The organism is Actibacterium sp. 188UL27-1 (assembly GCF_016901225.1).
Taxonomy (GTDB): Bacteria; Pseudomonadota; Alphaproteobacteria; order Rhodobacterales; family Rhodobacteraceae; genus 188UL27-1.
Genome location: NZ_JAFEUL010000013.1, coordinates 1 through 51,701 on the forward strand (window position 1 = coordinate 1; position 51,701 = coordinate 51,701).

Annotated in this window: 38 protein-coding genes; 22 read left to right on the forward strand and 16 right to left on the reverse strand. The window is 57.3% G+C overall.

All coding sequences use genetic code 11. The features are described 5' to 3' along the window. Positions 1 to 230 precede the first annotated feature (230 nt). Complete coding sequence (locus IU397_RS15820; RefSeq protein WP_204415610.1) at positions 231 to 770, reverse strand: NADPH-dependent FMN reductase; 540 nt, start codon at positions 768 to 770, stop codon at positions 231 to 233. A 98-nt stretch (positions 771 to 868) separates the two neighbouring features. Here IU397_RS15820 and IU397_RS15825 point away from each other — a divergent pair, with 98 nt between their 5' ends. From IU397_RS15825 to IU397_RS15835, 3 genes are all read left to right on the forward strand, one after another. Continuing rightward, positions 869 to 2,533 (forward strand): thiamine pyrophosphate-binding protein, encoded by a 1,665-nt coding sequence (locus IU397_RS15825; protein ID WP_204415612.1) that lies wholly within the window; start codon positions 869 to 871, stop codon positions 2,531 to 2,533. Beyond that, positions 2,520 to 2,690, forward strand: a complete 171-nt coding sequence (locus IU397_RS15830) for a hypothetical protein (RefSeq protein ID WP_204415614.1) — start codon at positions 2,520 to 2,522, stop codon at positions 2,688 to 2,690. Before IU397_RS15825 ends, IU397_RS15830 begins: the two co-directional genes overlap by 14 nt. A gap of 429 nt (positions 2,691 to 3,119) precedes the next feature. Then, positions 3,120 to 10,352, forward strand: coding sequence for a cadherin-like domain-containing protein (locus tag IU397_RS15835; protein WP_204415616.1), 7,233 nt, complete (start codon positions 3,120 to 3,122; stop codon positions 10,350 to 10,352). Positions 10,353 to 10,473: 121 nt separating this feature from the next. On the opposite strand, the gene IU397_RS15840 is transcribed toward IU397_RS15835, so the two are convergent. From IU397_RS15840 to IU397_RS15855, 4 genes are all read right to left on the reverse strand, one after another. After that, on the reverse strand, positions 10,474 to 10,680 hold the full coding sequence (locus IU397_RS15840) for a hypothetical protein (RefSeq protein WP_204415618.1): 207 nt from the start codon (positions 10,678 to 10,680) through the stop codon (positions 10,474 to 10,476). A 152-nt stretch (positions 10,681 to 10,832) separates the two neighbouring features. Further along, entirely contained in the window at positions 10,833 to 11,180 is a 348-nt protein-coding gene (locus IU397_RS15845; protein ID WP_204415620.1) for a Lin0512 family protein, read from the reverse strand. Further along, positions 11,177 to 11,515: a Lin0512 family protein gene (locus IU397_RS15850; protein ID WP_204415621.1), complete on the reverse strand. Its 339-nt coding sequence runs from the start codon at positions 11,513 to 11,515 to the stop codon at positions 11,177 to 11,179. The genes IU397_RS15845 and IU397_RS15850 overlap by 4 nt, the downstream gene beginning before the upstream one ends. 183 nt (positions 11,516 to 11,698) lie before the next feature. Further along, positions 11,699 to 12,832, reverse strand: a complete 1,134-nt coding sequence (locus IU397_RS15855) for a mandelate racemase/muconate lactonizing enzyme family protein (protein ID WP_204415623.1) — start codon at positions 12,830 to 12,832, stop codon at positions 11,699 to 11,701. A gap of 41 nt (positions 12,833 to 12,873) precedes the next feature. Between IU397_RS15855 and IU397_RS15860 the strand changes: the two genes are divergently transcribed. From IU397_RS15860 to IU397_RS15920, 13 genes are all read left to right on the forward strand, one after another. Next, a complete protein-coding gene (locus tag IU397_RS15860; protein ID WP_239479850.1) occupies positions 12,874 to 13,677 on the forward strand; it encodes an NAD(P)-dependent oxidoreductase in 804 nt (267 codons plus the stop codon). Next, entirely contained in the window at positions 13,677 to 14,420 is a 744-nt protein-coding gene (locus tag IU397_RS15865) for a sulfite exporter TauE/SafE family protein (RefSeq protein WP_370541704.1), read from the forward strand. Before IU397_RS15860 ends, IU397_RS15865 begins: the two co-directional genes overlap by 1 nt. A 43-nt stretch (positions 14,421 to 14,463) precedes the next feature. Next, a complete protein-coding gene (locus IU397_RS15870; RefSeq protein WP_204415627.1) occupies positions 14,464 to 14,967 on the forward strand; it encodes a sulfopyruvate decarboxylase subunit alpha in 504 nt (167 codons plus the stop codon). Further along, positions 14,964 to 15,512, forward strand: a complete 549-nt coding sequence (locus IU397_RS15875) for a hypothetical protein (protein ID WP_204415629.1) — start codon at positions 14,964 to 14,966, stop codon at positions 15,510 to 15,512. Before IU397_RS15870 ends, IU397_RS15875 begins: the two co-directional genes overlap by 4 nt. After that, positions 15,509 to 16,072 (forward strand): sulfopyruvate decarboxylase subunit beta, encoded by a 564-nt coding sequence (gene comE / locus IU397_RS15880; protein ID WP_204415631.1) that lies wholly within the window; start codon positions 15,509 to 15,511, stop codon positions 16,070 to 16,072. The genes IU397_RS15875 and comE overlap by 4 nt, the downstream gene beginning before the upstream one ends. A 129-nt stretch (positions 16,073 to 16,201) precedes the next feature. Next, the gene (locus IU397_RS15885; RefSeq protein ID WP_204415641.1) at positions 16,202 to 18,142 is read left to right on the forward strand and encodes a CocE/NonD family hydrolase; all 1,941 of its coding nucleotides are present in this window, start codon (positions 16,202 to 16,204) and stop codon (positions 18,140 to 18,142) included. 39 nt (positions 18,143 to 18,181) lie between these two features. After that, on the forward strand, positions 18,182 to 19,774 hold the full coding sequence (locus IU397_RS15890; RefSeq protein WP_204415649.1) for an ABC transporter substrate-binding protein: 1,593 nt from the start codon (positions 18,182 to 18,184) through the stop codon (positions 19,772 to 19,774). A gap of 4 nt (positions 19,775 to 19,778) precedes the next feature. Next, positions 19,779 to 20,735, forward strand: coding sequence for an ABC transporter permease (locus IU397_RS15895; protein WP_204415651.1), 957 nt, complete (start codon positions 19,779 to 19,781; stop codon positions 20,733 to 20,735). After that, positions 20,732 to 21,553, forward strand: a complete 822-nt coding sequence (locus IU397_RS15900) for an ABC transporter permease (protein ID WP_204415653.1) — start codon at positions 20,732 to 20,734, stop codon at positions 21,551 to 21,553. Before IU397_RS15895 ends, IU397_RS15900 begins: the two co-directional genes overlap by 4 nt. After that, entirely contained in the window at positions 21,546 to 23,177 is a 1,632-nt protein-coding gene (locus tag IU397_RS15905) for an ABC transporter ATP-binding protein (protein ID WP_204415654.1), read from the forward strand. The genes IU397_RS15900 and IU397_RS15905 overlap by 8 nt, the downstream gene beginning before the upstream one ends. Positions 23,178 to 23,179: 2 nt before the next feature. Then, a complete protein-coding gene (locus IU397_RS15910) occupies positions 23,180 to 23,569 on the forward strand; it encodes a VOC family protein (protein WP_239479851.1) in 390 nt (129 codons plus the stop codon). A gap of 4 nt (positions 23,570 to 23,573) precedes the next feature. Next, a complete protein-coding gene (locus IU397_RS15915) occupies positions 23,574 to 24,824 on the forward strand; it encodes an aminotransferase class V-fold PLP-dependent enzyme (protein ID WP_204415655.1) in 1,251 nt (416 codons plus the stop codon). Positions 24,825 to 25,391: 567 nt separating this feature from the next. After that, positions 25,392 to 30,782, forward strand: a complete 5,391-nt coding sequence (locus tag IU397_RS15920; RefSeq protein ID WP_204415656.1) for an SdrD B-like domain-containing protein — start codon at positions 25,392 to 25,394, stop codon at positions 30,780 to 30,782. Between the two features lie 255 nt (positions 30,783 to 31,037). On the opposite strand, the gene IU397_RS15925 is transcribed toward IU397_RS15920, so the two are convergent. Genes IU397_RS15925 through IU397_RS15935 form a run of 3 tightly spaced genes read right to left on the reverse strand, consistent with a single transcriptional unit; the run spans position 31,038 to position 34,606 of the window. Further along, positions 31,038 to 32,681 (reverse strand): hypothetical protein, encoded by a 1,644-nt coding sequence (locus tag IU397_RS15925; protein WP_204415657.1) that lies wholly within the window; start codon positions 32,679 to 32,681, stop codon positions 31,038 to 31,040. A 21-nt stretch (positions 32,682 to 32,702) separates the two neighbouring features. After that, positions 32,703 to 33,131 (reverse strand): GtrA family protein, encoded by a 429-nt coding sequence (locus tag IU397_RS15930; protein WP_204415658.1) that lies wholly within the window; start codon positions 33,129 to 33,131, stop codon positions 32,703 to 32,705. After that, entirely contained in the window at positions 33,128 to 34,606 is a 1,479-nt protein-coding gene (locus IU397_RS15935; RefSeq protein WP_239479852.1) for a UbiA family prenyltransferase, read from the reverse strand. Before IU397_RS15935 ends, IU397_RS15930 begins: the two co-directional genes overlap by 4 nt. Positions 34,607 to 34,872: 266 nt before the next feature. Between IU397_RS15935 and IU397_RS15940 the strand changes: the two genes are divergently transcribed. Beyond that, entirely contained in the window at positions 34,873 to 35,772 is a 900-nt protein-coding gene (locus tag IU397_RS15940; RefSeq protein WP_204415659.1) for a sulfotransferase, read from the forward strand. A gap of 11 nt (positions 35,773 to 35,783) precedes the next feature. On the opposite strand, the gene IU397_RS15945 is transcribed toward IU397_RS15940, so the two are convergent. Together IU397_RS15945 and IU397_RS15950 are read right to left on the reverse strand one after the other, a co-directional pair. Next, entirely contained in the window at positions 35,784 to 38,018 is a 2,235-nt protein-coding gene (locus tag IU397_RS15945; protein WP_204415660.1) for a polysaccharide biosynthesis tyrosine autokinase, read from the reverse strand. A gap of 139 nt (positions 38,019 to 38,157) precedes the next feature. Beyond that, the gene (locus IU397_RS15950; protein ID WP_204415662.1) at positions 38,158 to 39,066 is read right to left on the reverse strand and encodes a hypothetical protein; all 909 of its coding nucleotides are present in this window, start codon (positions 39,064 to 39,066) and stop codon (positions 38,158 to 38,160) included. 181 nt (positions 39,067 to 39,247) lie between these two features. On the opposite strand from IU397_RS15950, the gene IU397_RS15955 reads away from it, so the two are divergent. Both IU397_RS15955 and IU397_RS15960 read left to right on the forward strand, forming a co-directional pair. After that, entirely contained in the window at positions 39,248 to 40,231 is a 984-nt protein-coding gene (locus tag IU397_RS15955; RefSeq protein WP_204415664.1) for a UDP-glucuronic acid decarboxylase family protein, read from the forward strand. A gap of 3 nt (positions 40,232 to 40,234) precedes the next feature. Then, the gene (locus tag IU397_RS15960) at positions 40,235 to 41,254 is read left to right on the forward strand and encodes a hypothetical protein (RefSeq protein WP_204415666.1); all 1,020 of its coding nucleotides are present in this window, start codon (positions 40,235 to 40,237) and stop codon (positions 41,252 to 41,254) included. On the opposite strand, the gene IU397_RS15965 is transcribed toward IU397_RS15960, so the two are convergent. From IU397_RS15965 to IU397_RS15980, 4 genes are read right to left on the reverse strand one after another with little or no spacing between them, the layout of a single operon-like run. After that, the gene (locus IU397_RS15965; RefSeq protein ID WP_204415668.1) at positions 41,251 to 42,549 is read right to left on the reverse strand and encodes an O-antigen ligase; all 1,299 of its coding nucleotides are present in this window, start codon (positions 42,547 to 42,549) and stop codon (positions 41,251 to 41,253) included. The genes IU397_RS15960 and IU397_RS15965 overlap by 4 nt on opposite strands. Next, positions 42,546 to 44,138, reverse strand: a complete 1,593-nt coding sequence (locus IU397_RS15970; RefSeq protein WP_204415670.1) for a GMC oxidoreductase — start codon at positions 44,136 to 44,138, stop codon at positions 42,546 to 42,548. Before IU397_RS15970 ends, IU397_RS15965 begins: the two co-directional genes overlap by 4 nt. Next, positions 44,138 to 45,289 (reverse strand): glycosyltransferase, encoded by a 1,152-nt coding sequence (locus tag IU397_RS15975; protein ID WP_204415672.1) that lies wholly within the window; start codon positions 45,287 to 45,289, stop codon positions 44,138 to 44,140. The genes IU397_RS15970 and IU397_RS15975 overlap by 1 nt, the downstream gene beginning before the upstream one ends. A gap of 3 nt (positions 45,290 to 45,292) precedes the next feature. After that, positions 45,293 to 46,255, reverse strand: a complete 963-nt coding sequence (locus IU397_RS15980) for a sulfotransferase (RefSeq protein ID WP_204415674.1) — start codon at positions 46,253 to 46,255, stop codon at positions 45,293 to 45,295. A 164-nt stretch (positions 46,256 to 46,419) separates the two neighbouring features. Here IU397_RS15980 and IU397_RS15985 point away from each other — a divergent pair, with 164 nt between their 5' ends. Both IU397_RS15985 and IU397_RS15990 read left to right on the forward strand, forming a co-directional pair. Then, a complete protein-coding gene (locus IU397_RS15985) occupies positions 46,420 to 47,220 on the forward strand; it encodes a hypothetical protein (RefSeq protein WP_204415676.1) in 801 nt (266 codons plus the stop codon). 3 nt (positions 47,221 to 47,223) lie between these two features. Next, positions 47,224 to 48,111 carry a hypothetical protein gene (locus IU397_RS15990; RefSeq protein ID WP_204415677.1) on the forward strand — a complete coding sequence of 296 codons (888 nt, stop codon included), beginning with the start codon at positions 47,224 to 47,226 and terminating at the stop codon, positions 48,109 to 48,111. Here IU397_RS15990 and IU397_RS15995 read toward each other — a convergent pair. Together IU397_RS15995 and IU397_RS16000 are read right to left on the reverse strand one after the other, a co-directional pair. Beyond that, positions 48,052 to 49,098: a glycosyl transferase family 2 gene (locus IU397_RS15995; RefSeq protein WP_204415679.1), complete on the reverse strand. Its 1,047-nt coding sequence runs from the start codon at positions 49,096 to 49,098 to the stop codon at positions 48,052 to 48,054. The two genes, IU397_RS15990 and IU397_RS15995, sit on opposite strands and share 60 nt — an antisense overlap. A 26-nt stretch (positions 49,099 to 49,124) precedes the next feature. Next, complete coding sequence (locus IU397_RS16000; protein ID WP_239479853.1) at positions 49,125 to 50,030, reverse strand: glycosyltransferase family 2 protein; 906 nt, start codon at positions 50,028 to 50,030, stop codon at positions 49,125 to 49,127. A gap of 433 nt (positions 50,031 to 50,463) precedes the next feature. On the opposite strand from IU397_RS16000, the gene IU397_RS16005 reads away from it, so the two are divergent. Next, on the forward strand, positions 50,464 to 51,701 hold a 1,238-nt coding region (locus IU397_RS16005), incomplete at its 3' end, for a family 16 glycosylhydrolase (protein ID WP_204415681.1).

Sequence of the window (51,701 nt, forward strand, 5' to 3'; positions counted from 1 at the left end):
TCCGCAAAGCCAGCCAGGGCTGCGATATGTGAGGTCTCCGCCCTGTCAGGCTTTGCTACCATCAGCGTTTTTGGTGACACTTCTGCTTTGCACGCCGGGTGACATTTCTACTTGGTTGCAACAAAAACGGGGCGGTATTCGATGACCGCTCCGTTATCGCATTTGCGCGCCGCTCAGGATCGTGCGGTCCTTCCCTCAAGACTTATCAACGGGTTGAAACCTCAAAGCTTTCACGTGCGTGCCGCTGCTTTGAGATCATCCATAAGTTCGCCCAGCAGTTTGACGTAAAGCGCGCCGGTGAGATTCCCGTCATCGTCGAATTCTTGAGAGGCCGCAGCCACCATGACCTCGGGCCCAGGCAGCAGATGTGGGCGAAACGGGTTCAAACAAAGCCGCAGCGCATATTGTGCCCGCGCGCCCCCGGCCCGGCCAGCAGCGGCAGACATGATGGCCACGGGTTTCCCGCGCCAGGGCGCACCCTCAACCCGGCTGATCCAGTCCAACCCGTTTTTCAACACGCCAGAGATCGATTGGTTATATTCGGGTGTCGCGATCACCACGGCATGGGCTTCTGCAATCTGCCGGGCCAGCGTTTGAACAGATTGCGGTATACCGTCTGCCCGTTCGGCATCGCCGTTGTACAGCGGCAGATCCAGCGACGCGGTGCTGAAATCCTCGTTCCCCCAGATGCGCCCGGCTTCCGACATCAGTTTGCGGTTAAACGAGTCCTGTCGCAGCGATCCGCACAATCCCAGCAGTTTCAATGACATGGTCTTCCTCTTACTTATGGTGCAACGTCGAGGTCTTACACAGCCATCGCTCGCGCGACCACCATGTTGCACCGATGGACCAATATAAAGGAAGAACCATGCCTTTGAGACATGGCGGACAGATCCTGGCCGATCAATTGGCACTCAGAGCGATCAAGCGCGTTTTTTCAGTGCCCGGAGAAAGCTTTTTGGCCGCGCTGGATGGGCTTTATGACAGCGGCATTCAGGTGGTGACGTGCCGGCAAGAGGGCGGGGCCGCCATGATGGCAGAAGCCCACGGCAAGCTGACCGGCCAGCCCGGTGTGCTGTTTGTGACGCGTGGCCCGGGCGCCAGCAATGCCAGTGCCGGTTTGCATGTGGCCCAGCACGATGGGACGCCGATGGTCGTTTTCGTTGGACAGATCGCAGCGGCACATCGCGACCGCGGTGCCTTTCAAGAGGTTAATTATTCTGAATTCTTTGGCGGCTTCGTCAAATGGGTGGCCGAGGTTGATCAAACCGACCGCCTGCCGGAATACATTGACCGCGCCTTTCGGGTTGCGATGTCGGGTCGACCGGGGCCGGTTGTCTTGGCGGTGCCGGAGGATATGCTGTCGGACAGTTGCGACGTACCGGACCGCAGACCGCAACCCTTGCCGTTATCGCCGGACCTTGGAGCCTTTGCCGAACAAGCACTGGCCCGACTGGCAGGGGCGAAACGCCCATTGGTGGTGGTCGGTGGGTCGCATTGGTCATCGGAAGATGCCGCGCGGCTTGAGGTCTTTGGATCACGGCACGCTCTTCCCATCGCGGTTCCGTTCCGTAGGCAGGATTACATCGACAATCGCGCCGCCTGTTATGTCGGGGATCTGGGGGTCGGGATGAACCCAAAATTGGGCCAGGCCTTGCGGGATGCCGATGTGGTACTGGCGTTGGGTACGCGGCTGGGCGATACGGCGACCAATGGCTATTCGCTGATGGATCCGCAGGATCATGGTAAAATCTTGATCCATGCCCATCCCGACGCAGCCGAGTTGGGGCGGGTCTATGCGACGCAACTTTCCGCTGTGGCCTCTGCCCCCGATGCGTTGCGCGCATTGATGGCGCAGCCCGAAAAACAACACGATGACAGTTGGTTACGCATGCTACGGAGCCATTACGAAAGCTGGCAAACTCCCCAGACCACACCCGGAGCCGTCAAGATGGAGCAGATCATCCGGGTTCTATCCGACACCCTCCCGCCGGACGCGATCATCACCAACGGGGCGGGTAATTATGCGGCATTTGTTCACCGGTATTTCAGGTTCAAGGGCTACGGAACGCAGGTCGCCCCGACCAGTGGATCCATGGGATATGGGTTGCCAGCAGCCATTGCTGCCAAGCTGGAAAATCCCGAAAAAACAGTTGTGTGTATGGCAGGTGACGGCTGTTTCCAAATGACGCTGAACGAGTTGTCGACGGCGATGCAGCATGACGCGTCGGTGATTGTCATCGTGGTGAACAACGGCAGATATGGCACCATTCGGATGCACCAGGAAAAGATCTATCCCGGGCGGGTCAGTGGCACGGATCTGGTCAATCCCAACTTTGTGGACTTGATCAAGTCTTATGGTGGGGATGGCTGCAAAGTGTTGAAAACAGAAGACTTCCGAGGTGCATTGCAGCAAGCCACACAATCGAACAAGCTGTCACTGATCGAATTGGTGACGGATGGTGAGGCGCTGTCGACCGGAGCCACATTGAGCGAAATCCGCCGCGCCGGAGAAGCCCGTGAACCCGCCTGAAAGCGGTGACACGCCGAATGCAGAAGCCATGCACAATCCATACATACGCTGCGCGCGTTGCATCATGCTTGGGCGCAACGGGCTGGAAATGGCGACTTTTCGCTTTGTCGTCATGTTCGGAAAAATAGGCTTGGATCGCGACAAGCCGCTGCGCTAAGCATCGACAAAATAGCGCATACACTAATGCGGAAGCAGTCGTAGTTAACGGTGGTGAACACCGTTTTATGCGCCTGGAGCAGACCTTCGAACGGTCTTACATCGCCTTCATAGTAGGCGATGTATCTACGTATACATGAAAAATTTATCTCTTAAATCTCAATGTCTTATGGGTATTTTTGGCGTTTCGGATTCGTGTGATTCGTCTCAAAAATCATGGTGCTGTTGTGGGGTAAAAAACAATCTTGGGGACAACTCCGTGATTGATGAAAGAGTTAACGACAATACCGCCTCATTTTGGCGGATTTATTTACCACCCGATGCATACGTTGTTACCTGAGGCCCGGAAATGCGGCGCTAAAGGAGTGCTGCACAGGGGGCATGTGATGGTGCTGGGGACCGTCACGTCGAACAACAAATGAGGGGCAATATGGCCAACATCATCGGTGAGACGAAGACCTGGCATAAAGTAACACTCAACTTTGAGGCACCACGGGATTTCAATGAAGAGCCAAGCACATTCCGGGATTATCGCTTGGATGTCACCTTTACTAATTCGGATACCGGCGAGGTCATCACGGTCCCCGGTTTCTTTGCGGCGGATGGCAATGCGGCCAACAGCAACGCTACCTCCGGAAATATCTGGAGTGCGAATTTCAATCCCCCGAGCGAGGGCAACTGGACTTACGAGGCGTCCTTCCGCACGGGCAAAGATGTTGCAGCCACCACTTACAAGGATGCACCAAACGCAGGAACGGCGGTTTCGTTCATCGATGGAGACTCTGGCACGATCAACGTCACACCGAGCGACAAGACCGGTGAGGACTTCCGGGCCAAGGGGATGATTGTCCAGGACGAAGGCACCCACTTTCTGCAACACCAGGGCGACGGCGACTATTTCGTGCGCGGTGGCCCTGGTGTCCCAGAAAACTTTTTGGCCAACAAAGACTTCGACAATACGGCCAATGGGCGGCACGACTATGCCACCCATGCGAAAGACTTTGACGGGGATGGCCCGACCTGGGATGGCGGCAAAGGCAAGGCCATCGTGGGTGCTGTCAATTATTTGGCCGAGCAGGGCCAGAACACGATCTACATGCTAACCAATACGTCGGGTGGCGACGGTCAGGACGTATCTCCCTGGACATTTGCGGCGCAGGACACGCCGAAATTCGACAAGGGGTTGAATGGCAATGAGATTGCGAAATTTTCAACCTATGACGTGTCGAAGCTGTCCCAGTGGGAGTTGCTGTTCGACCACATGGACAACAAAGGCATCTATAAAAATGTCCTGTTGCAAGAGACTGAGAATGACCAGCAGTTGGACCGCGGGACCAATGCCGATGGCACTTCGCTGAGCGTCGAGCGCATGGTGTATATGCGCGAAATGGCGGCTCGTTTTGGCCACAACAACGGTATTCAATGGAACCTTGGTGAGGAAAACACCAACACCAATGCCCAGCGCAAGGACATGGCGGAATACATGAAATCCGTGGACGGCTATGACCACCTGGTCACGATCCACAGTTTTCCGAACCAGATCGATCAGGTTTACAATCCGTTGCTGGGCGAGACCGACTTTGACGGCGCTTCTTTCCAGACCAACCGCAATTCGATCCGCGACCGGGTCGAGGAGTTTCGGGATAAGTCCGCTGCCAATGGCGACAAATGGGTTCTGACCTGGGATGAAGATGCCAGCGGTAACGGTAAGCTGGAAGCTGGAGACAGCAATTTTGATGCGCCCAATCAGCGGGGGCAGCGAGACGCCTTTTGGGGGACGCTGACGGCCGGTGGATCCGGTGGGAACTGGTATCTGAAGGACGACAACGCATTCTCGTTGGATCAGAACTATGACGATTTCACCCAGCACAAGGCGCTATGGACCTGGACTGCTGCTGCGACCAAGTTTTTTAATACCTATGTGCCGTTCTGGGACATGAGGCAGGCCGATGGTCTGACATCCGACAATGACGACTATGTCATGGCCAAGGATGGCGAATATTACGTGATCTATCTGCCCTATGGTGAGGCAGGTGACGTGAACCTGAACCTGAATGGTCAGGCGGGTGAGACGTTCGACGTCTTCTGGTACAACCCCCGCACCGGCGGCGACCTGATCCCGGACGGCTCGGTCAATGGTGGCGGCACCGTCCAAATCGGTGGTGCGCCCAATGATGGGGGCAAGGATTGGGTCCTGCTGGTGCGTAATCAGGATGCACCGGAATTTCCGGGTGGCCAGGTCATTACGCCGGACCCCGATCCACAACCGGACCCCGACCCTGCACCAGTGACACCACCCGATGCCACGGACGGGGCCTTCCAGGGCGAGAATGGCACCGTTGTGATGCAAGCCGAGCGCGCCCAGACGCAAGGCAGCTGGCGTGAAACCACCGTCGACGGCGAAACTGTTCTGCTGTGGGATGCGCCCTCCAGCAACTACGGCAAGGTCGATCCCAACGAAGCGCTGACCTATAATTTCGTGACTGACCAGGCGGGCACCTACCATATCGGTTTGCATTCCGGCCGCGTGAAATCGACCATGGGCCAGTCAGAGCTGTTTGAGGGCGGAAAGGCCCGCACGGATACCGGCAACGACGTCTATGTTGCGGTGATCGACGTGGAAACCGGCGAGACGATCCAGGAACCGACCAAGCTGTTTACCAATCTGGGCGGCAGTGACCAGGAGTTGCGGTTCGGCTCCACCTTTGACGCCCATGAAAAGAAATCACCTGCGACCGTGCAGTTGGAGGCCGGCAAGGAATACCGGTTGGAAATCATTGGCCGGTCCGATGGCTATGCGCTGGACATGATCACCCTGAACAAAGGGGGCGTGTTGCGGAATGCCGATGCGCCGGAATCGCCCGTTATCGGCAGCCAGCCGACGGACCCGACACCGATTGATCCGACGCCACCCGTCGACCCCAATCCGGGTTCGAACGACGCGCCCGAGGCGCGGGATGACACGGCATCCACCGGGCAGAACAAGACGATCCTGATCGATGTTCTGGCCAATGACCGGGATGGCGACGGGGATACGCTGACCCTGACGGATGTCAAATATGATGGCGACACCTCCATCGTATCGATCGTGGATGGCAAAGTGTCGGTCAATCCGCTGAAGGCGGCATCCGGTGCCCGGACCGAGGTGATTGAATACACCGTTTCTGACGGAAAAGGAGGCACCGATACGGCCATTCTGGAGGTCAATATTGGCGGAGGTGGGGCAGGCCAACCCGGGCCGACTCCCGATCCCGATCCTGTGCCGACCCCGCCCGCGAACAAAGCGCCGGATGCCAAGGATGACGTGGCCAAGACGGGTCAGAACCAGACCATCATGGTGGATGTGCTGGCCAATGACAGCGACCCCGAAGGTGGTGCGCTGGAACTGGTGGATGTGCGCTATGACGGAACGACCTCCCTGGTGTCCATTGAGGATGGTCAGATCAAGGTGAACCCGCTGCAGGCCTTCAGTGAGGCGCGGACGGAGACTATCACCTACACGGTCAAGGATGCGCAGGGTGCCCAAAGTACCGCGAATCTGGCGGTGGAGATCGGGGGCGGCGGCGCGCCTAACCCGACGCCTACGCCGCCTGCCAAGACCGGGCCCGATGCCAAGGATGACGCGGCGAGCACAGGCCAGAACCAGACCATCATGGTAGATGTGCTGGCCAATGATGCGGCCGGTGATGGCGGTGCGTTGACACTGACGGATGTCAAATATGATGGAAATACAGCTTTGGTTTCGATCGAGGATGGCCAGATCAAGGTCAATCCCCTGAACGCGGCCAAGAATGCCCGGACTGAGGTAATCGAATACACCGTGACCAATGCCGATGGCGATACGGACACGGCCACGCTGGAGGTTAAGGTCGGGGGTGGCGGATCGAACCCGAACCCTGCGCCCAATCCTGACCCATCCCCGGCGCCGACCGGAAACCTTGCGGCGGATTCCGCTCACATCATCTTCCACTTTGACGGCAACAATAACGACCCGGATGATATTGCTGCGCTGCCGGTGGCGGCATTGCTGGCCAAGGCTGGCGGCGTGGCCGACAAGACGACGTTCGCCTACGGCAATAACGTCGCCGAGAAGGGGTTCAGCGGCCGCTTTGATAAGCTGGACCAGGGGGCGCGTCTGGCCAACAAACTGGGGATCGACACGCTCAGCTACGAAGATGGGGCCGATAAGACCACCAATGCGCTGGTGAAGATCCTGAACTCGGGCCAGAAGGTTTTGATGATCGAAGGTGGGCCGATGGAAACCGCCTACCGTGCGATCGACAAGATGAACCCGGCCTATCACGATAACGTCACCCTGGTTTCGCATTCGGGGTGGAACGAAAACCGCGATGTCGTGAATGCGCCCGGAGTGATCCAGGCCCGCACATGGTCGGATCTGCAACGTGACTTCCCAAACCTGAACTTCATCGAAATCAATGACCAGAATGGGGGCACCAACAATACGAGCGGCTTCTACAACAAGAATTGGAACTGGATGGACCAGTCCAATGACCCGCTGGTCAAGGAAGCTCGCGATGCCATGGAACTGGCTGGCGGGAGCAAAGAAAACGATCCCTCGGATGCCGGCATGCTGTTCTACGCCCTGACCGGCAAGCAAAACGGAACGCCGCAGGATGCCAAGGCTTATCTGGACAAATACCTGGACAGCCCTGCGCCAACACCCACTCCGACGCCGGATCCGCAACCGAACCCCGGCACGGCGGGTACCTATCTGGGCGAAAACGGCACGGTCGTCTTGCAGGCTGAAAGTGCCGATGCGCAGGGCAACTGGCGGCAGACCAATGTCGATGGTAAATCTGTTCTGCTGTGGGACGCGCCATCAAGCAACTACGGCAAGGTCGATCCGAAAGAGACGTTGTCTTACAACTTCATCACCGATGAGGCAGGCACCTACCATATCGGACTGCATTCAGGTCGTGTGAAATCGACCATGGGCCAGTCGGAGTTGTTCGAGAACGGCAAGGCTCGGACAGACACGGGTAACGATGCCTATGTCGCGGTTATCGATGTTGAAACCGGCAAGACGGTCACGGGCCCAACCAAGTTGTTCACCGGCCTTGGTGGCAGCGACCGGGATCTGCGGTTCGGCAGCACGTTCGACAAGAACCACAACAAGTCGCCAGCCACCGTACAGTTGGAGGACGGCAAGGAGTACCGGTTGGAGATCACCGGCCGCTCTGATGGCTATGCGCTGGATATGATCACCCTCAACAAGGGCGGCGTCCTGCGCGATGCCAATGCGCCGACCTCAAAAACGGGGGCTGGTGATGTCTCGCCCGCGCCGGTTGACGGACCTGGCACTGGCACATCCGCGCCCGTGGCCGAAGATGACACCGCTGCGACCGGTCAGAACAAGACCATCATGGTGGATGTTCTAGCCAATGATAGTGATCCTGATGGGGGCACGCTGACCCTGATGGATGTCAAATACGACGGGAATACCGCGCTGGTGTCCATCGAAGGCGGCAAGATCAAGGTCAACCCGCTCAGCGCAGCCAAGAACGCCCGGACCGAGACCATTGAATATACGGTCACGGATGATGAGGGTGTGACCGATACCGCCACGCTGAAGGTAGCGGTTGGCGGGGGCAGTGCGGGAGCGCCCGCACCAACACCGGCGCCTGCGCCGACACCGCCTGTCAACAAGGCACCGGTTGCGAAGGACGACATCGCAAAGACGGGTCAGAACCAGACGATTAGCGTTGATGTTCTGGCGAATGACAGTGATCCGGACGGTGGCAAACTCAGCCTGACGGACGTGTCCTATGGCGGCAAAACCTCCCTCGTTTCCATCGAAGACGGTGAGATCAAGGTCAATCCGCTGAGTGCCGCCAGAAACGCCCGGACCGAAACGATCAGCTACACGATCGAGGACGAGAAAGGCGCAACCGATACCGGCACTCTGAAGGTTGAGATTGGCGGCGGTGCCTCAAACGGTGGGGGTGCGCCTTCGCCAAACCCAAGCCCGGCACCCGCGCCCAATCCCGCCCCTGCCGGGGACGTGTCTCTGGCCGAGGTTCGAGAGGCTGGTGTCAGCTCCCGGGCCATCGATTACGTCTACAACAAGATCGACGGCAACATTAAGGACGCAGTTCTCAAAAGCGACGGCTGGAACAACACGATCAAGGCGTTGAACAGCTCCGAAAAAGCGCCTGGTGATGCCATCGTGATCAGCGATAGCAGCCAAGCGTCGCTGAAACAGATCGAGAATGGCGATGGCAAGACGTTCCTGCTGAAGGGCGACCTTGATTTCGGCCGGACCATCGATGTGCCCAGCAACGTTAAGATCTATGTCGATGGCGAGATAACCCTGAACGGGACCAACAACAAACGGGATGGTTTGGGCCAACAAAAGGAACAGTCGGTCTTCCTAGTGGAAGGTGAGGAGAATGTTGAACTGATCGGCATCGATAATGCGCTGCTGAAAAGCAACTTCTACGCCAATGGTGTGCATATCCAGAACTCGGACAATGTTCGCGTCAGCGGGTTCGAGATCTCGCATGTGGATCAAGGGATCACTGCTTATACCGGATCCAACAACGTAGAGATCACGAACAACTACATCCACGATACTGCGTTCCGCGGGGTCTGGACGCTGTGGTCCAATAACGTGAAAGTCGCCCATAACATGATCGAAGCGGCGGGTTTTGACGCGATCGATTTTGATGCAAGCACCTACGACTCAGCTGCGTTCGAGAACGTTTTCCTTGGCTGGCAGCGCTGGGCGCTGTTCACCGAGGAGGGGGCGCAGCGCAATGACATCGTGAAGAACGTGGCCGTCATGGCGGACTTTGATACCAGTTCACCCCACGGGCCCGATCCAAAGGCCCTTTATACCATGGGCTTTACCGCCAAGGGTGACATGGGATGGTATCCAAGCCCGAACAAGAAGATCACGGCAGACACGTATTTCATAGAGAACGATATGTGGAAGCCGTCGAACTATACCAAGAAGCAGTCGGGCGGGGATTATTTTGCCAACCGTGCGCCTGAGGATATTGGGAAGACGTACTTTTGGGATAACGGCGGCAATGTCGGGTATGCCAAAGACGGCAAGCGGGACAAACCTGACTGGCAGGAGGACCCTGACGACCTGTGGCACAATGCCGAGCTTGATCTGAGCGGGACTAAGGGCAAGGACAAGATCGCCGCGTTGGAGAAGCAGTTCCCGGTGTATTCTTCCCAGAAATCGGTCGTGGCCGAGGATGATCCTACGCTGGTCGCGGATCCTGATCCGATATTGATTGCCGAACCCGAAACCTCCGCCTTTGATGTGTTCCTGGTGGATGCGGTGCGGGACTTGCGCCTGGGCGAGATCGCGGATGGCGATGTTATCAATACAAGCGGCCTGGATCTGAACGACCTCTCGCTTGAGATCGTGTCCGAAGATGGCACGGCCGAAAGTGTTCGGATCGATCTGGATGGCGCGGTTCAGCTGGAAAACTTTGAGCCATACGCCGCGTTCGGCGACACTCGCGGCGATTTCAAAGAGGGCGCGATTTCGAACGGTGACCATACGCTCAAGCTGGCATCCTACGCCGCAGACAAGGCTGCGGGCAAAATGCTGGATGAAGAGGAAGTGACGTTCACCTTCTCCGCCACGGGCGGGACCAGCCTGATCGATACAGACGTGCTGGGCTGATCGCCACACGTGGTGTCCCGGGTCACCGGGTGCTGAAAAAGCCGGGCCGTTGGGTCCGGCTTTTTCATGTCGCTGATGGTCTGATCGCTATGGCCAAACATGTACCGGGCTGGGCCGATGGTCACGTCTTCAAAAATTCCGCGTCCAGGATGTTATCATGTCCGACCCATTGACAGGGCCGATCTTCTTTCAGATGTTTGGGCGGCAAAACGAGGAAAATTTCAGAAAGACCGGCTGCGACCTTGTAGGCAAAGTAACCGGGCCGCAAAAAGGTCGGAGTTAGTTTCATCACTACTCCGGTATAGGGATCATCCTCATCATCCGGCATTGCAGTGTTCCAGATGAAACAGACGCCTGTCGTCTGGCTCTCGTAGACGCCCTGGAAAGGCGGATTGGTGTTCACATTATAATGCGGCCGATCAGCGTCTATGCAGAAATGCCATCCTTTTCGGGATAGATGCAGATCACAGCGCATCGGTTCTACTGGCTCTGAGGGGGCAGAAACGCCTCGATTGCGGCGCTGGCCACCACCGTGACATTGCCGGTATTCGGATTGGTGATGTAGAGGCCGCCCTTGACCGCGCGCACAGTTGCCTTGCCGCGGGGCAGTGTTGCGGTCAGCGTCGGGATATCGACGCTGTCGGGGTCGGGTATGCCGATGGTCACCTGCAGGCGCATCTCATCGTGACTGATGCCAAGGCTTTCAAAAAGCGGGATCGAGGAATGACGCATCGCATCCTCGATGGCGCGGGTTGCGGCTTTGGTCTGATCCTGACCGTAAAGGTCATTGCCCATGCCCATTTCGATGATGAAACGTTGGTCGGTCATCGGGCAATCTCCAAGGCCACATGGATCGCCACATTGGCCATAACAGTCGGGTTGCCATCGGGGCGTGGGATATCCAGCCCGCCATGGACCACGTCAAATCTGATCTGGCCGTAGGGAAAGATGTCGGTCAGCTTGTCCGTCTGGACCTGATCCGGCTGCTGGACCCCGATCTGGACGGTGATCTGCATCGCCTCCTTCGGTTGGCCGAACAGTTCTGCGAGGTTGATCGAATTGTGCCACAGCGCGTCCTGAATGCCGCGCCGGGCAGCCTGGGTATAATCTTGCCGACGGAGGGATGACCCCATCCCGAATTCCGTGATTAATCTTGTGGGCATGGTCCCTCCTTGGTCGAGGGAACCGTCGCAGCGTCGGATCGAAAAGAAAAGGGTCCAAGGTCCTCGCCAGCCCCGGTTGGCTCATCGCATCAACTCGACTGTATGGTCGATGGCGCTGGCAAAAATCTGGGTGTCAGAAGACATGTCGATGCTGTTCAAAAGCGCGCGGGACAGAATAGCGTTTTATGGCGTGGGGCTGTACTGGTCGAGGGCTGCGCGATCAATCTCGATCCCCAAGCCAGGGGCGTCTGGGATTTGGACGGCGCCGTTTTTGTGGTCAAGCGGCTTGGTCAGGATAGCTTGGCGAAAGGGCATATCCGTGCGGTCGAATTCCAGGATCGGGTCGCGGGCCTCGGGCCGGGGCGGATCGGGAAGTTGGGCGGCCATCCATTGCAGTGATGCCGCGATCTGTACGCCGGTGCCCCAGACATGGGGGACGAGGCGTGTGCCCGCCAAGGTGGCCTGGTCGGCGACGCGCCGCATCTCGGTGAAGCCGCCCACGCCGCAAAGATCGGGTTGCAGGATGTCGACGGCGCGAGCGTCGAGGGCCTGCTGCATCGCCCAACGCCCGTGCCAGGTTTCGCCGCCGGCAACGGGTATCGGCTGGCCTGCACGGACATCCTGGTAGGCGGTAAGGTTTTCGGGGATCACCGGCTCCTCGAACCAGGCGATGTCATAGGGTGCGGCGGCTTGGCCTAGCGCGATGGCCTCTCCCGTATCGTAGCCATGATTGGCGTCGATCATCAGCGCCATGTCAGGGCCGATTGCATCGCGGACGGCGGCGATCACGCGCAGATCTTCGGCCACGTCGAAACCGATTTTGATTTTGACAGCGTCGAAGCCTTGGGCGCGGTAATCGGCGACTTCTGCCGCGATATCTTCGACTCGGTCCACGCCGTCGCGGCGGAAGGATCCGGTGGCATAGGCGCGGACGCTATCCCGAACGCGGCCGCCCAGCAGAGTTGCGACTGGCATACCGAAATGTTTGCCCTTGATGTCCCAAAGCGCCACGTCGATCCCGGAAAGCGCCGTTATGGCGAGGCCGCGCATCCCCTGGTCGCGCAACAGGTTGTAGGCCTGTAGCCAAAGGGGTTCGGTCCGCAGGGGATCGGCGCCGAGGAAGACCGGTTTGTAGTGGTTGATCACGGCGGCGTTGAGGGCAGGCGGGCCGAGACATTCACCCCAGCCGGTGGTGCCGTCTTCGCAGGTGACCTCCACCAGCAGGTGGCGGCGGTGGTCGAACCTGGCGGAGGCGCTCTCAAACGCGGTGTCGAGCTTGTGTTCCAGAATATGGGTTTGGATGGCGGCAATTTTCATGGGTGCAGGTTTGGCGATGGTACGTCCGGCGTCAATGGTCCATGATCCTGCTAAAACGGGGGCGCGGTATGGAACGGTTGCTGATCACAGGGGCTGCGGGTGGCATGGGGCGACTGGTGCGGCCCCGGCTGGCAGGGCTGGCCCGGATATTGCGGCTGTCGGATGTGACGGAATTGGAGGCCGGGCCGGGCGAGGAATTTGTGGCCTGCGACCTGGCAGATGGTGCCGCTGTGCGGGAGCTGGTCGCGGGTTGCAACGGGGTTGTGCATCTGGGCGGGATCTCGGTCGAGGGGCCGTTTGACCCGATCCGGGAGGCCAACATCACAGGCGTTTACAACCTGTATGAGGCCGTGCGGGCGAATCCGTGCCGGGTGCTGTTTGCCAGTTCGAACCATGTTGTCGGCTATTATCGGCAGGATCAACGGTTAAAAGGCTATGAACCCACCTTGCCTGACAGCCTTTATGGTGTGTCCAAGGTGTTTGGTGAGCAGATGGCGCTGCTGTACTGGCAGAAATTCGGGATCGAGACGGCGCGGGTGCGGATCGGGTCGTGCGAGGACGAACCGTCGGATGTGCGGCGGCTGGCGACCTGGCTGAGCCCGGATGATTTTGCGCGGCTGGTGGAACGGGTATTTGCCGTGCCGCGGCTGGGATGCCCGGTGGTGTGGGGCGTGTCGCAGACCAGTACGGGATGGTGGGACAATAGCGATGCAGGGTATCTGGGGTGGGAGCCGCAGGACAGTGTCGAGCCATTTCGCAACCGGTTCGAGGCCCCCCATGATCCGGATGATCCGTTGGTGAAATGGCAAGGCGGAGCCTTTATCCGCGAACCGATTTACAAATAGTGGATCCGGTCACCTTCTCTGTGTTTGTGGCGGTGACCTTTGTGTTGGCGGGGGCCGTCAAAGGGTTAACGGGTCTGGGCCTGCCCATGGCGGCGATCGGGGTGATGACGTTCTTCCTGGACCCACGGACGGCCATCGCGCTGGTGCTGTTCCCGATGTTGATGACCAATGTCTGGCAGGTTTGGCGTATGGGGCAGGTCTGGGCAGCATTGAAGCGGTACAAGCTGTTTGCCGGCGCGCTGGTGGTTTGCGTTTGGGTGACGACTGTCCTGACGGTCAATGTCAGCGATGGCGTGATCCAGGGGAGTTTGGGCGTGGTGCTGGTGGTGTTTGCCGGGGTCAGCATGCGGTTTCAGATCCCGCGGCTGCCGGACCGGTGGGACGCAACTGCGCAACTGATCATGGGTGGAGCGTCGGGTGTTTTGGGTGGCCTCACATCCATTTGGGCACCGACCATGGCGACCTACCTGCATGCGCGACACGTTGAAAAAGATGAGTTCGTCCGTGCCACTGGCTTGCTGATCCTGCTGGGCAGCCTGCCTCTGATCGCTGGATATACGCGAGCGGGGTTTCTGACGGGGCCATTGGCAGGCTATTCGCTGGTATTGTTGGTGCCATCGCTGATTGGGTTCACCCTGGGGGAGTGGTTGCGGGCCAGGATCTCCCCTGAGCGATTTCGCTTAATACTACTTTATGTTTTTGTGATTGTTGGGCTGAACCTGATCCGTCGTGCCTTGTTCTGACCAAAGAACCGGGCATAGGGTTGGGCCAAATTGGGAGGCGTGCATGGGAATTGATGACAGGATCCTTGCGGATCTGGTGAAGCACCGGATCGAATTTGTGACGACGGTGCCGTGCAAGCAACTGGCCGGTGTCATCGAAGGGATCGATACGACGCCGTCGATTTTGCATGTGCCATCCAACAAGGAAGATGAGGGGATGGGCCTGTGCGCCGGTGCCTGGATGGGCGGCAAGCGCCCGGCGATCATTATGCAGAACACCGCCATTGGGGTTACGATCAACGCGTTGGCGACGCTCACGCAATTCTACCGGATGCCCTTGCCCATGCTGATCAGTTACCGCGGTGAGGTGGGCGAACCCGTGGCCTGTCAGGTCGAGATGGCGGTGCATACCAAGGCGTTGCTCGCGCAGCTTTGCATCCCGACCTATCACTTTCATCGGCAAAGCGATGTCGAGGAGTTGGACGGCATTCTGGGACATTGCTTCATGGCGTCGAAACCCGTTGCCGTACTGATGGATGCGACCTTCTGGAAGGGGGAGTTGCAGTGAAACACGCGGCCCTTACCACGGCTTTGACCTGCGCCTTGGGCACGGCGGTGCAGGCCAGTTCCGTGGAATATGCGTTCTGCTGGATCGGTGACAATGGTTACACGATGGAAGGCCGGATGCAGTTCGACGATGCCTTGTTGGAGACCGGTCTGATCTCACAAGACGATATCACAAGATTCGAGATCCGGGGATACCGGGACGATGCCCCCCTTGGATCATGGTCATTGGCGCAGTTGACACCCGAGACGACCTGGGTGCTGAGTTTTGACACGACGCGGCTGGAATTTCCTACGGGCAGCACCGGCAACAATGATCTGCAGGCCTGGAATGCTGATGGTACGGCCAGCAATTGCGGTAATCCCGGCTTTGGCTTTAACGCGGGCAACAATGCGCAGGATGTCTGCGTAAACGGTGAGTGGCGCACGGATTCGATGGTGGACCGGTTCACGCCCTTGCAGGTCTTTCCGGCGGGGTCGGAACGGGCCTGTGGCGACCCAGATCTGCTGAGCCAGGTAATGCGCCCTAAACGGGAGGAACGGACATGATCCGATCAGAAGTTCTGAAGATGATGTTGCCGGTGTTGCGAGATCATCTGGTGGTTTGCAATATCGGGCTGCCCAGCCAGGAAATGCATATGCTGGAGGACAGGCCCGGCAATTTCTACATGCTGGGGACGATGGGTCTGGCCTCGTCCATCGGATTGGGATTGGCTTTGGCGCAGAAGGCGCCTGTTGTGGCGATTGATGGCGACGGCTCTGTCTTGATGAACCTGGGCACCTTTTCAACGATTGCCAACAATCAGGCGCCAAACTTTGTTCTGCTGGTGATTGATAATGGCAGCTATGGCTCCACCGGCGATCAGACGACCTATGCCGGGCGAAAAACCTCACTCACGGCCGTCGCGCAGGCCTGTGGCTGTGAAAACGTGGTGGAATGCACCGCCGAGGAAACTCCGCAGGTTGTGGCCGACGCCATCAAAGCCCAGCAGATGACCGTTGTGATCAGCAAATGCGAAAGCGGTAATGTGAAAGTGCCGGTCATTCCGCTGGATCCTGTGGTGATCAAGGACCGGTTCATGAAACAGGTAGCGGCGCTGAACGCATAGCGGTTTGGGAATTTTGTACGCCCGGCGGAGGTAATTTTTACCAATAAGAAAGTGTGATGGCTTTCGGTTGCCTCCCAAGGGGAATTGGTTGATCTTGCCACTATGTCAGCAGGTGACATAGAGGGTGGGATGCAGGTCTCCGTCGAGGATGGCCTACGTGTTCCCATGCCAGATGGCGTGACGCTATCTGCACGGGTTTGGCGGCCGGATTGCGGCCCTGTGCCGGCTATTCTGGAGATGCTCCCTTACCGCAAGCGCGACGGGACAGTGGCGCGCGATGCCACCACCCATGCGGAATTTGCGCGCCATGGCTATGTTTGCCTGCGGGTCGATCTGCGTGGATGCGGTGAAAGTGACGGATTATTCGAGGATGAATACTCGGCCCGGGAATTGCAGGACATTCATGACACCATTGCCTGGATCGCGGCGCAGCCCTGGTGCGACGGGTCGGTTGGGATCATGGGGATCAGTTGGGGCGGTTTCAACGGCCTGCAAGTGGCGGCGCTGCAGCCGCCTGCGCTGAAGGCTGTGATCTCGATCTGTTCATCGGTGGACCGGTTTGCGGATGATATTCACTATAAAGGCGGGTGTTTGCTGGGCGAGAATATCGGCTGGGCCGCCTGCGCCATGTCGTGGTTTGCAAGCCCGCCGGACCCTGATCTGGTGCCCGATTGGCGGCAGGTCTGGCAGGAGCGGTTGGCGGCGACCCCGTTTCTGGCGGCGGATTGGACGCGACATAACACGCGGGACGCGTATTGGCGCCATGGCTCGGTCTGTGAGGATTACGGGGCGATTAAGGCGGCGGTGCTAAGCATCGGCGGCTGGCATGATGGTTATCGCAACACGATTGCCCATCTGGTCGAGAACCTGGAGGCGCCGGTCAAAGGGATCGTAGGGCCGTGGAATCACAAATATCCGCATTTGGCAGCGCCTGCACCGCAGATGGATTTCGTGGGGGAAGCGTTGCGTTGGTGGGATCACTGGTTAAATGGGATGGATACCGGGGTGGATGATGATCTGGCCTATCGCGCCTATCTGATGGACAGTGTCGCCCCTCAAGTGAGTTTCGATACACGACCCGGCCAGTGGGTTGCGTTGGATAGCTGGCCCGCTGGGCGGGCTTTGGATTTGCCCTTTGGTACCGACGGGATGGGGGTAGCTTGTGCTTTTCAGCGCAGGATCGCCACGAATACCTTTTGCGGACGGGCGGCGGGGGAGTATTTCCCGTTTGGCTTTGGCCCCGGCGAGTTGCCCGATGATCAGCAGATCGACGATGACCTGTCGCTTTGCTTCGACAGTGCGGCCTTTGAGACGGAACAGATCATCATCGGCGCCGCGTCGGTTGACCTGACGTTGGCGGCGGATCAGCCCGCGGCGCAGGTGATGGTGCGGCTGAGCGATATACGCCTCGATGGCAGCGTTGGCCTGATCGCCCATGGTATGCTGAACCTGCGGCAGCGCGAGGGGCATGACCGAATGGTCGATCTGGAACCCGGCATCGCCTACGACGTGACGGTGCCGCTGGACCAGATCGCCTATCGCCTGCCTGTCGGGCATCGGTTGCGGGTCGCGATCTCGCCCTCCTATTGGCCGTTCATCTGGCCCGAAGCTGCACCGGTCGAGTTGACGGTAACGGCGGGTCGGTTGCAACTGCCTGTGCAAGATGTGGCCCCGCCCTATCACGGATTTGTGCCGCCGCGCCCGGCGCCCGCGCCGGTTTTGAACACCGTTCTTCCGCCGCGGGAGCGCAAGCTGACCTGGGACGAAGACGGAAGCCTGCATCTGATCATCCATGGCGATCACGGCGAGACCGAGGATTTCGATCACGGCCTGATCACTGGCAGCCGGTTGACGGAGCATTGGCAGATCGCGCGCGATGCCATCGCCACGGCGCGGGTCGACATAAGCTGGGAGCGTTGGATGCGACGCGGTGACTGGGAAGTGCGGACGCTGTGCGAGACCCGGATGACGGGCGATGCAGACGCCTTTGAGATTTCGGCGCGGCTAGAGGCTTTGGACGGGCAGACGAAGGTTTTTGCCCGCGATTTTCATGAGCGCGTTTCGCGCTGACGGATACAACACGCATGCGTGACATATGGGGAGAACACGATGTCTGACAAACTGAAACACCTGAGTAAACTAGCGGTCAGCGGCAAGTTGAGCCGCCGTGATTTTCTGGGCCGCGCGTCGGCTTTGGGATTTGGCGCTGTCTTTGCGGGTGGTTTGCTGCAGCGAGCTGCGGCGGATGGCCATGCCGCGCCGGTCAAAGGTGGGACGCTGAAGGTTGGGATCCAGGGTGGTGCCTCCACGGATAGTCTGGACCCGGCACTGGCCGCGAATGACACTGCGATCATGAATTTGCGCCTCTTCGGTGACGTGCTGGTGGAGGTCGATGCCAACGGCGAGATCGAAAACCGGTTAGCAGAGGAGGTCGAGGCCTCGGCTGATGCCAGCGTCTGGACCTTCAAGATCCGCAAAGGTGTGCAGTTTCATAACGGCGCTGAGCTGACGCCCAGAGATGTGATGCGCACGATGGAGCGTCACACGAACGAAGACACCAAATCCGGCGCGTTGGGTATTTTGCGCGGGATCAAGGGGATGGCGGTGGACGGTGACAAGTTCGTCGTTATGCTGGACCAGCCTAATGCCGATCTGCCCTACCTGATCAGCGACTATCATCTGGTGATCCAGCCCGATGGCGGGTTTGACGATCCGGGCGCAGGCGTTGGCACGGGCCCCTACAGGATGGTCTCGAACGAAGCAGGCGTGCGGCACGTCTATGAAAAGTTCGATGGTCACTGGGATGAAAGCCGAGGCCATGCCGCGACCGTGGAATTGATCGTCATCAATGATGACACGGCGCGTGTGGCGGCCTTGCAATCGGGGCAGGTCCACATGATCAACCGGGTGCCGCCAAAGGTTGCCAGCCTGGTCGGCCGGATGCCCTCGGTCGAGGTGAAATCCATCGCGGGCAAGGGGCATTACGTGTTCATCATGCATGCCAATACCGCGCCATTCGATAATGCGGATCTGCGCCTGGCACTGAAATACGCGATGAACCGGGAGGAGATGGTCGAAAAGATCCTGTTCGGTAACGGCACGATCGGGAATGATACGCCGATCAACGCGGCCTATCCGCTTTATACCGAAATGGAACAGCGCAGTTACGACCCTGAAAAGGCCGCGTTCCACTTTAAGGCATCTGGCCATGACGGGCCGGTTCTGCTGCGGACGTCCGAGAACTCGTTCCCCGGGGCGGTAGATGCCAGCCAGCTCTTTCAGCAAAGCGCGGCTGCGGCGGGCATCACGCTTGAGATCAAGCGCGAGCCGAATGACGGCTATTGGTCCGAGGTTTGGAACAAGCAACCCTTCTGCACCAGCTATTGGGGCGGGCGTCCAACGCAGGATTCGATGTTCTCAACGGCGTATCTGTCAACGGCCGACTGGAACGACACGCGGTTCTTTAACGAGCAGTTCGACCAGATGTTGTTTGCGGCCCGCGCCGAGTTGGACAATGCCAAACGCACGGCGATCTATGCCGATATGGGCACAATCCTGCACAATGAAGGCGGGCTGATCCTGCCGATGTTCAACAACTTCATCGAAGGTGTGTCAGACAAGGTCGGCGGTTGGGCCGAGGATTCCAATGGCGGCATGATGAACTCCTACGCGCCGATCAAGACCTGGCTGACCGAAGCTTGATCCGGTGCGTCTTGCACTGAAATTGGTGGCCCAGCGGCTGACGCTGGGCCTGCTGCTGTTGTTGGCCGTCTCGGCCTTGATTTTTGCGGGTACGCAGATCCTGCCTGGCGATGTGGCGCAGTCGGTACTGGGCCAGTCGGCCACGCCCGAGGCGCTGGCGAATTTGCGGGCCGAGATGGGGTTAGATCGGCCCGCTGTGATCCGGTATTTCGAATGGCTGGGGGGCGTGCTGACCGGTGATTTGGGTACAGCTTTGTCCAGCCGCGCCGATATCGCGGATGCGGTTGCAAAGCGGCTTTACAACACGCTCTTTCTGGCCTCGGTTGCGGCCGTGATCTCGATCCCGCTGGCGATCTTGCTGGGGCTGGTCGCTGTCCGCTATCGCAACCGATGGCCGGATAAGATGATTTCCGCCACGACCTTGGCCTCGATCTCGTTACCGGAGTTTTTCATTGGCTACCTGCTGATCCTTGTCTTTGCGGTGAACCTTGGGTGGTTCCCATCCGTCGCCACGGTTTACGACAGCATGACATTTGGCCGGCGGTTGAATGTGGTGATCCTGCCGGCGCTGACCCTGACTCTGGTCGTGCTGGCGCATATGATGCGGATGACGCGGGCGGCGATCCTCAACGTCATGCAATCGGCCTATATCGAGACGGCGGAGCTAAAGGGCCTGAGCGGGTTTCGCGTGATCTGGAAACATGCGTTCCCGAATGCCATCGCCCCCATCGTGAATGTGGTCATGCTGAACATGGCCTATCTGGTCGTGGGCGTCGTGGTGGTTGAGGTGATCTTTGTCTATCCCGGCATGGGCCAATATCTGGTCGATCATGTGAGCAAGCGTGATGTGCCGGTGGTGCAGGCCTGCGGGCTGATCTTTGCGGCCATCTATATCGGGCTGAACCTGGTCGCGGATGTCGTGGCGATCCTGACCAACCCGCGTTTGAGGCATCCGAAATGAGCCGCATTCCCGTTAGCGCCTGGATTGGCCTTGGCTCAACCTCAGTGTTCGTTTTTGCAGCCCTCTTCGCGCAACTGATCGCGCCCTACGGGCTGAGCGAGGTCGTGGGAGAGGTGTGGGAACCTTTCAGTGCCGCTCATTGGCTGGGCACCGATAACCTGGGCCGCGATCTGCTGAGCCGCATGATTTTTGGCGCACAGACCACGCTTGCCATCGCAGCTCTTGCGACGGCGGTGTCATTCTCATTGGGGGCAATCCTGGGCATGACCGCGGCGGTCATCGGCGGTTGGGTGGATCAAATGATGTCACGGGGCGTGGATCTGCTGATGTCCATCCCGACGCTGATTTTCGCGCTTGTGGTGCTGTCAGTACTGCCCTCGACCGTGCTGACCTTGGTTTTGGTCATGGGCATTCTGGATTCAACACGGGTCTACCGCCTGTCGCGCGCGGTGGGTGTGGATGTGAACGTGATGGAGTTCGTTGAGGCGGCAAGGCTGCGCGGCGAAGGTCGGTGGTGGATCATCAGCCGGGAGATCCTGCCCAATGCGCTTGCCACCCTGGTTGCGGAACTGGGGTTGCGTTTCATATTCATGGTGCTGTTCCTCTCGGCCCTGTCGTTTCTGGGTCTTGGTATCCAGCCGCCGCAAGCCGATTGGGGCGGGATGGTGAAGGAGAACAAGGACGGCATCGTCTTTGGTATCCCGGCCGCGTTGATCCCGGCTGGGGCGATTGCGCTGCTGGCAATCTCGGTCAATCTGGTGGCGGATTGGGTCTTGAACCGCACCACCGATTTGAAAGGGGGGCGGAGCGATGGCTGATCTGCTGGAATTTCGCGACCTGAAGATCGGTGTCACCGTGCGGCAGCCGGGGGAGTCGCCGCGCGATCTGACCATTGTGGACGGGATTAGTGCAAGCTTGGCCAAGGGCCGTGTCCTGGGCCTGATCGGGGAAAGCGGGGCCGGGAAGTCAACCATTGGTCTGGCGTCAATGGCCTATGGTCGGGGCGGGGTCGAGATTACGGGCGGTGAGGTTCTGCTGAACGGGCGCGACATCCTGAAGGAAGGGCGCCGCGGATTGATGGGGCTGCGCGGGCGCGAGGTCTGCTATGTCTCGCAATCGGCAGCGGCGGCGTTCAACCCGGCCCATCGGTTGATCGACCAGGTGGTGGAAGCGACCGTGCTGCACGGATTGGCCAACCGGGCCGAGGCCGAGGCCCGGGCGATCGATCTGTTCCGCGCACTCAGCCTGCCGGACCCTGAGAACATCGGGAAGCGTTACCCGCACCAAGTCTCGGGCGGGCAATTGCAGCGGGTGATGACAGCGATGGCACTTTGTTCACAACCTGACCTGATTGTTTTTGACGAGCCGACCACTGCGCTGGATGTCACGACGCAGATCGACGTGCTGGCAGCCATCAAGAATGCGATCCGGGTGACGGGGGTTGCCGCACTTTACATCACGCATGATCTGGCCGTGGTTGCCCAGGTCTCGGACGAGATCATGGTGCTGCGCCACGGTCAGATGGTGGAGCATGGTACGGCCGAACAGATCATCACCGCGCCGCGCAAAGAATATACGCAGGCGCTGGTCTCGGTTCGATCGATTGATCATCCGGAACAGGCGCCGGGTCAGGACCCGATACTGCGTGTTCAGAATATCACGGCGGCCTACGGGACTGGGGCGACGGTTCTGGACGATGTCTCGGTTGAGTTGCATGCCAGCCAGACCCTCGCCGTGGTGGGCGAAAGCGGGTCGGGCAAGTCGACCCTCGCGCGCGTGATCACCGGGTTGTTGCCACCCGCATTCGGTGAGATCCGGTTTCAGGGCCGCAGGCTGACACCAGCCTTGAAAGACCGGCCGCGTGAGGATCTGCGCGAGATCCAGATGATCTACCAGATGGCTGATACGGCGATGAACCCGCGCCAGTCCGTTGGCACGATCATTGGACGCCCCCTTGAGTTTTATTTCGGCATCAATGGGGCAGAGCGTGACCGTCGGGTGGCGGCATTGCTGGACGAGATCGAGATGCCCGCCGCGATGGCCCAACGCTACCCGGCAGAGCTGTCGGGCGGCCAAAAGCAGCGGGTCTGCATCGCGCGGGCCCTGGCCGCCAAGCCCAAGATCATCATTTGCGACGAGGTGACCAGCGCCCTTGACCCGCTGGTGGCCGATGGCATTCTGAAATTGCTGCTGGACCTGCAGCGGATCGAGGAGGTCGCCTATCTGCTCATCACCCATGACCTGGCCACGGTGAAGGCCATTGCCGACAGTATTGCAGTGATGCATCTGGGCAAATTGGCACGATATGGCCCTAAAGCACAGGTTTTACGCCCACCCTTTGACGATTACACCGACCTGTTGTTGAGTTCGGTGCCAGAGATGAAGATGGGATGGCTGGAAAACGTCATGGCCCATCGCAAAATGGAAAGTGCGGGGAACTGACCATGACGAATATGGATCTGGGGGCCTTTTCATTGAGCCTGAATGTGTCTGATCTGGATGCATCCCGTGCGTTCTATGAAAAGTTGGGGTTTGGTTTGGCCGGAGGCAGTGCTGATCAGGGTTGGCTCATCCTGCGCAATGGGGGCTGTACCTTGGGGCTGTTTCAGGGCCACCTTCCCGAAAATTGCCTGACCTTTAATCCGGGCTGGACGCCTGAGGCGCAAGCGATGGAAACCTTTGAGGATGTTCGGCGGTTGCAGGCCCGCTTGGAATCACAGGGGATTGAGATTTTCATCCGTGCGAAGGAAGGCACCGCTCCCACCCATTTCGTTGTGGTGGATCCTGACGGCAACCAGATCCTGATCGACCAACACGAAAACGCACCGGAGTAGCCCCATGTTCGACACCGATCTGATCGAGGCGATCCGCGACCGGTTTGCCCATGTCGATCATTGCCCGGAGCAGGGCCCACGGATTTTTTTCGAAAATGCTGGCGGGGCGCTAACGCTGAAATCAGTGGTGGATGCATCGGTCCGTTATGCTGCGATCCCTGATAACCAGGGGCGCGACAACCCCATGAGCCACGCATTGGTCGCCGCAATTAGCAAGGCAAAGGCGGATGCGCGCGTGGTCCTGAACGCAGATGCTGGCCAGATCTTTGTCGGTGAAAGCGGAACGGAACTGCTGTTTCGCATGATCATGAATGCCTGTCTTGGGACACCTGCCGGGACGGTGGTCGGCAGTACGCTGGAGCATCCAGCCTCACGCTCGGCTGCCAAGCGGTGGGCCAAGATCGCGGGTAAGCCGTATATCTCGGTGCCCCATGATGATGCCACGGGCTCGGTTGAGGCGAGCGCCTATGCAGCTTATGTCACGGCAGAGACACGGGTTGCCACGATCCTGCATACTTCACCCGTGACAGGGATGTCGGTGGATGTGGCGGCCATTGCCAGGGCAATTCGGGCCGTGGCAGCGGACTGCCTTATCATTGTGGACGGGATCCAGCACGCGGCGCATGGGGCGCTGGACCTGGACAGTTATGGCATCGACGGTTATGCGATCTCCCCTTACAAGATGTTTTCGCGCCACGGCTATGGCGTCGCTTGGATCAGTGATCGTTTGGCGGCCCTCCCCCATGACGGTCTGGAGGGCGGGCCGGAGGACAATTGGGAGCTTGGGACACGAGATACCGGCGCCTATGCCACGTTTTCGGAGGTCGTGCGTTATCTGGAATGGCTTGGTGCGCAATTCACCGACACCATAGATCGTCGGTCACGGATCGAGGCGGCAGCGCAGGCTATTCATGCCCATGAAGCCAGGCTGACCGACATCATGCTGCATGGCGAGGGGAACCTGGTGGGATTGGCAGATCTGCCGAATGTCCAGATTATTGGGGGTGTTGATAATCCCCGCCGCGAGGGCCTGGTATCTTTGGCGGTCGATCATTTGGCGGCCGCCGATATAGTTGGTGCATTGTCCGATCAGGGCATCCGGACGCATGTCCGCAAGTCAGATCATTATTCAGGAAATGTCCTCAAACCGCTTGGCCTGACCGCTGCTGTGCGTGTTTCGCTGTGCCACTACAATACCCGGCAAGAGGTTCGGACGTTCCTCGCTGCGATGTCCGAGATCTGCAAACCAGACTAGTCTTGGATCGATCTGACCTGTCAAATCAAGATATCGGTGCATGGCTTGTAACGCAGGTGAACGACGATCTATGGGATGTTTTTGATCGTGGGTCATAGGTTATTCCATACAAAAACATGGTTGCCCAAAAGTTGACTATATCCCGTCGCAGCTGCGGCATTGTATCAACCGTGGAAACCAATTTTCATATTAGGAGCGGTTATCATTGGCATTGAGGCTTAAAAAAATTATATAATATTATCAAATATTTAATGGTAATACATTGAGATTCGCTGTCGAAAAAGTGTCATCAAGGATTACCTGTGCCGCGAGAATAAACTGTTTCGAAATGCAAAAATAAATCAACCTTAAGTTGATTAAATGGGGCGCAAATACGGCAAGTTGATGTCCGGCCTCGCCTTAAATTAAAGACTTCAAGGCATTATTGTGAAGGTCGGCAAAATTATGCTCAAATTGCTTGACCGCCTCATTCTCCGGTCCCTAACCAAATTGTGACGCAGCCTATTTTGCGCGGGCGGCCCTCCGTCCGTGCGTCGATACGATTTAAATTTGTGAAACGAGGATCGCATGACCGATACTACATATTCATTTACTGCAATTGATCTGAACGACCTGAGAGATGCTGGCCTGAATGGCTATGTCAGCAACGGCGATACATTCACCATGCCCGCGGGCGCTGAAATGTCGGTTGTTGTCGTGGATAATGACGACAAGCTCGCCGGGGATAAGAAGCGCAACGAGCGCTCGGACGATAATAATGGTCAAGAGGCGGCAGCGATTGGGAATGGCGGTCAGATCTATGTCGAGGCCAATTGGAAGGTCCGGGACGAGCATGGCAACACCTACCGCATGGTCGAGATTGAGCAGGAGGGTTCCAACGTTGAACTTTTCTCGTTCATCGGGGACGTGCCCCCTGCTGGGGCACAACTGCGTGTCATCAACAGCCATGACCAGCGTGACGTCTCTTATAGTGCGCTGAGCGCAGATACCGCGCCCGCCATGTCGGACTTTGTTGAATTCGATGATCCCGATATGGTGACGGTCGATTTTGAAGGGCTGGCTGCGGGAACTGTCCTAGGCACCGCCTATGACGGGGTCACGATCTCTGCACTAAAGAACACTGCCAACCAGCAGACGGTCGAGGCCGAACATATGGACCGCGACGGGTACAACATCGTCAACGGCTCCCAGGCGTCTGGTGGGAAACTGGTCAAGATCTCTGGCTCGGAAGGTAGCTTGGCCACCGACTTTAACGGCAGTGCCGGCACCTATGAGGTCAAGATCCGCGTACAAGACGAAACCGACGGCCAAGGCACCATCCAGTTGAAGGTTGATGGTGTCGTTGTCGCCACCCTTGATCTGGACCAGGACAATAACGGCGGCGGCAGCAACAACGGTGGTTTCTCGACCCGCAGCTTTGGCGATGTCGAAATCCCCGCAGGTGCCGAGGTGGAGATCGTCTCATTCCGCAGTGGCGGTGAATACATGCGGATCGACCAACTGATCTTTGAAGGGGAAGGTCAGGCCACCGGGGAGGCGATGGTCTTTGACACCGCCAATCCGACCGGGGGTGATAACGACCTCGCGACCTCGGATCTGGGTAATGTCCTGATTATCTCAGAAGACGGGGATAGCAGTGACCCCGATGATGATGCCAATGGTGGCACCCTGGTGTTTGACTTTGACAGCCCATCAGAAGTGTTCGACCTGAAAATCCTGGACACCGAAAAGGGTGGCGAGGTTCGCTTGTTCGACGCAAATGGCGCGCTGATCAAAACTGTGACCATTCCCGAAGTGGCGGATGGCGCCGTTCAACAAGTCCTGATCCAGACAGATGATGTCTCGCGCATGGAAGTTGAACTGAATGGCTCAGGTGCCGTCGATGACATCCAATTCGTGCCTGGCACTCCGATCACGCCGCCGACGGATGACGGATGTGATGACGACAAGACCGATTTCAACGATCTGGCAACCGGTACAATTGTGAATGAGCAGATCGAAGGTGTTACCATCACTGCTCAGCGTGCGGGTGATGGCCCCAACTCTGCCAACGATGCCATGATCTTTGACACCGACAACCCCACCGGCGGTGACAACGATCTGTCCTATACCGGTGTCGGCAAGGTCATCATCATCTCGGAAGATGGTGACAGTTCTGATCCCGATGACAATGCCTCTGGTGGTGTGATCCGCTTTGATTTCGACAATCCGTCGAAGGTGACCTCCATCAAGGTGCTGGATACCGAGGAAACGACCGGCACCATCGATCTGTTCGATGCTGATGGTGGCTTGATCAAGTCGGTTCCGATCCCTGCTACGGGCGACAATGGCCAGTCCGATGTGACCCTGGATGCCGATGGCGTGGCGCTGATGCTGGTGAACCTGCCCGGTTCCGGTGCTGTGGATGATCTGTGTTTTGACCATGAGCCGCCGGTGGATCCGCAGACAGGCTCCATCACCAGTCGGGCCTTTATCGACAGCGATGATGATAGCCAGGACAACAACAACGGCGATGAAGAGGGATTGGTCGGCGTATCGGTTGTCCTGATCGACGCCAATGGAAATGAGGTCGCCACGACAACCACTGGTGAGAACGGCGTGTATAGCTTCACTGGCCTGCCTGCAGGTGATTACACCGTCGTCTTTCCAACCGAAGTGGATGGTCTGAAATTGGTCGAGGCCAATGTTGGACCCGATGAAAGCGACAGTGATGCCGCCGAGGATACCGGTGCTACGACCACCATCACAATCGGCGTTGGCGAAGCTGTCACGGATGTCGATGTGGGTTACGAGGCGCTGCCGCCAGCGCCAGGCGCCATTTCGGGCCGGTTCTTCATGGATGCGGATCGAAGCAATACGGAAACTGACGGTGATATGCCGCTCGTCTCTGCCGATATAATTTTGCTGCAGGATGGCGTTGTGATCGCGGAAGCCTCCACCGATGCCGATGGCAATTATCGGTTCGATGGCCTGGAACCTGGCGGCAACTACGTCGTCGAATTCCAGAACCCGACCGACAAGCTGTTTGTCACTCAGGATTTCGGGGGTGACGACAGCATCGACAGCGACGTTGACGCGACCGGCTTCACCGGACCTATCACCGTTGTGGCAGGGCAGGAGACCGCGGATGTCGATGCGGGTATCTTTGATCCTGGCAATGCCTCCCTTGGCGGCACCTATTTCATGGATATGAACGATAACTCCATTCAGGATGCGGCAGACCTGCCGGTCGTTGGGGGCACAGTTCTGTTGGTCCAGAACGGACGTGCGATCAAATCCACCACTACGGATGAGAACGGCAACTACATTTTCGAGAACCTTAACAGCGGCGCATACAATGTGCGGTTCCTGAACGACGATGAGCAAAAGGTCTTTGTCGACGCCAATGTGGGCGATGACGATACGGTCGATTCCGATGTGACTCAGGTTTTCCCGAATGGTATCGGCACAACGATCCGTGTTTTGGTTGGTGTTAATGAAGCCGTCACCGATGTTGATGCCGGGATTGAAGATCTGAACGCGGCGTCGCTGTCAGGACGGTTCTTTCAAGACAATGATCGCACGGATACAGACACCGATGGTGATACAGCGGTGGGCAATGCCACAGTCTCGCTCTTCAAGGCCGGGGTTTTCATTGCGGAGACGATGACCGATGCGGATGGCAACTATGATTTCACCGGTCTGGCCGCGGGCACGGATTACACGGTTGAGTTCGACAACCCGACCGATCTGGTTTTCGTGGCGCAGGATGTCGGTGCTGATGATGCAATCGACAGTGATGTTGATGTAAATGGCGCGACCGGAGCGATCACAGTTTTGGTTGGTCAGGCAACAACGGATGTGGATGCAGGTGTCGCAGATCCGCAAACCGGGTCGATCATCAGCCGCGCCTTCATCGACAGCGACGATGACAGTCAAGACAACAACAACGGTGATGAAGCGGGTCTGGTCGGGCTGACGGTCATTCTGCTGGATGATGGCGGCACTGAGGTTGCAACGACAACGACCGGCGAGGATGGCGTCTATAGCTTCACGGATCTTCCCGCAGGTGACTATACGGTTGTCTTTCCCACCGATGTTGACGGGTTCCAGCTTGTGGAGGCCAATGTCGGACCGGATGAAAGTGATAGTGACGCTGCCGAAGATACGGGCGCCACAACCACCATCACGGTTGGCCCTGGCGAGGCGATCACCGATGTCGATGTCGGGTACGAGGTTCTGCCTGTCCCCACCGGGTCGCTATCGGGTCGCTTCTTCAATGATATCGATTTGTCGGACACCGAAACCGACGGAGATACCGGTGTGAGCGGCGCTGTTGTGACCTTGCTGAAGAACGGTATGACCGTCGGTCAAACCACGACCAACACGGATGGCACCTATCGTTTTGACGACCTTGAACCGGGTGACGATTATGTCGTCCAATTCGGCAATCCGACGGGCAACGACTTTGTCGCCCAAGATGTGGGTGGGGATGATGCGATCGACAGTGATGTCGATGCGACCGGCCAGACTGGCATGATCAGTGTCGTTTCAGGTGAGGAAACGGCCAATATTGATGCTGGTGTCGCTGAGGAAGACATCATTGACCCCGTCACTGCAAGCATTGGTGACTTTGTGTTCTTTGATGAAAATGGAAATGGGGTGTTCGACGGGCCGGACACGGCCATGGCCTTTGTCACCGTAAACCTGTTCCAAGCAGGAGGGGACGGTCTTTTTGGAACGGATGACGATGCGCTCATTGCTTCGCAGACGACGTTCTTTGACGGAGCATATCTTTTCACCGGCTTGGCTGCTGGTGACTACCGGGTCCAGTTCGTTAATCCCGCTGGGCAGGATCTGACCTTTACCACACCGGGGACTGCGGCAGATGATGAGGTCAACAATGACAGCGATGCCGATGTTCTGACCGGCTTTACCGAGGTTATCCAACTCTCGGCCGGGGAAGAGGAGCTGGATATCGATGCCGGCGTGATCGTCGAAGCCGATGTACCCGATCCCAAGGACGATATCGCGGTCGTATGCGCGAAAGAGACGTTTGTCTTGGATGTTCTGGAGAATGACACCGAGTTCAGCGGCGGCGGTCTGACGGTCACGCAGTTGAATGGTATCGATGTTTTTGTCGGTGAGCCTTTAGACATCGATGGTGTCATCTTCACGCTGGAGGATGACGGCACCTTCACGGTCGATGCGACGGCTTCTTTTGTGGCGCTGGACATTGGTGAAGAACAAGACGTGTCCTACACCTACACGGTGCAAAACCAGCAAGGTGGATCTGCTGTTGCCGATATCTCCATCACCTACAAAGGTGTGGCGGAGACGCTGGGCGAGGTGGCCGTGAGTCTGCCCCAAGGCACGATCCAGTTTCAGGTGGTTGATGAAAGTGGTCCGGGCGGTTCGCCTGATGAAGCGTTCACCATGAAGCTGACTACGGGTGATGATCGTTTGGATACGGTCTATACCGAGGCATATGGCCTGCAATTCAATGATGCTGTTCTGTCCGGCAACGCGGATGAATTGATCGAGCTTGCCCCCGGTCTGACCGGCAACCTTCATGTCGCAGGCGTTGGCGATCTGCCCGACGGTGAGCTGGAGACGATCGGGATCAACGGTGAAACCGCGGCTGAAAATCTGGACATGATCACCTGGATCTTGAACCAGGACTTCACCAGCCAGGGTTACACCGATGGTGAAGTGCAGGCGGCAATCTGGTCCCTAACGGATGGTCAGTCGCTTGAAGATGCCGGATTTGACGATGGGCTTTTCCTGGCGGATGGAGCCGGTGACGACGACGATGCCCAAGCGATCCAGGAACTGGCATTGGCCAATGGCGAAGGCTTTGAAGCAGGGCCTGGCGATGTTGTTGGGATCATCGTCAATCCCGATGCTCAATCCGATGGTCGCGGCTTTGAGCAGCCATTCATTATCGCAGCCTATTACGATGACCTCGACTGCATCTGATGACAAAACTGGCGCATCCGTGATATGCGGATGCGCCGTATCACTTGGCTGTTTTTATTTCCCAGACCTGGGATGATTGGTGCCATTCTGGATATCGATCCAAGAAGGTGGGGAGCGCCTCTTCCGGTATCTTTTGCTAGATTATTGAAGTTACTGTCGGGCGTGGGGTGCCGCGTCGCGACCATCCGGTGTGATTGATGGAAAGCCGAGGATCTGATGATCTGACAAAGCCTGATGGCGGTGCTCGCCGGGTGGTCACTTCAGAATCGTGACCTCATCCCATTCCAGCACGCGCATCCCCTCAACCTTCGCAGTGTCCAACCAGTCCGGCAGCGCGAATGCGGGCCAGCAGTCTTCTCCCTCGCGAAAGACAACTGGTTGATACGTCTCGCGGAACTGTTCGTCGGTGAATAAGCCATCGAAAGCTGCATCATCCGTGGACCAGAACTGCAGCCCATCCCCATCCCCGCATCTTCGATTGAAGGCGGCCAGCATGTCCGGTTTGTGTTTCCAGAACGTTGGGCGATCAAAACTCGCATGGTTGCGCAGGCCGACCTTGACCGGATTGGCATGGGCCATTTCGACCCAATTGAGACCCAAGAGATCAAGGATTTCCCCTTCATAGGCGAGCGCGATCCCCCCGGCGGGCCCAATCCCGATCGTGGGCAACGGCTCCGCCCGGTTGAGATAGTTTCCAAAGCCCAGACCCCGTTCGACCAGGGTAAATTCTTTCTGAACGTCGAACCGAGCTTGATAATAGTGCATCCACCCCAGCCCTGAGAGAACCATTGCGGCGGCAAGCGCCGAGAGGCTAAGGCTCGTTCCATAGCCGCGCTGCCATTCCGATACGGAGGTCACGCCCAAAGCGACGGCTAAGGCGGCGGCAACCGGGAAAAGCGGTGCAATGGGCTGATAGAACCGCCACAGCGCAAAGTGATCGCCGCCAAGGCCTGCATAGACGGCCAGTATGCCAAATATCGTGGCACCTGCTATCAGCAGGGCCCGTGTGCCGGGCATGTCCTGACGAAGCCGCAGGATGGCAAACAACACCAACGCCGCCCAGACGACCAAAAACAGATCCGCCATGGGCGAGTTTTGCAGGAAATCCAGCAGGTATTTCAGACCATCTTTTATGCCCTGGATCGTATCTGACGAGACCTTCGCATAGAACGTGTTTGGCACCGGCCAGCCGAAATAGGACAATCGGAAGGTCGTGATGGCCAGGAAAACGGCAATCGCTGCCGCTCCTGAGGCAAGGCACGTGCGCCAGGCTGTGACCCGTAAAACGCCTGCCAGGATGATAAGCCCAAGCGCCACTGCAATGCCTTCCGGTCGCACGGTTGGCAGGATCAGAGCCGCCAGCACAATGCCGATGCGGGTCAGAATGCCAGCTTCGACTTCCACCAGTTTCACCAGCATCAACGTCAGCCATAACAGCAGCATCGACCAGATCGCCAGTTCCATCATCGTCCAGACGGACCATAGGAAATAGCCTGGACTGGCGATCAAGAACACGACCAAGGCACCGACAGCTACCTTCACATCGCATTGCAACCAGTAGCTGAACCACCGCACCATGCGCAGCGATAGATATATCGAAAATACCGTGATCCCCGCTGACAGTGCCAGGATAGGCAGTTCGGGATCGGGAAACGCCGAATATATGATTGTCAGAAGACCAACCCAGAGAAGTGCGGTTGATCCTTCAACCCGCTCCCCCCCAACATTGTACACGTAGCCATGACCATTCGCAACGTTTTCAGCATAGGATCGGGTGATTGCAGCGTCATCAATTCCGATCAGCGGGATGCCCTGGACTAACGCATAGGATAGCGCTGCACCAAGTAAAGTTGTCACAACGGCCAGAAAGAAATCGGTCACCGTAAACTGTGGTATCATCGTTACCTCCGCTGGGGCCGATCAATTGGGTCTGACCGACTGGCCCGACTGGGTGTTGAAAACAAAACGCTTATCCAATTGGTATTTCGTCACATATCCAATGGCCAGCCCGACCACACCTCCGATGGTTAACATGTTAGGCGTGGCCCATATCAGCCAGAACATATACTGAACGCCCCACAAAATTAACGTTGGAAACACGCCCATCAGGGCGTACAGCGAAAACTGTCGCGTATGATCGGCCACGGATGTGCGGTCATCGGCAAAGACCCAGCGCTTATCGAGCAGATATTTGACCAATAGCCCAGCCGCGGTGCTGATGACCAAAGCAAGCTCCACCGCGCCCCATCCGCTGTAGATCAGTAGCAAAAGACGCTGGCTGCCCAGGATCACGCTGGTGGAGATCAGCGCAAACACCACATAGCGCAAGACGAGTTGGCTTTTGCTCACAGCACGGCGCTCGTCACGAACAGGCCGGCACAGGTGAGGAAGATCAACTGACTGACCCTGTCCTTGATCGCAAAGACGATTGGATCGTCATCCATTTCCCCGCGGTATGAGATCATCGTGGCGCGGCTGATCCAGTACAGCAATAGCGGGCAAACCAACCACAACAGGCCGGGCTCACCGTAAAGCCCCCGTACAGACGTGCCGGATATGTAAAGTGCCAGAACCAGAACGGAGCAATAGCCCGCCGCCAGAACGACCCCCAGAATAACCGGCTGGTCCGAGACGCGGTAGCCCCGTCCATCGGTCTCAGTCATGCCGCGCTTGGCCAGGTCAGCCAATTCTGATTGCCGTTTGACGGCTGCCAGCGACAGGAAGAGAAACATTGAAAACGCCAGAAGCCATTCGGAAAGTGGCACGCCGCTGGCTGCTCCACCGGCGATGATCCGCAGTGTATAGAGCGCGCCGAGCATCCAGATATCGACCATGAGCTTGCGTTTGAGCACCAGCGAATAGGCAGAGGTCAACACGATGTAGCCTGCCAAAACCCCGACGAAGAGCCACGAGGTTAGCGTGGCAATCAGGAAGGAGCCCACAAAGAGCCCAGCAGCTAGAACGGCCCCCTGAGCCACGGGAATGGTGCCAGCTGCAAACGGCCTGTTGCGCTTGCGGGGATGCCTGCGGTCTACCTCCAGATCCAGCATGTCATTGATCAGGTAGATGCACGAGGCCGCCATGCAGAACGCGACGAATGCCACCAGGGATGGGCCGACCGCTGACAGATCATGGGCGGCGAACGCCGGGACCAGCACCAGCAGGTTTTTCAACCATTGATGTGGACGCATCGCCTTGAGGTGAACCTTCACGCGATTGGCCAGGGATGTTGGTGGAGAGAGGTGGACTGCCTCGGGATCAATCGCATCGACTTGACGCTGCATCGTCGAGTTGGCGCCAACGCTGATGGCGCGTCGCGCCCTTGGCCAAACCTTTAAGTCGGCAGATGAGTCACCCACATAGTCAAAACCGTTTTCGCCAAAACGCTCGACCAGCCAGTCGGCCTTGTTGGACCCCGCCAGGTTGCGGTCAGGACCAGACCCCACTGCTTCATCGAACATATCTGCGGCATCGGCGACTGCGGTCACCTGGCGTTGGTTCGACGCGGAGACCAGCAATACTTTACGCCCCTGCGCGCGCGCATCAGCCACGTAATCCACGACGTCTTGGTTCAGCGGCAGGATTGAAGCGTCGACCAGCGCCTCCTCCGCGACTTTATCCTTGAAAACGGCCTTGCCGCTCCCGAGCCAGCCAGCAATTTCCGGCAGCTTGTTGGGTTGCTTGGCGACCAGCGATAAAAGCGCCTCGTGCAGGGTATCGGACCGGGAAAATGTCCCGTCCAAATCAACCACCAGCGGCACTGTTTCTACCGGGACGAGATCGGTATCTTGGGCAGAGTCCGGCATCTTGGTGAGCGTAGACAAGCGTTAACTCCAAATCGTACTAAAAGGTTGCGGTGTGGTATCTCCAAACCGCTCAAAATCCAACAGGAGCGGTGCCAAGAGGGTAAACGTAATATCGCACCATTGATTCGACCGCGGCATGATCATTTACTGTTTGACTGCCTTTTCCAAGGTTTTACAGGTGGAGCCGATTGGCATCTCCCAATGATCAATCGGTTCGGCTACGGCGGGCGGTGATTATTCGAGTATTGTTTACGAACAGAACCCGGCATTTTTGAGGATTGGTTATGGTAACGCACAGCTTTGTTCCACGTCAGGCCATTGGCGGCCCAACTTTCATAGGCATCGGTGTGCAGAAATGTGCGACCTCCTGGTTGCATGAAGTCTTGCAAGCCCATCCCCAGATCTTCATGTCTGATCCAAAAGAAATTGATTTCTTCACCGCGTTCTATGATCGCGGATATGAGTGGTATGAACGGCATTTTGCAGATGGCGCCACTGTTCTTGCCCGGGGGGAAACCTCGCCGTCCTACTTTTACCACCCGCTGGCGCCTGAGCGGATCAAGGCTTATCAACCAGACGCCAAGCTGATCGTTATTTTTCGCGATCCGGTAGACCGGGCCTTCTCAAATCATCTGCATGAACTGCGAACTTGGCATTTGACCTCAAGCGAGCAGTTCGAGGATGGCTTGCGCAATAACCCATGTTATCTGGAGCAAAGTCGTTACGCCAAGCATATGGCACGCTGGTTCGACGTTTTTCCCCGTGAGCAGATCCTGCCCTTGATCTTTGAGGAAATCACGAAAACGCCGGACCAGGCCATTCGCGAGGTTTACGGATTTCTGGGGGTCGATCCCGATGGGAAGATAGATGATAGCAGGACCAGCTCTAACGAAAGTGTAGCGTTTCGCCATGACCGTCTGCAATCGGTGCTGCAAAGCGGTGGCAATGCATTGCGTCGCGCGGGACTGGGGACCGCATTAGAGAAATTCAAAAGTGTTGGTCCTGTGAATTACCTGATGAGCCTGAACAAGCGTGATCTTCGAGTCGAGGCCCCGCCGCTCACGGCTGAAACCCGCGCTGTCTTGGCCGCCGAACTTGAGCCCGATGTTCGGGAACTGGCCAAGCTTTTGGGGCGTGACAGTTTTCCCTGGCGCAGTTTTCCGGATCTTGCCAAAGTCGCATAGCAGAGCATCCGTTAGATATCGCGGGGTTTCAGGCCGGTTAGCACGGCGCCAATATCGTTCAGCTTGGTTTTGCGGAAGATCTCCAACCCACGGTCGGCATCCCGCGCCAATGTTCTGCCAGAGGCGACCGCATACAGGCCAAGGTCAAGAATAACGGGCAGTGCCATCGCGTCTGATTCGTGACGCAGGGCCGGTGCGTCAAAAATGACGACGTCAAATTCGCGCATCATCTCTTCAACCACCAGCTTGGCGCGGTAGGAGTCAAAAATCATCGCAGGGTCGGCGCCCACCGTCTCTGTCGGGAGCATGCTGACACCAAGTGCGCCAAGTGTGACAATGGAGTCTTCCAAGGTGGACTCGCCATACAATACCGAAACCAAGCTGGTCGTCCGACGATGCCCCAGGGCACGTGACAAACTGGCCGTGCGGGTATCAGCGTCAACCAACAAACACGACCGCCCCTTTTGTGCCGCTGCCCAGGCCAGCAGCATGGAGACGTTGGTTTTGACCCCACCGGGCTGGTCGGACGCTACCACGATAGAACCCACCGACAGGTCGGAATTCAGATCCACGTTGTTGCGCAGCGTTCGGGCGGATTTCGTGAGTGTTGCAGACGAATCACGCAATACGTTGCGCAGCGACCCCATGCGGCCCATTTTTGTTGGAACGCGCGGCAGTTTACCAAAGATCGGTAGCGCCAGCCGTTCTGTGACCTCGCGTGTTGTGACCAGGCGTTTGGGCAGCAGTTCCATCAGGAAAGCCAGGGCTAAACCCAGTGCCAAACCACCTGCGCCGCCCAATGCCACGGCAACCTGCTTGCGTGGATAGGATGGGCTGCCGGGGGGCGAGGCATAGGAGATGACATCGGCATCAGATCGCTGAAGGTTCTGAATTTCGCTCGTTTCCTTGAAGCGGCCCAGAAAATCCTCATAAACACGACGGTTTGCGTCAGCCACACGCTGTAATTGGCTGAGCCGGATTTGTTCGTTTGACCGGATCAGGATGGTGCCTTCCAGTCCACGCAGTTGGGTTTCAAGCGCATCGACAACGTTGTCGCGTACTTCGGCGGTGTTGTTCAGTTGCTGAACTGTGCGTTCGACTTCGGCAGACAACGCCTCTTCGATCTTGTTCATGGACCGACGGATCGATGCGACCTGGACGGCATCATCGCCAAACCGGATGGCCGCATTCGCTTCGTCCCGGCGCAGGTCGACCAAGTCGGTCTGATAGGCCAGGATCGTCGGTTCCGACAATGTGGCGGCCGCAGCCAGCGCACCGTCACGATCACGTATTTCGACCAGTTTGTTGGCGTTGGCGTCAGCTTCGGCAAGTTCGGACCTGGCATTGACCAATTTGGTCGTCAGCTCGCGCATCTGCTGTTCCAGGCGCAGCGAGCTGTCGGCATTTGCCTCGATCTTGGCACGGAAAGCGAGCGCTTCACGCTCAGAGCTTTCAAGCGTCGTTGCCAATTCCTCAACCCGGCCTTCCAGCCAGCGGGTGAAACGTTGGGCGGCTGCAAACCGTTTGTCCACGAGAAAGCGGCTGTATTCGTCGGTCAGCGTATTTGCGATCGCCGCAGCTTTTTGCGGACTTTGCGACGTGGCGGTCAGGGAGATTACAAAAGAGTTGCCTTGTTGGCGCACCCGAATCGCATCACGCAATTCACCGGTAACGGGGCCGAGATCGCCCAGTAGGTTGTCACGCGCGCGCGCGGCCTCCAGAACAGGATCCTGACCTTCCGATCCGTCCTCAACGCCAGCATCATCTATGCGCTGCGGGGCTTCGGGCACCGGGATCACCGTGCGCACGACCGAACGCGCCATATCGGTGATGACGTCCAGGACACCGGGATCTTCTTGTGGGCGCAGCGCCGGATTGAACTCCGGATCCTTGTCCAGTTCCAAGCGCCGCACGACCCGAACCAACAGGGCGCGGGACCGCATAACGGCCATCTCCCCTTCGATCACAGAGCTTGAGATTGCCTGTGCCTCGACCAGTGAAAACGACGTATCGGGAGAGGCAAGACCACCATCGCCCAAAGCCAGTTGGGACCGCGCCTCGTATTGAGGCGTGATCTGCAACACCACATAGGCGGCGTAGGCTGCGGCAAGAATTGTGGTCGCCAAGATCAGGATAAGACGCCTGCGCAGCACACCGACAATATCGTTCAGATCAAGCGTTACGGCTTGCTTCTTCGCTGGATCGGTTTCCTGGATCGTCGATCTTAGGACGAGTGGTTCATTCATGCGTCTATCAATGCTCTGACTGGTGACTACAGAGGTAATTTATCAGACAATCTATAGTGGGGACAGATGAGCATTCGGTGGAAAGATTATAAGCCCAAAAATGGCCGTCCGATGAAAATAGTTGAAGTTTTTTCCGGTGTTATACGGACCGCTCGAACAATTCTGCCTTCGGGGTGCTATTGTTGATGGCCTGAGAGGGCGTTTTTGATGTCAGGAGCAACCAGACCACAGAATGGCGACGGGCCTCATCTACCATGAATTTGCGGATGTCATAGTCATATCCCTCGAACTCGGGATAGGCTAACCTGTGGGCTTTGATGTAGGTTTCCTGACTGCGGATCTGATCGGCATGATGCGTCGTTTCAAAGGCATGGATGATGCGCGCCGAAATTTCAGGATCCTTAAAATCGTGGCATTCGATGAGAATATCATGATTTGCCAACGCGGTGCTTGTCTGCTCGGTGAACAACTCCGCCTCGTAGCCTTCGCAATCTGCGACGATCAGCATCCGGGGCCGATTGGCAAGTGTCATAAGCGTATCGGGATTACAGAATTTTCCGAGGTTGAGCCGATCTAAAATGTCGTTCTGCTCCGCCATGCTCTTGCACAGCCGCCGGGCGCCGCCGTCCACGTCATAAGCGTGGATCTGGGCATCGGCAAACATCAGTCCGAAGCCAACGGCATAATAGCCTTCAGCACATCCGATATCGACGATATCAGTGTAGGAACGCTGGCTGATCCGTTCGATGAAGGAGGCTATCTCAACCTCATAGCTGCCCAATAGCTTGGGCAGCAACGCGCTGCCTGTGGCCTCAATCCCGGGATAGCGCAGACCGATGAATGCGCCATGGTGGACCGTCAGGTCGGAAAAGCGTTCGTTGAGGATCTTGGTCTTCAGATCTTCGGTGGTTTGGGTCTGACGTTGCCGTTCCAAATAGACGGTAACCGCCTCCAGCCGGTTCAATAGGCGCTTCAATCGCACCAGAACCCATCCGCCAAATGGCGTGTTTGCGGTGCTGGCAAGTGTATTCTTAATCGAAAGCCGCATGGTTTCCCTCCGGCAAACTTGAAATATGCCAAACGGTAACCGCCATTTTTCGATCCGCCTAGGGTGGTTTTTCGATGATACCCATGCGACAGCGGGCTGGTCCTTGGCGGCGGTGCTGCGGTAGACATCATTTCAAACGACGGACCTGTGGTTCGGTCTGACATATTTCTAAGGGGTTCGTATGCTGGATCAGCATCAACGTATTATTGTGACGGGCGGGGCCGGATTTGTCGGATCCCATCTGACGGACAAACTTTTGGCGCGCGGCGACGAGGTTATCTGCGTCGATAACTATTACACAGGCAGCAAGCGAAACATCCTGCACCATATCGGCAATCCGATGTACGAGATGATGCGGCATGATGTGACCTTTCCACTATACATTGAAGCTGACAATATTTTTCACCTAGCGTGCCCGGCGGCACCGATCCACTATCAGCATGACCCTGTTCAAACGCTCAAGACCTCGGTCCATGGATCGATTAACATGCTTGGTCTGGCCAAGCGGTTGGGGATCCGGATCCTGCAGGCTTCGACGTCAGAGGTCTATGGCGATCCGAACGTGCATCCGCAGGAGGAAAGCTATTGGGGCAACGTCAACCCCATTGGCATCCGATCCTGCTATGACGAAGGTAAGCGCGCTGCGGAAACACTATTTTTCGATTATCACCGTCAACACGGGCTGGAGATCAAGGTCGCACGTATTTTCAACACGTTCGGTCCGCGTATGCACGTGAATGACGGGCGAGTCGTCTCGAATTTCATTATCCAGGCGCTGCGGGGCGAACCGATTACAATCTTTGGGGAGGGCCTGCAAACCCGGTCCTTCTGCTATGTTGATGATCTGGTGAACGGGCTGATCGCGCTCATGGATAGCCCGGCTGATGTCACAGGCCCGATCAATCTCGGCAATCCCCATGAATTGACGATCCGGGAACTGGCCGAGAGCATCATTGATCTGACGGGCTCTGCTTCGAAGCTGACATTCAAGGACTTGCCACAGGACGATCCGATGCAGCGCCGCCCTAATATCGACAAGGCGCGGGAATTACTGAACTGGCAACCGACCGTCGCGTTTGAGGACGGCGTGCGCAAGACGATCGATTACTTCGATACGCTTTTGAGTGGGAACCAGCACCCGACCAAACCCAACGGTCAGGTCTAATCCATGGCAGCGGCGTCCGGTAGTCCGCCTGTTCTGCTTTTCTATGACGGGCATGAACGTCAGGCTGAAGAAGCTCCGCTTGCCAGCCTGAAATCCGATCTGCGCCGCCATGTCCGGGCGATGGTCAACAAGGTGCGCGGGAAACAGGGCAAGTCGGGTTATTACACTTGGCTTTACATGCTGATGGAGGCGTTGGAGCGTGAAGGGATCGATTACCGCTTGAACGACTTTAAGACCGCCCGCCAAAACCCTGATCAACCGGTTGGAATGGTCGGTTATCCGACGATATTCAGCAAGATGGACGGGCTTCCGAACCCTCGCTTGATCGGCCCAGGGATATTTTCATCGCCCTTGGACAAGCCGGACCTGTTTGATGATCCGCGCAACCGGCTGTTCGTGTCGACCTGTGATTGGCATTTTCAGATGTTCACGCCGTTCTACGGTGATCGATTGCGGCCCTGGTTTGGTGGGTTCGATGTGTCGCGTTTTCCAGACTCGTTGTCCGTGTCGAAGGAGTTCGACGTGATGATCTACGACAAGATCTATTTCAATCGCGATGAAAATTATGACCGGATGATTGCACCGTTCATCCGATACCTTGAAGAGCACGGCATGACCTACACGGTCATTCGCTACGGCAGCTATTTGTATGAAGACTACATCGCAAAGTTGAAAAAATGCAGGTCCATGGCGTTTTTCTGCCATTCAGAGACACAAGGCATGGCCTACCAGGAATGTCTTTCGCTGAACGTTCCGATCTTTGCCTGGGACGAGGGGACGTGGCTCGATCCAAAGGCACGGGAGATCAGCGATGCTCCGATCCCGTGCACCTCCGTGCCCTATTTCGACGGGAGGTGCGGCATTCGGTTCAAGGCGGACACGATGATGGAGGATTGGGGCACGTTCTGGTCCAAACTGGATACCTTCAATCCGCGGGCCTTTATCGCAAATGAGATGACACTGTCGAAGTCCGCCGAGATCTACATGACGGCCTACAACGACGCCCGTCTGAATAGAGTTTAACCGCCCGCCAGCAGCTGCCGGTTACCAACTTGCATGTCTGGGCCAACCGCGCCCGCGGCACGCCGCAGTGTTTCGCGACGCAAACTGTCTTTCACGGTGAGCAAGGCGCCCATCATGAACAGCATGGCCAGCAGCGAGAATGGAGACATCAGAGCTGACTCGGTAAAGCTGCGCATGATGTGGATCGACGCGATGCCAAAGAAAAATACCATGGCCATATCGTTTTCCCGCAGGACCCCCAGCACGATCCGCCAAAGGCACCAGGTTACAGCCATAACGGCGAAAGCGAGGCCGATCAGCCCCTGATGGACCGCAATTTCGTAGTAAGAGTTATGGAACGAGAATTGCGCGTAAAATTTCTTGTGGAATTCAACATAGATCTTGCGCGCATCCGAGGTCCAATCCTCGGGTGTCCAATACCCACCCTCGCCAACCCCGAGCAGTGGATTTTGCTGGATCTGGATCGTGGCATAGTCCCACAGAACGGTGCGACCGGTGAGCGTGGCATCCTTGCCAAATGCCTCAAGAACCTTGGTGATCGGATTGAAGTGTTGCACAGCAAGAACCTGAGCCGCCAGAAAGAGACCTGTAGCGAGGCTGGCACAACTGAAACTGAGGAAAATTGGATTGTTTAAAAGCCCGCTGCGCGGAAGCAGCCCAAAGATCAACACCACACCTGTGATACCTCCCGCCAACAAAACTGCCGTGGCAGAGTCTGAGATGAAGATCAGTTGAGCGGCCAAAACACAGGCACCTGCCGCCACCAACCTAAGCCATTTTGAAAGACTGTTATCCAATGTAATGCAGACAGCGGCGGTCCATAGGACAACCATTGCGGCACCCATGGCGTTTTTGCTGCTGAACACACCACGCGCCGCAAGACCACCCGTCAGGCCGGCTTGCAAGCTCAGAACACCAAAGATACCAGCGGCAACGAGCATCGACAGGATCAGATCCCGCTTTTCCAGCCGAATAATGGCACAGTAGCAGATCATGATCGTGAGGATCAGTTGCGCGCCCGATTTCAGGATCAACTCCGTTTCCACACCCCACATGGCCGAAAGCATCCACCAGATCGGAAAGATGAACAAAGTCAGGCTGCGCTGCAGGATCGGCAAAAGCAGTTGAAAATCCCGCACGAAAGCCCACCCGAAATAGAGCGCCAGCGGGTATAGCAGCAGTTCGTCATAGGTGAACTGCTTGAACGTCACGATGAACCAGAGCGTAACCAGAAAATGGTCGCGCAGCCTTTGAGGGATATCAAACCGGAGGCTGAGTGATCGCGACTGGATCATCCAGACATGCCTTTCGTTGCGGTTTCGCCTTTTGTTTTATGGCGTTCACATAGGAAATCTGCAAGGCGCAGGGCAAAGGCCACGACCGATAGCGTTGGGTTGGCCTGGCTCGATACCGGAAAGATGGCAGCACTGGCGATGGACAGATTTTGCACATCATGAACCTTGCAATTGCGGTCAACGATACCTTGAATAGGTGTATCGGCCATGCGGGTCAGGCCGATCTGGTGATAGCCGTCGCGCGATTGCTGGGCGATGTTTTTTGCCATGACCGCATCATCATCGGGTAGATCCAGGGTGGCCAAATTGGCAGCGTTCAACCGATCCGCAAGACGCCGATGATCGCGCACCAATGCACGGATCGTATCATCATCATAATGAAAGTCGATTTTGAGTTTGGGTTGACCGTGGCGATCCTTGGCATTGGACAATTGAACGCGATTGTGGGGTAGGGGGCGTTGTTCTGCATGAAAACATAACCGGTAAGGGCCCCGGCCGCGCGCGATTAACCGGTTGGGATAACGGCTGTGGGGGCGCAGCCGACGGTACAAGGCTGACCTGACCGCGTTTGGTACGCCGAAAGGGTCTGTCAGGATGTTGCGCATATGGGCCGATAAGTCTCCGGACCGCCCGCGATTAGCTATCAGGTGTTTGAATGACAACTCGCCGGAGCGGTGGCGCGGATCGTCGGGCGCCGTGTTTTCGATCCAAAAGGCGGTATTGGTCCAATCTTCAGGGTCGAGCATGATGCGGCGGCGCGCCTGTGTCGGGCCAAATTGTGCGTAACCGAAGACGGTGACATGGCTCGCTTTGCCAAAAGTTAACTCGCCCACCGATCCGGTAAGATGGCCCATATAGTATCGCCCAAGTGGCCCGTTAGACCCACCGAACAAGCCGGGATTCTGCGCCTGGGCGACCAACAACAGGCGAGCGGTCTCCAAGCCACCGGCGGCGAGCACGATTTCCGCGGCATCAGGGGTCCAAAGCTCACCCGCGGTTTGAAGCTCTATCTGTGATCGCGCGCCTATCACGCAAACCATGCGGGCCAGCGTTTGGGTCACGATGTCGGGGCCGTTCGGGTCGTTCTTGGCCCGCTCTTGGACCCGATTGACATGATTGGGATCGTTCAGATGTTCAACCCGATCGGCGCTCAGGCCGGGGGCATCAAACCATGGCTCCGGCGGTGGGGATGTGAAGACGCTACCTGATCCTAGGAATGTCGCCGCAGGCTCGATCCACTTCGCGTAGTCCCCATAGGAAATCGGCCAACGGGGCAACGCTGTTTCGCCACGGTCGTCAAAGTCTTGCGGATCGAATGGGACGCACCGGCCGCCCCATCGATGCAGGGTTCCTCCCAATGCATCGCTGTTGGTTTTCGCGCGGGGATCATGTGGGGTATCCGTGCCAAAGACATGTTCATCATCAGCGTTGGGCACGTCTGGTGGATCGACCTCACCGCGATCGACGATCAAAACGCTCAGACCGTGCGTGGTTGCCGCGAAACCCAGGGCCAGACCGGCCGCCCCGGCGCCAACGACACAGATATCATAGGATTTTGCCCTGGCAGTCTGCGCCGCAACAAGGGGCATCAGCGTTCAATCCCGGCCCGACGGCGGCGCATAAGGCCGATACCTTTGCGGATGGTCTGCATCGGTGTGGCAAAGGTGGCACCGTTGCGGCTGACGGTTCCATGGTCGGTGCCCAGTGCCAAAAGGCGATCCGCTATGGCCTGTGTGCCATAGCGCGTCACAATCTGTGCTTTGACTCGAGTGGCGCGATTACGCGTCTCTGTTGGATTTTCCCGCAATCGGTTTGCTACTGCGGCCACCTCATCCGGGGTGCAATATTGGGCCAGATCACCAAAGGTATCGCGTAGACGGGTATCCAGAACACAGGGTCGTTCCATCAACATCGCCTCGGTCACGGTGCGCCCGAACGCCTCGAACCAAAGATCGCTGTAGAAATAGGAAAAGAGGTCGAGCGTATTGAGAAAGTGGTCAACCGGTTCGGCGTTGAAGCCCAACACCTCCCAATCGGCACTGGGACTATCCTGACCTGAGATGAGATCATTGGGGCACCCCATGATGCGGGTCTGCCATCCATCGCCCAGGTTGAGGGAGGCATCAATGTCTGTCGCCCGGTCGGGCCATTTCAGGGGATCGGGTCGCCCGTGCCGTCCGACCGTAGCAAGATTATCTTGAAAGATGGTGCGGGACGGGGTCCACCCCCCAACATCGAACGCATTGACCCAATCAGCATTGGTCAATCGGATGAAGGGGGCAAAGCTGCGCAACTGGCTGCGAATCGCGCCCGAGACGGGGGACCAAAGCGGGCGATGGCCGAACTGCCGGGCAATGGTCGTTTGCGTCTGGACCGGGTTGTATTCCATCGACCCATCGCCGCGAAACGGTGGATGATGAACCACCAGAACCACCTGATCGGCTGAAACCCGAGCCTGTTCTGGCAGGCCGTGGTAAAAAGGCAGGGGATGATGAAAGAAGGCCGTTTTGGCGGTGATTGCCGATTCGCTTTTGATGGGGGTTACACCGGGCTGATCCAACAGCGCGAGCACCTTTGGGTTGGCCCCATCTGTCGGATCTGTGAAAAAACTGGACGTCACGAGCATCAGCCCAACGGTCATGCCAAGGTTCACGAACGCTTCGGCATCGGTGATCAATGCGGTGGAGCTTCCGCCCGAAAATCGCGGATCGGCCACCAAAAGGATATCGACCCCTGACATGCCCTATCCCGTAAATCCTTGCCAGACCTGCGACATGTCCCGATCTAGAAGGGCGGACAGACCCTGGTTCCGCGCAGAGAAATGCTGTTCCAGATAAGTGCGCGTATCACCCCGCATTTTGGGCGGCTTCTCGGCTGTCAGCAGAATCGGGTTCACGTAGCGAAACCAGCGATAGTGAAGCTTGTTGTGAAACCGCTCCTGCCAACCGCTGCGCTGCCCCATATGGTTGCGGTACCGCCCCCGGACGATCCATTGCCCAACCTTGTTTTGCCATTGCTGCCATTGCGGGTTGCTGGGGTAGTATGTTCGGTTGAACCATGTCTCTGCGGAGTCCAGCGACATGCGATCAGCTCCGATGAAATCGGTCATATCATCCATGAAGGCCTGTTGGTCGGCCAGAAAATCCTCAAACACCGCGACCTTGACCTGCTCCTCCCCAAACACTTTGAGATATCGTTCGAGGTTGGGTGTGTAGGTCGAGCCCAGCATGATCGATGGATGCTGGATGATTGCCTGTTCGAAACTGCATGTGGCGCGCGAAGAACGGATCATGTGCCAATACTGGGAATAGGCCCGTTTCACAGGGTCGCGCAGCATAAAGATCAGCCGGACCTCCGGCAGCATCGCTTTGATCCGAGCCGGCGCGACATCCGAAAACAGATAAGTGGTGGAATCCTCACCGATCCGCTTAGCCGCAGCAAAGTGCGAAAACCTGCTGTTGTACCACGACACGCTTGGGTCGTGGTGGGGCCGAGGGTCGAACCAGTTGAGTTTAGGGCCGTCCGTAAACAGAAAATCCGGGTGACTGACCGGATCGTCGGCGTCAAAAAAATGGATCTCCTCATCCGGTATGCCAATATCGGGGTTCTGTTTCAGGATGAAATGGATCGATGTCGTCCCGCATTTCGGGGCACCCCCAATGATGAAGTCGGGAAATCGCTGGGGTGCGGCTGCGGGTTGGGTCATCGGATGCCTTGGTACTGAAAAATGGGTGATCAAACGCAAGCAGGTTAGTGGGTCAGCGATACTCTGCCAACCACAAACAACCCTGTTTTCCCTCATGACCGGCCTGTCTGGGGCTGGTGCGTTGGGCGGCTCCTGCGGTAGACCGGGAGCTGAGAGGAATGCGCATGCCGAACGACCTTCAGCAAGAATTTTACCGGGTGGATTCGCACATGCATCTGCATCCCGGTTTCGATCTGGATCGGGTTTTATCAGCGGCAGCGCGCAACATGGATCTGTCGGCTGATGCCTCTGGCGAGGGGATGCTGATGCTAACCGAGATTGCAGGGATCGACCGCTTTGCCGATTTGCCCGAGCGGTGCGGAAACTGGGTTCTGTCCGACACCAAGGAGCCGATCAGCAAACTTGCCCGCCGTGCCGGGGATGGTGCCGTCATCGGCATCGTGTCAGGTCGGCAGATTTTGACCGATGAAGGGTTGGAAGTGCTGGCGCTTGGCACGCGGGCGACATTTGCCGATGGGCAACCATTGGCAACGGTCATCGATGCCGCATCGGCTGCCGGTGCTTTGGTTGTCTTGCCTTGGGGCTTTGGCAAGTGGTCCGGCGCCCGTGCGGCGGTCATGGACGAGGTCATCGCCGGTCATGTGGATGACACCAATTTGTTTCTCGCCGATAGCGGTGTTCGGTCATCTGCCATGGCACGCCCAGACAAGCTGTTGCAAGCAGAACGGGTTGGGTGGCGCATCCTGGCCGGGACTGATCCATTGCCTTTGATGGGTGGTGTGCGGCAGTCCGGGCGATATGGGTTCGCGGCGACAGGTGCCTTGCACCGCGATTATCCTTTTGTGACTCTGGCCACCTGGCTGCGCGGTTTGCAATATTCGCCCCCGGTCTATGGCCGTTTGACGGCGCCGTTTCCCTTTGTCGTGCAGCAGGTCGTGATGCAAATCCGCAAACGGCTGGGTTAGCCGATGCCCGCCACGCTGGGGCATCTAGGGGCACAGGCCCTGATCACCCGGGCGATCATGCGGGGTGCCGACATCAAATGGGTCTGGCTGGGCTGCCTGATCCCCGATCTCCCTTGGATTTTGCAGCGGATCGTTCGGCTTTCCGATGTCTCGCCGTATGACCTACGCCTTTATGCGGTAGTGCAAAGCAGCCTGGTGTTTTGTGTGGTAATGTCTGGGTTTGCGGCTTGTTTCAGCTCTGCTTGGCGTCGGACACTCACCATCCTGACCATCGGGTCCGCCTTGCATCTTCTCATGGATGCGATGCAGACAAAGTGGGCCAATGGCGTGCTATTTTTTGCGCCGTTCGATTGGGACGTGCTCAATTTCGGATGGTTCTGGCCAGAGGCCTGGCCGAGTCTTATGCTGTACGGGCTGGGCCTTGGCTATGTCGCCTATGCGATGTTTAGGCTGCCTGTATCGGGTGCTGATTTGCGCTGGCCACGGGGCGCGGTTCTGGTTGCGGCGCTCGTGCTTGCCGCCTGCTATGCCTTTGCTCCGTTGATCTGGATACCCGCGGCCAAGGCAGCCGATGTTCACTATACCGACACGCTGGTCGACAGACCCGACCGCATCAGCAAACCGTTGGAACTGGATCGCGCACTTGTATGGGAGCAGGATCCGGTTCAATTGCGCATCTGGACCGGTGATATGCTGGTCCTGTCGAATGTGCCCAGGGCCGCTTCTTCGGTCGTGTCAGTCAAAGGGCACTTCACGACGGCAAACACGCTGGAAGTTGCGCAAATCCATGAGCATGCCGGGAATAGACGCAACTATGCGTCATATATCGGATTACTTGTCATTTTCGGCTGGTGGTTCCGTTGCCTGATCGCCGCTCGATCCAGCCTCTGACGGATCTACCAATCGCCCGCGAATGATCTTTTCGATTTCATAGTTTCGCATACGGCGGCTGGACGAAAAGATGATGATCTCTCCGACTAGACCCAGCGCGAGGATCTGGATCCCCAAGACGGTCATCAGGATCGAAAACACCAGTGCGGGACGATCCGCCAGGGGCGCGCCAAAGAACAGACGCTCGATCACCAAGTATGCTGTGATCAGCAGGCCCAGAACCAGCAGTGGTAAACCGATGGAGCCAAAGAACCGCAGGGGGCGTTTCAGGAACTTGAGGCCCACAAAAAGCGTCATCATGTCGATCAACGCGCCGAGGTGACCTTGCGCCTTGAACTTATACACCATGGGCACCTTGCCCTTCACGCTGGCCACATCGATCTCGCGCACGCGATACCCTTCATTGGCCGCGATGACCGGCATGAAATGCTGGCGCACACCTAGTTCCGCGATGCTCTCGAACACCTCTTTCCGTCCGGCGCGGGATCGGCAGAACACATCGTCGATGTGCCGCTGAAACAAAAGCCGTAGCAGGCCATTCGTGAGCCCTGACCGCAGCGATTGCATGCCGGAGTTCTGTTTGTCCGTCCGACGACCGATCACCATGTCATCGGGTCCAACAGCTGCCACCAGATCATTGATCGATGCAGGGTCGATTTCTGGCCAGCCCGGCAATGTCAGGATTGTATCGGCCCTTGCGCGTCCTAGGCCGATCTTAATTGCGGCGTCGTCGCCGGTCCAAGGCCGGACAGGCATATCAACCAGATTGGGCCAGTCGCCCGCAATGCCAGCAAGGATATCGCGGATCTTTGTGCCCTGGTAATCATAAAGCACGATCATCTCGTAGGCGTCTGGCCGTTCGTCCAGCGCAGTGCGGTAGCTTTCCAGCAACGTGTCCAGACCGCGCCCATCGCCTTCCGCGACAACCAATACGGATAGTGTAATGTCAGCCAAACCAGCCTCGACCGTCGTTTTTACCAATTCCATAAGTCTTACCTCAAAATACGTCGAACCTAATCAAGCCATTCGGGCTCGTGCAGGCCGGTCCGTTGAAACACCAGAGAGGCGACAGCCCCCAAGAGAAGCAGGAATATGGTGAGCGAGCCCAAGATCATCGCATTCACCGTGTAAACCATGACGCTGCCGCTATTGGCGAGTGTGAGCCAGAGAAACAGCACCGTCAGCAGCGCGGACACGGCGGCCAGACCCGTAAAACGCCGCATCGGTTGGCGCGCAAATAGCAGCAGTGTTTTGATTGCGATCAGGTCGAGCATCACCTTGAAAATCCGGGACAGTCCGTATTTCGAACTGCCAAACCGCCTGGCATGGTGCCGCACGCCCACTTCAGCGATCCGCGCGCCCAGAGGCAGGGTCATGGCAGGGATAAAACGGTGCATGTCTGAATAAAGCGGTACACGCTTGATCATGCTGGCGCGGTAGACCTTGAGCGAGCATCCGTTATCTTTGACTGGCAATCCCGTCACCTTGCCAATCAGTTTGTTGGCAATCATTGATGGCAGCTTTCGGGACAACCATTTATCCTGCCGATTCATACGCCAGCCGATCACGAGGTCGTTTCCCTCGTCGATCTTTTCTAACATCATCGGGATATCGGCTGGATCATTCTGCAGGTCGCCATCCATGGTGACCAAAAGCCGTCCGCGCGCATACTCGATGCCCGCCGTCATCGCAGCGGTCTGACCAGAGTTGCGCCGGAACTTGAGCACCACCACACGGGGGTCACGTTCAGCCATCTGCGCCAGCAGTTCAAAGCTGCGATCGGTTGAGCCATCATCGACAAAAATGATCTCGAATTTGCGGTTCAGCGGTTCCAATGCTTCCCGCACTTTGTCGTACATCGGGGCGACGCTCTCCTCCTCATTCAGGATGGGGATGATGGCGGAGATTTCGACAGACAAATTGGAACTCCAAACCTGCGTGCAAACGACGGACAATACATACAGCTATTTACGGGCTAAAGAAATCTGCCGCGGTGGTATCAATAGCATGGTGGTGTGGCAACAGTATGGTTGTGGTGTAAGCCGCCCAAATTGGCTTTTGGCACATCGGTTTTGCGGGCTTAACGCTAGGGCAGATGTCAACCACTGGTACGACAATATTGTTGTGATTGTGGCCAATTTTCGGTGCGGCAACTCGCAGGAGATATGGAAATAGCCTAAAATACCCCCTCATAGGGTGAAAATCGCGGCTTTGTGGCGATCGTTAGATTGCGCAATGACAACTTTTTGCGAGAACAGTCTGTTGCGTGTAAAAAATACCTCGGACCTTGGCATTGGGCCTGTTAGGACACATCTGACTGATCGTATTAACGAATCGTAAACCGACCTGGTCTTGATTTTGCACGCTCGTATTTGTTCGAGCGGTTCGATTGAGATCGTACCTGTAAACGAGGCCGATATCGTGATCGCGCTTTCGATGTGTGGATTGTTACTGATGCTACAAAATTTGAACGACAGTTTTACAGACAACGACCTTGATCCGAATACATGGCGGATTTCTGATTTCGCCATCAACGCCAATTTCATCGATACAGCCTGGTCGCCCGACAATGTGACTGTCGATCCGAGCGCAACGTTGCCTGATGGTGCAGGCGGTGTGGCCGATACCGGCGCTCTGACACTCACCCTCGACACTGACAATAGTCGCGGTAAGCGATTTACGGGTGCCGAAGTCGATACCGATGAATTTTTCAGCTATGGTCGGTATGAAGTCACGATGACCCCCTCTGCTGCCCGCGGTGTCAATTCTACGTTTTTCATGTTTACTGGCGCACCGTTTGGCGACTCGCGCAGCGAAATCGATTTTGAGTTTCTCGGCAGTGATACCACCCAGGTCCTTCTAACCTATCACACCTCCAAAGGGTCTGACGGGGAGTTTGTGGATCTTGGTTTTGACGCCGCGGCGGGCCCCAACACTTATGCGTTTGAATGGGGCCCCGACTCGATCTCCTGGTACGCCAACGGTGTACTGTTGCGGAGCATCCAAGATCCTGAATTGGCCGTGCCCAGCGATCCCGGCAGGATTTTCATGAGCATTTGGACAGGGAATTCCAACGATTTTACTGGCGTGCCGAATTTTCAGGGCGAGACATCGGCAACCTACTATTCAGTGTCGTTCGAAGGGCGCACGGCGCCAATCGCACTGAACGACATCGCCTTTAACCCGGGATCGGGCCCGATAACGGTTGATGTCCTGGCTAATGACTCGGCGCCCATTGGGACATTGGAGGCAGGATCGGTGGCGATCACCGCTGCCCCGGCAAATGGATCCGTGTCCGTCAACGCGCAGACGGGACAGGTCGAATATACCCCGGATTTCGGTTTCCGTGGTGTGGATACATTCTCCTATTCGGTGGCCAACGCCGATGGCGAGATTTCTAATTTTGGTGAAGCAACGGTAGCAACGGGGTTCGCTGTGTTTGATGATTTTACAAGTGGTGCTGGTAGTTTTTCTTATTTTGACGATGCGTTTCGTGGGACGTCTGAGCCTGGTTTTGCGGATGGCCTTGCGGCGGATGGTGTGTTGCGTGTGACGCTTGGCGGCGGCAACACGAAGTCGACGATCAGCGA

Excerpts from the sequence above, each read along its gene's own strand:
- IU397_RS15820 (WP_204415610.1), bottom strand. The coding sequence starts at position 770 with ATGTCATTGAAACTGCTGGGATTGTGCGGATCGCTGCGACAGGACTCG.
- IU397_RS15825 (WP_204415612.1), top strand. The coding sequence starts at position 869 with ATGCCTTTGAGACATGGCGGACAGATCCTGGCCGATCAATTGGCACTC.
- IU397_RS15835 (WP_204415616.1), top strand. The coding sequence starts at position 3,120 with ATGGCCAACATCATCGGTGAGACGAAGACCTGGCATAAAGTAACACTC.
- IU397_RS15840 (WP_204415618.1), bottom strand. The coding sequence starts at position 10,680 with ATGCCGGATGATGAGGATGATCCCTATACCGGAGTAGTGATGAAACTA.
- IU397_RS15845 (WP_204415620.1), bottom strand. The coding sequence starts at position 11,180 with ATGACCGACCAACGTTTCATCATCGAAATGGGCATGGGCAATGACCTT.
- IU397_RS15850 (WP_204415621.1), bottom strand. The coding sequence starts at position 11,515 with ATGCCCACAAGATTAATCACGGAATTCGGGATGGGGTCATCCCTCCGT.
- IU397_RS15855 (WP_204415623.1), bottom strand. The coding sequence starts at position 12,832 with ATGAAAATTGCCGCCATCCAAACCCATATTCTGGAACACAAGCTCGAC.
- IU397_RS15860 (WP_239479850.1), top strand. The coding sequence starts at position 12,874 with ATGATCCTGCTAAAACGGGGGCGCGGTATGGAACGGTTGCTGATCACA.
- IU397_RS15870 (WP_204415627.1), top strand. The coding sequence starts at position 14,464 with ATGGGAATTGATGACAGGATCCTTGCGGATCTGGTGAAGCACCGGATC.
- comE (WP_204415631.1), top strand. The coding sequence starts at position 15,509 with ATGATCCGATCAGAAGTTCTGAAGATGATGTTGCCGGTGTTGCGAGAT.
- IU397_RS15885 (WP_204415641.1), top strand. The coding sequence starts at position 16,202 with ATGCAGGTCTCCGTCGAGGATGGCCTACGTGTTCCCATGCCAGATGGC.
- IU397_RS15890 (WP_204415649.1), top strand. The coding sequence starts at position 18,182 with ATGTCTGACAAACTGAAACACCTGAGTAAACTAGCGGTCAGCGGCAAG.
- IU397_RS15900 (WP_204415653.1), top strand. The coding sequence starts at position 20,732 with ATGAGCCGCATTCCCGTTAGCGCCTGGATTGGCCTTGGCTCAACCTCA.
- IU397_RS15905 (WP_204415654.1), top strand. The coding sequence starts at position 21,546 with ATGGCTGATCTGCTGGAATTTCGCGACCTGAAGATCGGTGTCACCGTG.
- IU397_RS15910 (WP_239479851.1), top strand. The coding sequence starts at position 23,180 with ATGACGAATATGGATCTGGGGGCCTTTTCATTGAGCCTGAATGTGTCT.
- IU397_RS15915 (WP_204415655.1), top strand. The coding sequence starts at position 23,574 with ATGTTCGACACCGATCTGATCGAGGCGATCCGCGACCGGTTTGCCCAT.
- IU397_RS15920 (WP_204415656.1), top strand. The coding sequence starts at position 25,392 with ATGACCGATACTACATATTCATTTACTGCAATTGATCTGAACGACCTG.
- IU397_RS15925 (WP_204415657.1), bottom strand. The coding sequence starts at position 32,681 with ATGATACCACAGTTTACGGTGACCGATTTCTTTCTGGCCGTTGTGACA.
- IU397_RS15940 (WP_204415659.1), top strand. The coding sequence starts at position 34,873 with ATGGTAACGCACAGCTTTGTTCCACGTCAGGCCATTGGCGGCCCAACT.
- IU397_RS15945 (WP_204415660.1), bottom strand. The coding sequence starts at position 38,018 with ATGAATGAACCACTCGTCCTAAGATCGACGATCCAGGAAACCGATCCA.
- IU397_RS15950 (WP_204415662.1), bottom strand. The coding sequence starts at position 39,066 with ATGCGGCTTTCGATTAAGAATACACTTGCCAGCACCGCAAACACGCCA.
- IU397_RS15955 (WP_204415664.1), top strand. The coding sequence starts at position 39,248 with ATGCTGGATCAGCATCAACGTATTATTGTGACGGGCGGGGCCGGATTT.
- IU397_RS15960 (WP_204415666.1), top strand. The coding sequence starts at position 40,235 with ATGGCAGCGGCGTCCGGTAGTCCGCCTGTTCTGCTTTTCTATGACGGG.
- IU397_RS15965 (WP_204415668.1), bottom strand. The coding sequence starts at position 42,549 with ATGATCCAGTCGCGATCACTCAGCCTCCGGTTTGATATCCCTCAAAGG.
- IU397_RS15970 (WP_204415670.1), bottom strand. The coding sequence starts at position 44,138 with ATGCCCCTTGTTGCGGCGCAGACTGCCAGGGCAAAATCCTATGATATC.
- IU397_RS15975 (WP_204415672.1), bottom strand. The coding sequence starts at position 45,289 with ATGTCAGGGGTCGATATCCTTTTGGTGGCCGATCCGCGATTTTCGGGC.
- IU397_RS15980 (WP_204415674.1), bottom strand. The coding sequence starts at position 46,255 with ATGACCCAACCCGCAGCCGCACCCCAGCGATTTCCCGACTTCATCATT.
- IU397_RS15985 (WP_204415676.1), top strand. The coding sequence starts at position 46,420 with ATGCCGAACGACCTTCAGCAAGAATTTTACCGGGTGGATTCGCACATG.
- IU397_RS15990 (WP_204415677.1), top strand. The coding sequence starts at position 47,224 with ATGCCCGCCACGCTGGGGCATCTAGGGGCACAGGCCCTGATCACCCGG.
- IU397_RS15995 (WP_204415679.1), bottom strand. The coding sequence starts at position 49,098 with ATGGAATTGGTAAAAACGACGGTCGAGGCTGGTTTGGCTGACATTACA.